Source organism: Blastomonas sp. 34TW, from assembly GCF_059803595.1.
Map to the genome: position 1 here is coordinate 169,247 of NZ_JAPFGW010000006.1, position 57,671 is coordinate 226,917.

51 protein-coding genes and 1 riboswitch (2 of these 52 running past the window's edge) are annotated in these 57,671 nt (G+C 64.9%); of the genes, 20 read left to right on the forward strand and 31 right to left on the reverse strand.

Going from position 1 to position 57,671, the window contains the following annotated elements:
* Together fabZ and rpmE are read left to right on the forward strand one after the other, a co-directional pair.
* Positions 1–138, forward strand: the 3' end of a protein-coding gene (gene fabZ, locus OPU69_RS09985) for a 3-hydroxyacyl-ACP dehydratase FabZ (RefSeq protein ID WP_060978461.1). The gene continues 321 nt to the left of window position 1, outside the view; 138 of the gene's 459 nt are visible here — the last part of the coding sequence; its start codon lies off the left edge, out of view; it ends in the stop codon at positions 136–138.
* Positions 139–249: 111 nt separating this feature from the next.
* Positions 250–480, forward strand: coding sequence for a 50S ribosomal protein L31 (gene rpmE, locus OPU69_RS09990; RefSeq protein WP_060978460.1), 231 nt, complete (start codon positions 250–252; stop codon positions 478–480).
* Positions 481–778: 298 nt separating this feature from the next.
* On the opposite strand, the gene alaS is transcribed toward rpmE, so the two are convergent.
* The 7 genes from alaS to dapA all read right to left on the reverse strand — a co-directional run bounded on the left by alaS (position 779) and on the right by dapA (position 9,898).
* Positions 779–3,439, reverse strand: a complete 2,661-nt coding sequence (gene alaS, locus OPU69_RS09995) for an alanine--tRNA ligase (protein ID WP_498510731.1) — start codon at positions 3,437–3,439, stop codon at positions 779–781.
* 156 nt (positions 3,440–3,595) lie between these two features.
* The gene (recA, locus tag OPU69_RS10000) at positions 3,596–4,681 is read right to left on the reverse strand and encodes a recombinase RecA (RefSeq protein ID WP_060978458.1); all 1,086 of its coding nucleotides are present in this window, start codon (positions 4,679–4,681) and stop codon (positions 3,596–3,598) included.
* A gap of 122 nt (positions 4,682–4,803) precedes the next feature.
* Complete coding sequence (locus OPU69_RS10005) at positions 4,804–5,148, reverse strand: response regulator (protein WP_498510733.1); 345 nt, start codon at positions 5,146–5,148, stop codon at positions 4,804–4,806.
* The gene (locus tag OPU69_RS10010) at positions 5,145–7,598 is read right to left on the reverse strand and encodes a hybrid sensor histidine kinase/response regulator (protein ID WP_498510804.1); all 2,454 of its coding nucleotides are present in this window, start codon (positions 7,596–7,598) and stop codon (positions 5,145–5,147) included. The genes OPU69_RS10005 and OPU69_RS10010 overlap by 4 nt, the downstream gene beginning before the upstream one ends.
* A 159-nt stretch (positions 7,599–7,757) precedes the next feature.
* Positions 7,758–8,273 carry a DUF2062 domain-containing protein gene (locus tag OPU69_RS10015; RefSeq protein ID WP_060978477.1) on the reverse strand — a complete coding sequence of 172 codons (516 nt, stop codon included), beginning with the start codon at positions 8,271–8,273 and terminating at the stop codon, positions 7,758–7,760.
* 267 nt (positions 8,274–8,540) lie between these two features.
* Positions 8,541–9,023: an SsrA-binding protein SmpB gene (smpB, locus tag OPU69_RS10020; RefSeq protein ID WP_498510735.1), complete on the reverse strand. Its 483-nt coding sequence runs from the start codon at positions 9,021–9,023 to the stop codon at positions 8,541–8,543.
* The gene (gene dapA, locus OPU69_RS10025; protein WP_273303551.1) at positions 9,023–9,898 is read right to left on the reverse strand and encodes a 4-hydroxy-tetrahydrodipicolinate synthase; all 876 of its coding nucleotides are present in this window, start codon (positions 9,896–9,898) and stop codon (positions 9,023–9,025) included. The genes smpB and dapA overlap by 1 nt, the downstream gene beginning before the upstream one ends.
* A 97-nt stretch (positions 9,899–9,995) precedes the next feature.
* On the opposite strand from dapA, the gene OPU69_RS10030 reads away from it, so the two are divergent.
* The 3 genes from OPU69_RS10030 (at position 9,996) to OPU69_RS10040 (ending at position 13,428) form a co-directional block, all read left to right on the forward strand.
* A complete protein-coding gene (locus tag OPU69_RS10030; RefSeq protein WP_498510737.1) occupies positions 9,996–12,047 on the forward strand; it encodes a lytic transglycosylase domain-containing protein in 2,052 nt (683 codons plus the stop codon).
* Positions 12,048–12,172: 125 nt separating this feature from the next.
* The gene (locus tag OPU69_RS10035) at positions 12,173–12,661 is read left to right on the forward strand and encodes a GreA/GreB family elongation factor (protein ID WP_498510739.1); all 489 of its coding nucleotides are present in this window, start codon (positions 12,173–12,175) and stop codon (positions 12,659–12,661) included.
* A 62-nt stretch (positions 12,662–12,723) separates the two neighbouring features.
* A complete protein-coding gene (locus OPU69_RS10040; RefSeq protein WP_498510741.1) occupies positions 12,724–13,428 on the forward strand; it encodes a hypothetical protein in 705 nt (234 codons plus the stop codon).
* A gap of 4 nt (positions 13,429–13,432) precedes the next feature.
* Here the strand turns inward: OPU69_RS10040 and OPU69_RS10045 are convergent, their stop codons facing one another.
* Both OPU69_RS10045 and OPU69_RS10050 read right to left on the reverse strand, forming a co-directional pair.
* Complete coding sequence (locus OPU69_RS10045) at positions 13,433–14,866, reverse strand: aldehyde dehydrogenase family protein (RefSeq protein ID WP_498510743.1); 1,434 nt, start codon at positions 14,864–14,866, stop codon at positions 13,433–13,435.
* 144 nt (positions 14,867–15,010) lie between these two features.
* Positions 15,011–16,657: an acetolactate synthase large subunit gene (locus tag OPU69_RS10050; protein WP_060978451.1), complete on the reverse strand. Its 1,647-nt coding sequence runs from the start codon at positions 16,655–16,657 to the stop codon at positions 15,011–15,013.
* A 386-nt stretch (positions 16,658–17,043) separates the two neighbouring features.
* On the opposite strand from OPU69_RS10050, the gene OPU69_RS10055 reads away from it, so the two are divergent.
* A complete protein-coding gene (locus tag OPU69_RS10055; protein WP_060978450.1) occupies positions 17,044–17,811 on the forward strand; it encodes an N-acetylmuramidase family protein in 768 nt (255 codons plus the stop codon).
* A 13-nt stretch (positions 17,812–17,824) separates the two neighbouring features.
* Here the strand turns inward: OPU69_RS10055 and OPU69_RS10060 are convergent, their stop codons facing one another.
* The 14 genes from OPU69_RS10060 to OPU69_RS10125 all read right to left on the reverse strand — a co-directional run bounded on the left by OPU69_RS10060 (position 17,825) and on the right by OPU69_RS10125 (position 31,701).
* Complete coding sequence (locus OPU69_RS10060) at positions 17,825–18,769, reverse strand: D-2-hydroxyacid dehydrogenase (RefSeq protein WP_498510745.1); 945 nt, start codon at positions 18,767–18,769, stop codon at positions 17,825–17,827.
* Between the two features lie 21 nt (positions 18,770–18,790).
* The gene (locus OPU69_RS10065) at positions 18,791–19,090 is read right to left on the reverse strand and encodes a hypothetical protein (protein ID WP_498510747.1); all 300 of its coding nucleotides are present in this window, start codon (positions 19,088–19,090) and stop codon (positions 18,791–18,793) included.
* Between the two features lie 123 nt (positions 19,091–19,213).
* Complete coding sequence (cysS, locus tag OPU69_RS10070) at positions 19,214–20,665, reverse strand: cysteine--tRNA ligase (RefSeq protein WP_498510749.1); 1,452 nt, start codon at positions 20,663–20,665, stop codon at positions 19,214–19,216.
* A 115-nt stretch (positions 20,666–20,780) separates the two neighbouring features.
* Complete coding sequence (locus tag OPU69_RS10075) at positions 20,781–21,524, reverse strand: hypothetical protein (protein ID WP_060978446.1); 744 nt, start codon at positions 21,522–21,524, stop codon at positions 20,781–20,783.
* A gap of 31 nt (positions 21,525–21,555) precedes the next feature.
* Complete coding sequence (locus tag OPU69_RS10080; RefSeq protein ID WP_498510751.1) at positions 21,556–23,577, reverse strand: CHASE2 domain-containing protein; 2,022 nt, start codon at positions 23,575–23,577, stop codon at positions 21,556–21,558.
* Between the two features lie 309 nt (positions 23,578–23,886).
* Positions 23,887–24,558 (reverse strand): nitroreductase, encoded by a 672-nt coding sequence (locus tag OPU69_RS10085; protein WP_498510753.1) that lies wholly within the window; start codon positions 24,556–24,558, stop codon positions 23,887–23,889.
* A gap of 78 nt (positions 24,559–24,636) precedes the next feature.
* The gene (locus OPU69_RS10090) at positions 24,637–24,975 is read right to left on the reverse strand and encodes a type II toxin-antitoxin system PemK/MazF family toxin (protein WP_060978444.1); all 339 of its coding nucleotides are present in this window, start codon (positions 24,973–24,975) and stop codon (positions 24,637–24,639) included.
* Entirely contained in the window at positions 24,969–25,208 is a 240-nt protein-coding gene (locus OPU69_RS10095; RefSeq protein WP_498510755.1) for an AbrB/MazE/SpoVT family DNA-binding domain-containing protein, read from the reverse strand. The genes OPU69_RS10090 and OPU69_RS10095 overlap by 7 nt, the downstream gene beginning before the upstream one ends.
* Positions 25,209–25,276: 68 nt before the next feature.
* On the reverse strand, positions 25,277–27,100 hold the full coding sequence (gene cobT / locus OPU69_RS10100) for a cobaltochelatase subunit CobT (RefSeq protein WP_498510757.1): 1,824 nt from the start codon (positions 27,098–27,100) through the stop codon (positions 25,277–25,279).
* A 50-nt stretch (positions 27,101–27,150) separates the two neighbouring features.
* Positions 27,151–29,244, reverse strand: coding sequence for a transglycosylase domain-containing protein (locus OPU69_RS10105; protein ID WP_498510806.1), 2,094 nt, complete (start codon positions 29,242–29,244; stop codon positions 27,151–27,153).
* A 56-nt stretch (positions 29,245–29,300) separates the two neighbouring features.
* Positions 29,301–29,558 carry a HepT-like ribonuclease domain-containing protein gene (locus tag OPU69_RS10110; protein WP_498510759.1) on the reverse strand — a complete coding sequence of 86 codons (258 nt, stop codon included), beginning with the start codon at positions 29,556–29,558 and terminating at the stop codon, positions 29,301–29,303.
* A 73-nt stretch (positions 29,559–29,631) separates the two neighbouring features.
* Complete coding sequence (locus OPU69_RS10115; RefSeq protein ID WP_060978440.1) at positions 29,632–29,928, reverse strand: nucleotidyltransferase family protein; 297 nt, start codon at positions 29,926–29,928, stop codon at positions 29,632–29,634.
* 15 nt (positions 29,929–29,943) lie between these two features.
* Positions 29,944–30,936: a cobaltochelatase subunit CobS gene (gene cobS, locus OPU69_RS10120; RefSeq protein WP_060978439.1), complete on the reverse strand. Its 993-nt coding sequence runs from the start codon at positions 30,934–30,936 to the stop codon at positions 29,944–29,946.
* 45 nt (positions 30,937–30,981) lie between these two features.
* Positions 30,982–31,701, reverse strand: coding sequence for a J domain-containing protein (locus OPU69_RS10125; RefSeq protein ID WP_081097185.1), 720 nt, complete (start codon positions 31,699–31,701; stop codon positions 30,982–30,984).
* Between OPU69_RS10125 and OPU69_RS10130 the strand changes: the two genes are divergently transcribed.
* The 3 genes from OPU69_RS10130 (at position 31,700) to OPU69_RS10140 (ending at position 33,929) form a co-directional block, all read left to right on the forward strand.
* A complete protein-coding gene (locus tag OPU69_RS10130) occupies positions 31,700–31,987 on the forward strand; it encodes a BolA family protein (RefSeq protein WP_060978438.1) in 288 nt (95 codons plus the stop codon). The two genes, OPU69_RS10125 and OPU69_RS10130, sit on opposite strands and share 2 nt — an antisense overlap.
* Entirely contained in the window at positions 31,984–32,880 is an 897-nt protein-coding gene (locus tag OPU69_RS10135; protein WP_498510763.1) for a pirin family protein, read from the forward strand. Before OPU69_RS10130 ends, OPU69_RS10135 begins: the two co-directional genes overlap by 4 nt.
* 158 nt (positions 32,881–33,038) lie before the next feature.
* Positions 33,039–33,929: an alpha/beta fold hydrolase gene (locus OPU69_RS10140; protein WP_498510765.1), complete on the forward strand. Its 891-nt coding sequence runs from the start codon at positions 33,039–33,041 to the stop codon at positions 33,927–33,929.
* On the opposite strand, the gene OPU69_RS10145 is transcribed toward OPU69_RS10140, so the two are convergent.
* Positions 33,926–35,059 carry a hypothetical protein gene (locus OPU69_RS10145; protein WP_060978435.1) on the reverse strand — a complete coding sequence of 378 codons (1,134 nt, stop codon included), beginning with the start codon at positions 35,057–35,059 and terminating at the stop codon, positions 33,926–33,928. The genes OPU69_RS10140 and OPU69_RS10145 overlap by 4 nt on opposite strands.
* 158 nt (positions 35,060–35,217) lie before the next feature.
* Here OPU69_RS10145 and OPU69_RS10150 point away from each other — a divergent pair, with 158 nt between their 5' ends.
* A complete protein-coding gene (locus OPU69_RS10150) occupies positions 35,218–35,598 on the forward strand; it encodes a VOC family protein (RefSeq protein ID WP_498510767.1) in 381 nt (126 codons plus the stop codon).
* A 603-nt stretch (positions 35,599–36,201) separates the two neighbouring features.
* Complete coding sequence (locus OPU69_RS10155; RefSeq protein WP_498510769.1) at positions 36,202–36,969, forward strand: hypothetical protein; 768 nt, start codon at positions 36,202–36,204, stop codon at positions 36,967–36,969.
* Positions 36,970–37,087: 118 nt separating this feature from the next.
* Here the strand turns inward: OPU69_RS10155 and OPU69_RS10160 are convergent, their stop codons facing one another.
* Entirely contained in the window at positions 37,088–38,134 is a 1,047-nt protein-coding gene (locus OPU69_RS10160; RefSeq protein ID WP_498510771.1) for a DUF2332 domain-containing protein, read from the reverse strand.
* A 38-nt stretch (positions 38,135–38,172) separates the two neighbouring features.
* Here OPU69_RS10160 and hisG point away from each other — a divergent pair, with 38 nt between their 5' ends.
* From hisG to OPU69_RS10195, 7 genes are all read left to right on the forward strand, one after another.
* Positions 38,173–38,838, forward strand: coding sequence for an ATP phosphoribosyltransferase (gene hisG, locus OPU69_RS10165; RefSeq protein ID WP_060980285.1), 666 nt, complete (start codon positions 38,173–38,175; stop codon positions 38,836–38,838).
* Positions 38,835–40,124: a histidinol dehydrogenase gene (gene hisD, locus OPU69_RS10170; RefSeq protein WP_498510773.1), complete on the forward strand. Its 1,290-nt coding sequence runs from the start codon at positions 38,835–38,837 to the stop codon at positions 40,122–40,124. Before hisG ends, hisD begins: the two co-directional genes overlap by 4 nt.
* A gap of 10 nt (positions 40,125–40,134) precedes the next feature.
* Positions 40,135–40,581, forward strand: coding sequence for a transcription antitermination factor NusB (gene nusB, locus OPU69_RS10175; protein WP_060980287.1), 447 nt, complete (start codon positions 40,135–40,137; stop codon positions 40,579–40,581).
* A gap of 118 nt (positions 40,582–40,699) precedes the next feature.
* Complete coding sequence (gene thiL / locus OPU69_RS10180; protein WP_498510775.1) at positions 40,700–41,623, forward strand: thiamine-phosphate kinase; 924 nt, start codon at positions 40,700–40,702, stop codon at positions 41,621–41,623.
* Between the two features lie 142 nt (positions 41,624–41,765).
* Positions 41,766–43,898: a sodium-translocating pyrophosphatase gene (locus tag OPU69_RS10185; protein ID WP_498510777.1), complete on the forward strand. Its 2,133-nt coding sequence runs from the start codon at positions 41,766–41,768 to the stop codon at positions 43,896–43,898.
* A 184-nt stretch (positions 43,899–44,082) separates the two neighbouring features.
* A complete protein-coding gene (locus tag OPU69_RS10190; RefSeq protein WP_498510779.1) occupies positions 44,083–45,306 on the forward strand; it encodes a GNAT family N-acetyltransferase in 1,224 nt (407 codons plus the stop codon).
* Positions 45,299–46,186, forward strand: a complete 888-nt coding sequence (locus tag OPU69_RS10195) for a cupin-like domain-containing protein (RefSeq protein ID WP_060980303.1) — start codon at positions 45,299–45,301, stop codon at positions 46,184–46,186. The genes OPU69_RS10190 and OPU69_RS10195 overlap by 8 nt, the downstream gene beginning before the upstream one ends.
* A gap of 6 nt (positions 46,187–46,192) precedes the next feature.
* Here OPU69_RS10195 and OPU69_RS10200 read toward each other — a convergent pair whose 3' ends face one another.
* From OPU69_RS10200 to OPU69_RS10220, 5 genes are all read right to left on the reverse strand, one after another.
* Entirely contained in the window at positions 46,193–46,966 is a 774-nt protein-coding gene (locus tag OPU69_RS10200; protein ID WP_498510781.1) for an ABC transporter ATP-binding protein, read from the reverse strand.
* On the reverse strand, positions 46,963–47,952 hold the full coding sequence (locus tag OPU69_RS10205) for a FecCD family ABC transporter permease (RefSeq protein ID WP_498510783.1): 990 nt from the start codon (positions 47,950–47,952) through the stop codon (positions 46,963–46,965). Before OPU69_RS10205 ends, OPU69_RS10200 begins: the two co-directional genes overlap by 4 nt.
* Positions 47,949–48,860 carry an ABC transporter substrate-binding protein gene (locus tag OPU69_RS10210; RefSeq protein ID WP_498510785.1) on the reverse strand — a complete coding sequence of 304 codons (912 nt, stop codon included), beginning with the start codon at positions 48,858–48,860 and terminating at the stop codon, positions 47,949–47,951. Before OPU69_RS10210 ends, OPU69_RS10205 begins: the two co-directional genes overlap by 4 nt.
* A 128-nt stretch (positions 48,861–48,988) precedes the next feature.
* Entirely contained in the window at positions 48,989–50,881 is a 1,893-nt protein-coding gene (locus OPU69_RS10215; protein WP_498510787.1) for a TonB-dependent receptor plug domain-containing protein, read from the reverse strand.
* A gap of 151 nt (positions 50,882–51,032) precedes the next feature.
* Positions 51,033–51,221, reverse strand: a riboswitch (cobalamin riboswitch).
* Between the two features lie 76 nt (positions 51,222–51,297).
* Complete coding sequence (locus OPU69_RS10220; protein WP_060980295.1) at positions 51,298–52,494, reverse strand: thiolase family protein; 1,197 nt, start codon at positions 52,492–52,494, stop codon at positions 51,298–51,300.
* Between the two features lie 107 nt (positions 52,495–52,601).
* Between OPU69_RS10220 and OPU69_RS10225 the strand changes: the two genes are divergently transcribed.
* Entirely contained in the window at positions 52,602–53,405 is an 804-nt protein-coding gene (locus tag OPU69_RS10225; protein WP_208598133.1) for a prepilin peptidase, read from the forward strand.
* Here OPU69_RS10225 and acs read toward each other — a convergent pair.
* Positions 53,402–55,348 carry an acetate--CoA ligase gene (acs, locus tag OPU69_RS10230; RefSeq protein WP_060980296.1) on the reverse strand — a complete coding sequence of 649 codons (1,947 nt, stop codon included), beginning with the start codon at positions 55,346–55,348 and terminating at the stop codon, positions 53,402–53,404. The two genes, OPU69_RS10225 and acs, sit on opposite strands and share 4 nt — an antisense overlap.
* Positions 55,349–55,614: 266 nt before the next feature.
* Here acs and OPU69_RS10235 point away from each other — a divergent pair, with 266 nt between their 5' ends.
* Positions 55,615–57,671, forward strand: partial view of a TonB-dependent receptor gene (locus OPU69_RS10235; RefSeq protein ID WP_498510790.1) — the 5' portion only. It continues 82 nt past the right edge of the window; the window shows 2,057 of its 2,139 coding nt (coding positions 1–2,057); it begins with the start codon at positions 55,615–55,617; its stop codon lies beyond the right edge, outside the window.

Here is a 57,671-nt window from a genome sequence, read left to right on the forward strand (position 1 = left end):
GGCGTGCTGCTCGACCTGCATGCCGAGTTCGAGCAGAAGCGCGCCAAGGTGTGCAAGTTCAAGGCACGCGCGGAAATGAACGGCAAGCTGGCCTGCGAGGTCGGCTTTACCGCGATGATTGCCGACCCGCCCGCCTGATCCGGCGGCGATTGTAAATCCCTTGCTTTTGGCGGCGCGCAGCGTTATGCGCGCCGCTTCCCATTCATCCTGCGGGCTGGTCGGAACCAGCCATATTCAAGGACAACGACGATGAAGAACGATATCCATCCCGATTACCACATGATCAATGTGAAGATGACCGACGGCACCGTGTACCAGACCCGCTCGACCTGGGGCAAGGAAGGCGACACGCTGCAGCTGGATATCGACCCGACTTCGCACCCGGCCTGGACCGGTGGCAACCAGCGCCTGATGGACTCGGGTGGCCAGGTCGCCCGTTTCAACAAGCGCTTTGGCGGCATCTCGCTCAAGAAGGGCTGAGAACCGCCCCTCGCATGAGGGACGCTATCAAAAAGGGCTGCAAACCATATGGTTTCGCAGCCCTTTTTTATGCCTGGCGTTCCAGTGGCCAGCCCCTGTGCCGGTCCCCTGCGAAGGCAGGGGCCCATCTCCAGAGCTGTCAGGCTATCATCACCGGCCCGGCGTGCAGCGGATCGTCCACCAAAACCAATGACCATCCGCGCGGAAGGCAAGTGAAGGTGATGGGCCCCTGCCTTCGCAGGGGACCCGTTTGCTGGAATCCCATGAATGCCCCCCGCCTTCGCAGGGGATCTCTCAATCAAGCAGGCGCGGCTGCGTTCTCGATCAGAGCGCGCGCTGCTGCCACAGCCGCTTCCGCCTTGCTGGCATCAGGACCACCGCCCTGCGCCATGTCCGGACGGCCGCCGCCGCCCTTGCCGCCCAGCGCCTCGACGCCTGCGCGCACCAGATCGACCGCGCTGAAGCGACCGGTCAGATCGTCGGTGACGGCAGCCGCAAAGGCCGCGCGGCCGTCATTGGTCGCAACCATCACCGCGATGCCCGATCCAAGCGCCGACTTGGCCTGATCGAGCAGCCCTCGCAGTTCCTTGGGGTCGAGCCCGTCGATCACCTGCGCCTGGAAGCTGACGCCGCCGATGCTCTCCACCGCCGGTCCAGCCTTGCCCGCGCCTCCGCCCAGCGCCAGCGCCTTGCGGGCTTCGGCGAGTTCGCGTTCGAGCGCGCGGCGTTCCTCGACCAGCGATGCGATGCGCGCCTCGACCTCGTCGGGCGACGTCTTGACCAGAGCGGCGATCGCCTTGACCCGTTCGTCGCGCGCCACCAGCCACTGCCGCGCGCCCTCGCCGGTCAGCGCCTCGATCCGGCGGACGCCGCTCGACACAGCGCTCTCGCTGACGATGCGGAAGATGCCGATATCGCCCAATGCGCGGACATGCGTGCCGCCGCACAATTCTACCGAATAATGCTTGTCGGTCGCGCGGCCCATCGAGAGCACGCGGACTTCCTCGCCATATTTCTCGCCGAACAGCGCGAGCGCGCCCGCTTGGACGGCATCATCGGGGCTCATCAGCCGCGTCGTCACCGCCTCGTTGGCGCGGATCTCCGCGTTCACCTCGGCCTCGATCGCAGCGATTTCGGCTTCACTCAGCGCCTTGGGGTGTGAGAAGTCGAAGCGCAGACGGTCGGGAGCAACCAGCGAACCCTTTTGCGTGACATGGCCGCCGAGATGATTGCGCAAGGCCGCGTGCAGCAGATGCGTCGCGCTGTGGTTGGCGCGCAGCGCGTCACGGCGCTCGACATCGACCGCGAGATGCACGGTGTCGCCGACCTTGATGCTGCCAGTTTCGATCCGCGCCTGATGCGCGTGCAGGCGACCGAGCGGCTTGGAGGTATCGTCGACCACAGCTTTGAGCCCGCCCAGCGACGTGATCGCGCCGGCATCGCCCATCTGGCCGCCGCTTTCGCCATAGAAAGGCGTCTGATTGACGAGGATGGTGACGCTATCGCCCGCAGAGGCGCTGTCGATCTCGGTACCGTCGCGGACGAGCGCGACGACCTCGGCCTCGCCTTCAGTCGCGGTATAGCCGGTGAATTCGGTGCCGCCTGCGCGTTCGGCGATGTCGTACCAGATCTCGGCCGATGCCGCCTCGCCCGAGCCCTTCCAGGCCGCGCGCGCCGCAGCCTTTTGCGCGGCCATCGCGGTGTCGAAGCCTTCGCGATCGACGCCCAGGCCGCGGCTGCGCAGCGCATCCTCGGTCAGGTCATAGGGGAAGCCATAGGTGTCGTAGAGCCGGAACGCGGTCTCGCCCGAAAGCACCGCGCCTTCGGAAAGGTCGGCGGTCGCCTCGTCGAGCAGCCTCAGCCCCTTGTCGAGCGTCTGGCGGAAACGGGTTTCCTCGCGCTCGAGCGTCTCCTCGATCAGCGGCTGCGCGCGGACGAGTTCGGGGAACGCCTGGCCCATTTCGGCGACCAGGGTCGGCACCAGCCGGTGCATCAGCGGGTCCGCCGCGCCCAATATATGCGCATGGCGCATCGCGCGGCGCATGATCCGGCGCAGCACATAGCCGCGCCCTTCATTGGCGGGGAGAACGCCATCGGCGATCAGGAACGAGGTGGCGCGCAGGTGATCGGCGATAACCCGGTGGCTCGCCTGATTGCCGCCGGTCGTCGCGGTGCCCGTGGCCTGACCCGAAGCGGCGATCAGCGCCTTGAACAGGTCGATATCGTAATTGTCGTGCACGCCCTGCATCACCGCCGCGATGCGCTCGATGCCCATGCCGGTATCGATCGACGGGCGCGGCAGGTTGGTGCGGCTGCCATCGGCATGCTGTTCATATTGCATGAACACCAGGTTCCAGATCTCGATGAACCGGTCGCCGTCCTCGTCAGGCGATCCCGGCGGGCCACCGAAAATATGGTCGCCATGGTCGTAGAAGATTTCGCTGCACGGACCGCATGGGCCGGTATCACCCATCGACCAGAAATTGTCCGAGGTGGCGATGCGGATGATGCGCTCGTCGGGAAGACCCGCGATCTTCTTCCACAGCCCGAAGGCCTCGTCATCTGTGTGATAGACGGTGACGGTCAGCCTGTCGGCGGCGAGGCCCCAGGTCTTGTTGACCAGCGTCCACGCGTGGTGGATCGCCTCTTCCTTGAAATAGTCGCCGAACGAGAAATTGCCGAGCATCTCGAAGAACGTGTGATGTCGCGCGGTATAGCCGACATTGTCGAGATCATTGTGCTTGCCACCGGCGCGCACGCATTTCTGCGACGAAGTGGCACGCGCATTGGCGCGGGATTCGAGCCCGGTGAACACGTTCTTGAACGGCACCATGCCGGCGTTGACGAACATCAGCGTCGGGTCGTTGTGCGGAACCAGCGGCGCGGAAGGCACGATGTCATGGCCGTTGCCCCCGAAATAGTCGAGGAACGAACGCCGGATGTCATTTGTCGATGTCATGGCTGCGACATAAGGCGAGTTGAAGCGAGATTGAAGCAATATATGCGCAAAAATGAAGGGACAGAGCCGCTTGCATGCCGCCCTGCCCCTTCGATCTGTTCCAACCGATTGCCCGCCCGCCCTTGCGAAACGCCAGTGGGCAAGATCCGGGGCCGATTACATATCGTCGCCGATATCGTCCTCGGCATCGGGACCGGTCATCATCTCTTCGGCCACCTTGTCCTGCTGGCCGCGGATCAGGCCTTCGATCTTGGCCATCATCTCGGGATTTTCCTTGAGGAAATTCTTGGCATTCTCGCGTCCCTGGCCGATGCGCACCGAATCGTGGCTGAACCAGCTGCCCGCCTTCTCGACGATGCCCGCCTTGACCCCGAGATCGAGAATCTCGCCGATCTTCGAAATGCCTTCGCCATACATGATGTCGAATTCGACCTGCTTGAAAGGAGGGGCGACCTTGTTCTTGACGACCTTCACGCGCGTCGTGTTGCCGACGATATCGTCGCGGTCCTTGATCTGACCGGTGCGGCGGATGTCGAGACGCACCGACGCGTAAAACTTGAGCGCATTGCCGCCGGTGGTGGTTTCCGGATTGCCGTACATCACGCCGATCTTCATGCGCAGCTGGTTGATGAAGATCACCATGCAGCGCGAACGGCTGATCGAACCGGTCAGCTTGCGCAGCGACTGGCTCATCAGGCGCGCCTGCAGGCCGACATGGCTGTCGCCCATCTCGCCCTCGATTTCCGCGCGCGGCACCAGCGCGGCGACCGAATCGACCACCAGCACGTCGATCGCGTTTGACCGCACCAAAGTATCGGTAATCTCGAGCGCCTGTTCGCCCGTATCGGGCTGTGACACGATCAGCTCGTCGATATTGACGCCGAGCTTCTTGGCATAGACCGGATCGAGCGCATGTTCGGCGTCGACGAACGCGGCGGTGCCGCCGTTCTTCTGCGCCTCGGCGATCACGTGCAGCGCGAGCGTGGTTTTGCCCGAACTTTCAGGACCGTAGATCTCAATCACGCGACCGCGCGGCAGTCCGCCGACGCCCAGCGCGATGTCGAGGCCGAGCGAGCCGGTCGAGATCGCCTCGACCTGCATCGCCTCCTTGGAGCCCAGCCGCATCGCCGACCCCTTGCCAAAGGCCCGGTCGATCTGAGCCAGCGCTGCATCGAGCGCCTTTTGCCTGTCCATGGATTTTGCCTCTTTTTCGGTCTGGATGAGTTTAAGCTGCCCGGCCATTGCCATGCCCTTTCCTGCCTAATTGCTCCGGACCTCCGGCGCAACGACTCAGTGATGTACCCAATCTGTTCTTCTGGAACAGTTAGGGAACATTGCCGCAGAACGCAAGGGCAAAACGCGTGTCAGATGCGCGCTAGCACCGCCTCGAGCGACGCCAGCGTATAGGGCTTGGGCAAGGTGGGTGCGGATGCGTGTTCGGGCGGGATGGTGTCGCCGCCCCCGGTCGCGAAGATATAGGGCACACCGACCTCGCGCAGTGCATCGGCGAGCGGCCAGACCTTGTCGCGCCCCAGGTTGACATCGAGGATCGCAGCATCGAATCCGCCGGCCTCGACCGCCGCCAGGCCATCGTCCAGGCTGGCAACCATCGCCGCAATCTGGTGACCGGCGAGGTCGATGAAATCTTCAAGCAGCATCGCAATCATCGCCTCGTCCTCGGCGATCAGGAAGGTCCTGCACTCAGTCACGTCGGTAGCTTTCCTTCATTCGCTGGGGCCTGGTTCGGCGGAGGCGCCGATGCGGCGAGCGCGCCGTGCACGGCATCGACAATCTGCGCAACCGAAAACGGCTTGGGCAGAAAGTGCACCTGGTCGATCGATATGCTCTGGCGCAGCGTTTCCTCGGCATAGCCAGACATGAATAGGATCGGCAGGCCAGGCATGCGCTTGCGCATCTCGACCGCCATGCCGGGCCCGTCCAAATTGGGCATCACGACATCGCTGACGACGAGGTCGAACGGCCCGCTATCGCCGAGCCGCTCGAGCCCGTCCTCGCCATCGCTCGCGGTGACGACGGTAAAGCCCTGGCGCGTCAGCGCCCGTTCGGCGACCGCGCGGACCATGTCCTCGTCCTCGACCAGCAGCAGCCGCGCATGGCCCCATTGGCCTGGATTGACCTTGGTGGTCTGCTTGCGGCTGCGCTGTTCGACCGCGCCGCCGCGATAGACCGGAAAATAGATCGAGAAGGTCGTGCCCTGGCCAGGTTCGGAATCGACGAAGATATAGCCGCCCGACTGCTTGACGATACCGTACACGGTCGAAAGCCCCAGGCCGGTACCCTTGCCGACCTCCTTGGTGGTGAAGAACGGCTCGAAGATGCGCGCCTGCACGTCAGGCGGCATGCCGGTGCCGCCATCCTCCACCAGGATCGCGCTGTAATCGTCGACCGGCAGGATATCGCTGTTCATCGCGCGGACATCGGCTGCGGTCACCTTGCGCGTGCGGATGGTCAGCGTGCCGCCCGGTGGCCGTTTGGCAAGCATCGCATCGCGCCCGTTGACCGCAAGGTTGACGATCACCTGTTCAAGCTGACCGGGATCGGCGCGGACCGGACCGAGATTGCGGTCATGCTGCACCTCGAGCACGATCTTCTCGCCGATCAGCCGCTTCAACAGCTCCGAGGTGTCGGAGACGATATCGGGCAGCTGCAGCACCTGCGGCCGCAGCGTCTGCTGGCGCGAGAAGGCGAGCAGATGCCGGGTCAGCGAGGCGGCGCGGTTCGAATTGCTGCGAATCTGCTGGATGTCGTCATAATCGCTGTCGCCGGGGCTGTGCCGCATCAGCATCAGGTCGCAATGGCCGATGATCGCGGTCAGCACATTGTTGAAATCATGCGCGACGCCGCCCGCGAGCTGGCCGATCGCCTGCATCTTGCTCGCCTGCGCGACCTGGCGCTTGAGGCGGCTTTCCTCGCTGTTATCCTTGACCGAGAGCAGCACCGCAGCATCGCCCATGCCGCGCAGGCTGGCGAGCGAGAGCGTCACCGGCTCGTCGGGCTGGTTGCGCAGGCGCAGCGCGACATCGCCCGCCATCGCCTGGCCGCTGGCATGGCGGCGCACCGCATCGGCTATCGCGCCCTTGTCCTCGCGCACGACGAGGTCGCCCGGATAGGGCGGCAATTCGGCCTCGGTAATCCCCGCCGCGCGCAGGAAGGCATCATTGGCGAACAGGAAGCGCCCGTCGCGATCGGTCATCGCGAGGCCCACGGGCAGCAGGCCGAGCAGCGTCTGGACATAGCCCAGTGCGGTGCCCTTATCCATGCCAGCCGGATCCTCATCGATCAGCACGACCAGCGCAGGCGCCTTCTCGCGCTCGGCAGGATCAGTGACCTGCAGCGGATCGACCAGCGGCAGGTGGAACAACCGAAGCGGCACGCCCTTGCGGCCTTCGCGCTCGAAATAGATGCGGTTGCGCTCGTCGGCGCGCAGGAAGCTTGCGAGATCGCGCCCGACGATATTGCCGGCCTCGGCCCCGGCGGCGCGCGCGGCAAAGGCGCTGTTGGCGGCGCGGATGCGACCTTCGGGGCTGATCGCGGCGGCCATGAAGCCTCCCTCGCCCAGCGCGCGGCCCGGACGTCCGACGAGCATCGCATCGGCCTCAACTGCGAGATCGTGCCGTGCGACCGGTTCGAACTTCCACAGCAGATAATCCTGCCCGCGCCCGACACGGCGCACCTGGGCATCGATGGGCACGCCGGCGGCGACGAGCCCCCCGGCCCTGCCCTCGCCATCGCGCCAGGCGGCGCGTCCCGCCTCGGCAAGCAGGTCGCCGCCCTGACCGGCCAGCGACAATTTCGGCGGCACCATCTCGGCACCGAACTGGTCGATGAAGCGCTGGTTGGCGCAGATCATCCGCCCTGCCTCGTCGGTAATGGCAATCGCGATCGTCGGGTGGTCGGTCGCGGCAAAGGTCACCGACCAGTCAGGCATCGTGCGCTGCACGTCGCTGCGCGGCGGAAACTGGTGACGCACCAGCAGGATCAGCGAAGCCAGCGCGACCAGACCGCCGGCGAACAGCGCCAGCGGCACCCAGTCACCCAGCGCAAGCCAGATCAGCGCGCCGCTGACGGCGAGACCGCCGATGATGATCAGCGCGGTAATGCGGGCGTCGGGACTGTCGGGATCGGGCAGTGCAGGCAACCATTCCGGCCAGTCAAGGTCGGGTCGGGCACGGGTGGTGGTCAAGGTCGTCGCATCCCCCTGGCGTGGCGAACTCGCTCACTGTTCAGGTGATCGACGCTAGCGCAAACAACATCGCGTTACAAATTGCAGTTTGGCGCAAATACCAGCGCGGAGCGATCAGGGGTGGCGCACGCGGGCCAGTCTGCGCCGACGCTTGCCGGCGATCCAGATGCGCCAGCCGATCGCGCTGGCGACATAGCCGATCGCCGCCATCACGATGGCCAGCACAACGAGGCCAAAAGCGGTGATCGAGGCGGCGCCGGTCAGCCATTCCATCCAGGTTTCGACATGCGGCTGGTTGAGCGCGGTCGCCACCGGTTGGCCAAAGGTCGAGGCATCGACGCGCAGGATGAAGCTGCCAACATGATAGGCGGCGACCCAGAGCAGCGGCGTGGTGAACGGATTGGTGATGAAGGTCGTCAGCGCGGCGACAGGAACATTGGCGCGGAACGGCAGCGCGAGCAGCGCCGCGCCGAAGATTTGCGCGATCGGCAGAATCACGCCGACCAGCACGCCCAAAGCCACGCCGCGCGGCACCGACCGCCGGGTAAATCGCCACAGCTCGGAACGAAGCACGCGCGCAGCAAAAGGCCGGATGAAGCGGTTCTGCTCCATACTTTCGCGTGTCGGCATGTTGCGACCAACCCAGCGGGTGAAACGGCCTTCCGTCAACTCCAAAACCCTATGCCCTTTGCTGTCCGCTGCCAGCGACAGGGCCCATGTGGGAGCGCCGCCGCAAAAGGCCATAGCCCCCAACGGATTAAAACGACGTTTACCCAGATTCGAAATCACCGAATCGGGCTGCGACCCCGTTCGAGCACGCCCCATAGCGCGATGCCGTGATCCGACGCACGCGATCTTATGAAGCGAGGTTAATTTTCGACAGGCGGAGAGAGCCGTTTATCCCCGATCGCGCAGCAGCCGCCCCTGTTCGCGCTTCCATTCGCGTTCCTTGGTCGCCGCGCGCTTGTCGGGCGCTTTCTTGCCCTTGGCGAGCGCGAGTTCGACCTTGGCACGGCCGCGGCCGTTGAAGAAGATCGACAGCGGGACGAGCGTCATCCCCTGGCGCGCGACCGCGCCGTGCAGCTTGGCGATCTCGCGCGCGTGGAGCAGCAGCTTGCGCGGGCGCTTGGGCTCGTGGTTGAAGCGGTTGCCATGGCTGAATTCGGGGATGTTCGAATTGATCAGCCAGACCTGCTCGTCGCTGACCTCGGCATAGCTTTCCGCGATCGATCCCTCGCCGAATCGCAGCGACTTGACCTCGGTGCCGGTGAGCGCGATCCCCGCCTCGTAGACCTGATCGATGGCATAGTCGTAGCGCGCGCGCCGGTTCTCGGCGACGACCTTTTTCTTGTCGAACGTCTCGGGCTTGGGCCGCGCCATCAGATCAGCCCGGCATGGACCAAAGCGGCGTCGACCGCCTTGCGGCTCTTCTTGTCGGGCGGGGTCATCGGCAAACGCAGATCGGGGAGGAAATCGGGCCGCACCCGGTGCAGCGCATATTTCACCGGGCCGGGCGAGGCATCGGAGAACATCGCCGAATGGAGCGGATAGAGCCGGTCGTTGAGCGCCAGCGCGGTCTTGTAATCGCCCTTGGCGAGCGCCGCCTGGAACTGCGCGCAAAGCGCCGGGGCGACGTTCGCGGTCACCGAGATGCAGCCGACGCCGCCCATTGCGCGATGGCCCAGCGCCAGTTCATCATTGCCCGACAGCTGGCAAAATTTCTTGCCGCATTGCGCGCGCTGGGCGCTCACGCGCTCGAGATCGCCGGTCGCGTCCTTGACGCCGATGATCGTCGGAAAGCGCGAGAGCTTGGCCATGGTCTCGACCTTGATATCGGTCACGGTGCGCGCGGGCACGTTGTAGAGCATGATCGGCAGGTCGCACGCCTCGGTCAGCGCCTTGAAATGCGCGCGAACGCCGTCCTGGCCCGGGCGGTTGTAATAGGGGGGCACGACCAGCGCGGCGCTGGCGCCAGCGGCCTTGGCGTTGAGCATGTGCCCGATCGCAACCTTGGTATCGTTCGACCCGCAGCCCGCGATCACCGGCACGCGGCCTGCCGCCTGCTCGACACAGACTCGCACGACATAGTCATGCTCCTCGATCGACATGGTCGCCGCCTCGCCGGTGGTGCCGCAGGGGACCAGGCCCGAGCTGCCATTGTCGATCTGCCAGTCGATCAGCGCGCGGAAGGCAGGCTCGTCAAACGCTCCGTCGCGGAAGGGCGTCGCAAGGGCCGGAATTGAGCCGGAAAACATCGGGTAGCTCCTTTACCTTGCCCGCAAATCAGGCAAGAACAATCCATTCGCACACAAGGTTGCGTGTTCAGCGCCTGATAAGGATCGAAAGCGCATCATGTCCAGCATGGTTTCACGAATTGCTATTGCGCGGCGCACCGCCGTGCTGCTCGCCCTGCCCCTGCTGGGCGTCCCTGCCGCCTGTCTCGCCAGCGACCAGACCGCCGACTATGCCGCCGTGCCGAGCCGCAGCGGCGACGGCAGCGACTGGGATCGCGCCCGCGCCAACCTGCTCCAGTCGATGCCGACCGACATGTCGGGGACGATCGCCAACTGGCGTGCGCTGACCACCACGCCGAACAACTATACCTTCTCGACCTTCGCAAGCTTCCTCATCTCCAACCCCGGCTGGCCCGACGAGGACAAAATGCGCCGCAATGCCGAACAGGCTTTGGGCGCAGGCCCCGCCGCGCCGCAGGAGGTGGTCGCCTATTTCAACCGCTTTGCGCCGCTGACCAATGTCGGCCGCGCGCGCTATGCGATGGCGCTCGACGCGGTGGGTCAGCGCGATGCCGCGCGCGGAGTTGCGGTCGCCGCCTGGCGTGGCGGCACGATGATGCCCGAAGACAAGGCGATGCTGTCCAGCCGCTTCGCCACCGACTTCACCGCCGCCGATCACGACGCGCGGATGGATGCGCTGCTCTGGGCGAAAGCGACGCCCGATGCCGAGGAGCAGTTCGGCTATGTATCGCCTGCGCGCCGCGCGGTGTTCGCGGCGCGGCTCGCGATGCTCAAGAACCTGCCCGATGCCGATGCGCTCGCCGGATCTCTCGGTGCAGAAGCGATGGCCGATGCGGGCTATGTCGCGCAGCGCGCCAGGCGGCTGGTCGATACCGGCAACTGGACACTGGCGCGGCAGATGCTCGGCAGCCGGCCCGCGCTGCAATACCGCCCGGTCAATGCCGAAAGCTGGTACGAGCTGCTGCTGAGCCAGGCGCGCGCGGCGCAGAATGACGGGCAATATGGGCTCGCCTTCGACATCGCATCGAAGGTCGATGATGCCTTCCCGACCGGTCACGACATTTCGGACGAAAGCCTTGGCGTTCGCGATGATTATACCAGCCTGACCTGGCTGGCAGGCACAGTGGCGCTGCAGAATCTGGGGCGTCCGCGCGATGCGATCGGCATGTTCGCACGCTATGGCGGCGGCGCACGCACCCCGCAGACGCGCTCCAAGGGCTTTTACTGGGCTGGGCGCGCGGCAGCGGTCGCGGGCGACCAGGCCGAGGCGATGCGCTATTTCGAAATGGCAGCCGCCTATCCCGACCATTATTACGGTCAGCTCGCCACCGAACGGCTGGGCCGCGAGATTCCGCCGTTCGCCACTGCGCCGCGCGTCCAGGTGAGCGCGGTCGAGCGCGGGCGCTTCAACGCCAGCTCGCTGGTCCAGGCGACGCAGGCGATCTCGCGCAGCGGCGACTGGCCGACCCAGCGGCGCTTTTTCGGCGCGGTGGCTGCCGCTGCCAAGACCCCAGAAGAGCATGTGCTCGCCACCGAACTCGCACGGCAGATCGGGCGGCGCGACCTTGCGGTCATCGTCGGCCAGGCAGCGCGCGCCAAGGGTGTCGATGACCTGCAATCGGTCGCCTTCCCGCAGATGCCCGTGCCGCCCGGCGCACTGAGCAGCTGGACGATGATCCACGCGATCACCCGCCAGGAAAGCCAGTATGCCCCCAACGCGGTCAGCCATGCAGGAGCCCGCGGGCTGATGCAGCTGATGCCCGGCACCGCGCGCGAACAGGCGGGGAAGATGGGGCTCAGCTATTCGCTCGGCGCGCTGACCGACGATACCGGATACAATATCCAGCTCGGCGCGGGCTATTTTGCCCGCATGATGGACTATTTCGGCGGCAGCTATCCCTTGGCCGTCGCGGCGTACAATGCGGGTCCCGGCAATGTGAACAAATGGCTGCGCGCGAATGGCGACCCGCGTACGGGTGGCATTGATATCGTCGAATGGGTCGAGCGCATCCCGATCTTCGAGACGAAAAACTATGTCCAGCGGGTGCTCGAGAACGCGGTCGTCTATGACGTCATGCACCCCGAGCGCGCCACGATGCGGGGCAAGGACAAGCTCAGTCGGTATCTGGGCAAGAACACGCCGGGCTGATGCTTCCACCGTCATGCTGAACTTGTTTCAGCATCCATCTTGCCGCGCTGACCGGAGGCGCAATCGGCAAAATGGACCCTGAAACAAGTTCAGGGTGACGAAATTTGCCGTTATGTGGCGAGGCCATGGACCGCCCTAACTACATCACCCCGCAAGGCTATGCCGCATTGAAGGCGCGCTATGACCATCTGCTCGGCGTCGAGCGCCCGGCCATTGTCGAGATCGTCAGCTGGGCGGCGGGCAATGGCGACCGCAGCGAGAATGGCGACTATCTCTATGGTCGCAAGCGCATGCGCGAGATCGACCGCGAACTCAATCGGCTCGCCCGCAAGATGAAGGCCGCGCGCGTCATCGACCCGGCGACGCAGAGCGACAAGAGCCGCGTCTGGTTCGGCGCCGAGGTCGATATCGCCGACGAGGACGACAACTGGCGCACGCTCACCCTGGTCGGCGATGACGAGCAGGATGCGGGCGCAGGCCGCATCGGCTGGAGCTCTCCTCTCGCCCGCGCGCTCAAGGGCGCTGCGCTGGGCGATCTGCGGACCGTGCAGCTGCCAGCAGGGGCGAAGGAATATGAGGTGATGGCAATCCGTTATCCTGCCGGCGGCAACTGATCGGCGTTGAAACCTTCACCACGGCTGTTAGACCTGTCCGCCTGATCTGGGGGGATTTCGCCATGGACTTCATGGGATTGCTGCGTTCGGTCGAGGACATATTGTTCGAGATCGTTAGCTGGCTGTATTTCTATCCGCGCACCTTTCTGCTCTCGCTGTTCCGGCCGACAAAGATGATGGCCTATGCCGATGACGAGCTCGATGATCGGCCGCAGCAGCGTTATGAAAGCACGATCAACCCGCCCGTCTTCCTGATGATCACCATCGCGTTGGCGAGCACGGTAAGCGATGCGATCATCGGGCCGGAAGCGGTCAAGGAGGCGATGCGCACCAGTCCCGAGTTCCTGAAGGACTGGAAGAACGATCTGATGTTCACCGCCTTCATCTTCAGCGTGTATCCGCTGGTGCTGGCGATGGACCTGCTACGGCATCGCAAGATCGCTATCGATCGTGTCTCGCTGCGCCCGCCTTTCTACAGCCAGTGCTTCGTCGCCGCACCGTTCGGCCTCGCCAACTATGTCGCGCTCGCGTTCATGAGCGACACGACCTACGAATACGAGATCATGGGCGCCTATTATGACGGGATGTATATCGGCTTCCCGATCTTCCTTGTGACCCTGATCTGGTACACGGTGCTCCAGACGCGTTGGTTCGTTCGCGAACTCGGTGTCTCCACCCTCAAGGGCATCTGGATCGCCGCCTCTGCGATCTTCAAGGGCTTTTTCGTGACATCGACGATCATGCTGCTGCTTCTGGGAGACGGCTGATCGCTCAGCCGCCCCGGATCAGCAAGTTGCGGATCTCGGTCATGTCTTCCATCGCGAAGCGGATGCCTTCGCGGCCAAGCCCCGAGTCCTTCACCCCGCCATAGGGCATGTTGTCGATACGGAAGCTGGGCACGTCGTTGATCACGACCCCGCCCACGTCCAGGTGGTCCCAGCAATCGAACATCTTGAACAGGTCGCGGGTGAACACGCCCGCCTGCAGCCCGAACTTGCTGTTGTTCACCTCGGCCATTGCCGCCTTGAAATCGGTGAATTTGGAGAGCACCGCGACCGGGCCGAACGCCTCTTCGGTAACGATCCTCCCATCGTGCGGCACGTTCTCGAGCAGCGTCGCTTCGAGCATCGCCCCGTCGCGCTTGCCGCCGCACAGCAAGGTGCCGCCCTTGGCCACCGCCTCCTGCACCCAGCCGTCGAGCCGCGAGGCTTCCTTCTCGTGGATCATCGGGCCGATGAACGTGTCGCGGTCCTTGGGGTCGCCCGCGATCAGCGTCGCGGTCTTGGCGACCAGCATGTCGCGGAATTTGTCATACACATCGGCGTGGATCAGGATGCGCTGCACGCCGATGCAGCTCTGGCCCGACTGGTAGAACGCACCGAAGATCACGCGCTCCATCGCGTCGTCGAGACTGGCGTCGGCATCGATGATCACCGCCGCATTGCCGCCCAGTTCGAGCACGACCTTCTTCTTGCCGCACCGCGCCTTCAGGTCCCAGCCCACATCGGGCGATCCGGTGAAGGACAAGAGTTTGAGCCGATCGTCGGTGGTGAACAGGTCCGCGCCGTCGCGGCTGGCGGGCAGGATCGAGAACGCGCCCTTGGGCAGGTTCGTTTCGGCCAGCACCTCGCCCATGATGATCGCGCCCAGCGGAGTGCGGCTCGCCGGCTTCATCACGAACGGGCAGCCGACCGCGATTGCCGGCGCGATCTTGTGCGCGGCGAGATTGAGCGGAAAGTTGAACGGCGAGATGAACGAGCACGGGCCGATCGGCACGCGCTTCCACATGCCGCGATAGCCCTTGGCGCGCGGGCTGATGTCCATGGTCTGGACCTCGCCCGTCATCCGCACCGATTCCTCGGCGGCGATGCGGAAGGTGTCGATCAGGCGGCTGACCTCGCCCTCTGAGTCCTTGATCGGCTTGCCAGCCTCGACGCACAGCGCATAGGCGAGCTCGTCGGCGCGCTCCTTGAAGCGCGTGACGCAATGGTTGAGCACATTCTGCCGCTCGTAGCTCGGCATCGCCGCCATCGCTTCCGAGGCTTCGACTGCGCCTGCGATCCCCGCGTCGATCGTCGCCGCATCGGCCTGCGCCACCCGGAACGCGACCTCGCCGGTGAACTTGTCGGTCACCTCCAGATCGGTGTTCGGCTGCTGCGCCTCATTGTTGAGATAGAGCGGGTAGACGGTTTTAAGGGTGGTCATGTGCTGATCCCATAAAGCCCTCGCCCCTTCAGGGGAGAGGGTTGGGAGAGGGGACCGCCCTCCCCCGTTACAATGAAAGGGCAAGCGGGGCGCATTCCCCCCTCCCCGACCCTCCCCCCTGGAGGAGAGAGGGAGTGCGCTGGCCTAAAGCTCCTTCGCCATCTTCTTGATGTCGATGTTCAAGATCTGGTCGTTCTCCGAATAGTCAACCGGACAATCGATGAGATGCACGCCAGGCGTGTCGCGCGTATGCGCGAGCAGCTGCTTCAGATGCTCGGCGCTTTCGACGCGATAGCCGTTGGCACCGTAAGCTTCGGCATATTTGACGAAATCGGGGTTGCCATAGGTCAGGCCCCAGTCCTTGAAGCCCATGTTCGCCTGCTTCCAGCGGATCATGCCATAGCTGTTATCGTTGAGGATCAGCACGGTCATGTTGAGCCCCAGCCGGACGGCGGTCTCCATCTCCTGGCTGTTCATCATAAAGCCGCCATCGCCGCAGATCGCCAGCACCTTGCGGTCGGGATAGACCATCGACGACATCATCGCGCTCGGCAGCCCCGCGCCCATGGTCGCAAGCGCGTTGTCGAGCAGCACGGTGTTGGGACGATAGGCGCAATAGCCGCGCGCGAACCAGATCTTGTACACGCCATTGTCGAGGCAGATGATGCCGTCATCGGGCATGGCGTTGCGGATTTCCTGAACGAGATAGGGCGGGAAGATCGGGAAGCGCGCGTCCTCGGCCAGCTTGTTGGTGTGCTCCAGCTCCGCCTTGCGATAATCCAGCATATGGTCGAACTTCCACCCGCCATTGGGGACGATGTCTTCCTTCATCTGCCAGATCGCATTGGCGATGTCGCCGATCACCTCGATCTCGGGGAAATAGACCGGGTCGACCTCCGCCGTCTTGGTCGAGACATGGATCACCGGCGTGCCGCCCGGCTGCATGAAGAAGGGCGGCTTCTCGATCACGTCATGGCCGATATTTACGATCAGGTCCGCAGCCTCGACCGCGCGGTGCACGAAATCGCCCGCCGACAGCGCGGCGCAGCCCAGGAACTTGGGGTGGCGCTCGTCGATCACGCCCTTGCCGAGCTGCGTCGTCAGGAACGGGATTCCGGTCTTTTCGATGAACTGCAGCAGCATGCGGCTGGTCATCGTGCGGTTGGCGCCGGCCCCGATCACCAGGATCGGCGACCTGGCCTGCTCGAGCGCGGTGACCGCAGCGCGGATCGATTTCTTGTCCGCATTCGGACGCCGGGTCGAGCTGGGCTTCAAGGGCACCGACTCGGTCTTTTCCTCGGCAATATCCTCGGGGAATTCGATATGCGCCGCACCCGGCTTTTCCTCCTCGGCCAAGCGGAAGGCTTCGCGCACGCGGCTTGGGATATTGTCGGCGCTGGCAAGCTGGTGGGTGAACTTGGTGATCGGCTTCATCATGTCGACCACGTCGAGAATCTGGAACCGGCCCTGCTTGGATTTCTTGATCGGCTTCTGGCCTGTGACCATCAGCATCGGCATGCCGCCGAGCTGCGCATAGGCGGCGGCGGTGACGAAATTGGTCGCGCCGGGGCCTAAGGTCGCCATGCAGACGCCCGCCTTGCCGGTATGGCGGCCATAGGTCGCGGCCATGAAGCCTGCGCCCTGTTCGTGCCGGGTGAGGATCAGCTTGATCTTGGTCGACCGGCTGAGCGAGTCGAGCATGTCCAGATTTTCCTCGCCGGGAACGCCGAAGATATACTCGACGCCCTCTGCCTCAAGGCACTGGACAAACAGATCGGATGCTTTGGTCATGGAATTTCCTCCCCCGGAAGCCGAAAGTGGCTCGTCGTTGCATTCGTGCGACCGAAAGGATGTCCAGGCGGCGCTTGCTGCTTGTTTACGCCCGGGCGGAACCGCTCGTTACCGGCATGGCATCCGCCTTCCATGCTGGCTGTGACGCAAGGCATAACCCCAATTTTTGCCCAAGTCACCCGCCAAAAGTGCGGCCTTCCCCTCCGTCTCAGCGGGACGGGTTCCGCCCGACATCAATGGAACATATAAAGAACATTTGACTTGGAATGTTGGGGAGCGACGCGTAGCCTGTCCGATTACCCCTCAGAATTTTGCAGGCCAGACGCGGTTCGTGGCGGGGGGCTCACCGTGTTTACCTGCACCCTACCCGTTGGAGAGTAGACATCATGAACCGTGCACCTGTCTTTTCTGCCATCAAGTCGCTGCGCCAGGGCAAGGCATTTTCGCCGGCCGAGGTTATCGCCATCGACAGCCTGCTGGACACGCTCGGCATCGCCCCCGCTTCGAACGGTGCGGCGACCCCGATAGCGATCGGCCTGACTCTCGCCGACTTCCGGACCGCCGCCGCAACCCTTGGCTGCACCAGCGCGCAGATCCGCGCGGTGTGGGAGGTGGAAAGCGGCGGCGGCTGGTTCACGGACGTGCGTTCCGATATCCTCGCGCTCGATGGCCCCGGCGGCTTTCTGGACGGTCCGCATCTGCCCAAGATTCTGTTCGAAGCGCATGTCTTCGATCGCCAGACCGCTGGCAGATATCGCCACAGCCACCCCAATCTCTCGAGCAGGGTCTGGAACCGCAAGCTCTATATCGGTGGCCAGGGCGAATATGTGCGGCTGTGGAAGGCGATGCAGCTCGACCGCCACGCTGCCCTGATGTCCGCCTCGGTCGGCGGCGCGCAGATCATGGGCTTCAACCACAGGCTCGCAGGGTTCGACACGGTCGAAGCCTATTGGGAGGCGATGAAGGTGTCAGAGGCAGCGCATCTCCGGGCCTTTGCCACGTTTATCGAGAACCGGGGACTGGTGAAGGCGCTGAAGGCGGTCAGCAACAACCCCGAGGACTGCATCGCCTTTGCCCGGGGCTATAACGGACCCGGCTATGCCCGGAACAATTACCATGTGAAGATCGCGCAGGCCCATGCCAGATATGCGTGAGCCACGGTGACGATCAGTAGCCCAGCGCCAGGTCGACCTCGTTGACCAGCATCTCCCCGCGCACGAACCGCCCGAGATTCTCGGCGAACAGCGCGGCCGAGCGCTGGAACATCCGCGTCTGCGCCCGGCCCGACAGGTGCATCGAGATCTGCACATTTGGCAGCGTCCACAGCTCGTGGTCGGCGGGCAGCGGCTCGGGCGTGGTCACGTCGAGAAACGCACCCGCGATGGTCCTGGCCTTGAGCGCGTCGATCAGCGCATCCTGATCGACGCATTCGCCGCGCGCGATATTCACCAGGATCGCGCTGTCCTTCATCGCCGCCAGTTCGTCCGCGCCGATCAGCGCATCGGTCTCGCGGGTCGAGGGCGTGGCGATCACCACCCAGTCATAGTCGCCGATCTTGCCGCGCCATTCTTCCGCGCCCAATATGCCGTCTTCAGGCCGCGCGGTGCGGGCGACGCCGGTGACGTCCACGCCAAAGCCTTTCAGCCGGTCTCCGATCGCAGACCCGATCGCGCCATAGCCGATGATCAGCGCGCGTGTTTCATCGAGCTCGACCGTGCCTGGCGACGCCCAGAGCCATTCACGCCGGTCGGCCGCACGCACGACATCGGCATAGCCCTTGGCCATGCTGAGCATGCCGAGCACCGCATATTCGGCGACGGCGATGGTGTTGACCCCGACGCCATTCGTGACCCGGGTACCGCGCTTCATGAGCTGTTCGACGGGAAAATGATCGAGCCCGGCATAGAGCGTCGACACCCATTGCAGCTTCTCCCCCGCCGCGATGATATCGCGCATCGCCTGCTTGTCGTGCATGTCGACCCAGGCGATGTCCGCATCGAAAACCTCGCGCAGCGCTTCTTCGGCCGAGCCGATCCAGACGACCTGCATGCCTTCGGGAATCACGCCCTCGATCAGCGGGCGCACGAGCGCGGAAATCACGGCCTTGGTCATGCTCTCTCCCCAACCTGTATTCTATCTCCAGGCTAGATAGGCGGATGCGGCGAGAACTGGCAAGGCGACAAAATCGGTGATCGCAATCGCTTGGAGATGCGGCGGACCTCCCGCCAGCCGATACAGGACCAGAAAAGACAGCATGCTGACGCCGGTGGTTAAAACGGCCAGTCTGCGCACGCCGGGATCGAACGCAGCCCAGAGGCAAACGACGCAAATGCACAGGAACAGCGCGGCGCGATGCTGCACCAGCAGAAAGGCCGGGTCGCCTGGGCTGATGCCATAAAGCCGCGAAAGCAGGCTGGGCCGCACCAGCGCCAAAGCCGGACCGGTGTGGACCAATGCGAGGAGGATCCAGAGCAAACGTTCGAACATGCCCGCACCATAGCCGGTGCGCGGCGCGGCGCGATTACCTCGAGGGTAAACGGCAGGAACTCGGGTCGATCAGGCTTCGATCCGCCATTCCCAGCCCAACGGATCGCCGTCCATCACCTCGATGCCTGCCGCGACCAGCTCGTCGCGGATCGCATCGGAGGCGGCGAAATTCTTGTCTGCCCGCGCCTCCTTGCGCAGCTTGAGCATATGCTCGATCCGGGCTTCATCGATATTCGCTGCGGCCGGGCGGAGGCGCAGGTCGGCGCGTTCCAGGGCCAGCAGATCGAGCCCCAGAACCGCGTCCATCGCGGCGATAGCGGCGAGACGCTGCCCGGCATCGACCTTCTTCTGCGCCAGAACGTCGTCAAGCACGGTCAGCGCCTTGGCGGTATTGAGATCATCGGACACCGCTGCGCCGAAATCGGCGAGCAGCTGTTGCAGACGTGGATGTTCCACCGTCCCGGCCATCTCTGCCTGACCCCGCAGCGCCGCGACCGCCATCACCAGCCGCTTCAGCCGGGTCAGCGCGGCGAGCAGATTGTCCCAGCTGAACTCCAGCTCGCTGCGATAGTGCGCCTGCAGGCACATCAGCCGATAGGCGAGCGGGTGGATACCCTTGGCCACCAGCAGCGGCAGGCGCAGGAATTCGCCGCTCGACTTGGACATCTTGCCTGTCCGGTCGATCAGGAAATTATTGTGCATCCAGAAGCGCGCGCCGCTGCCGTGCGAGCAGGCATAGGCCTGGTTCTGCGCGATCTCGTTGGGATGGTGGATTTCGCGATGGTCGATCCCGCCGGTATGGATGTCGAACGGAAAGCCGAGCAGCGCCTCGCTCATTACCGAGCATTCGAGATGCCAGCCGGGCGCCCCCTTACCCCAAGGTGAGTCCCATTCCATCTGCCGCGTCTCGCCCTCGGGCGTCTTGCGCCAGATGGCGAAGTCCTGCGCGTTGCGCTTGCCCTCGACCGCCTCGATCCGCCCCTCGCCCGCCTCGGTCGCCGCGCGCGCCAGCGATCCGTAATCGCTGACCGTCGACACGTCGAAATACAGGCCGCTGGGCAGTTCGTAGCAATGCTTGTCCGCGATCGACTTGGCGAACTCGATCATTTTGGGCACATAATCGGTCGCGATCGACCATTCCGCCGGCTGGCGGATGTTGAGCGCCTTGATGTCTTCCCAGAACGCCTCGGTATAATGGCGGGCAATGTCCCAGATCGATTGCGCCTTTTCCGCCGCTGCCTTTTCCAGCTTGTCCTCGCCGTCATCGGCATCGTCGGTGAGATGCCCGACATCGGTGATGTTGATGATATGCTTGAGCGCAAAGCCCTTGAAGCTCAGCACGCGCCCCAGCGTGTCCGCAAAGACATAGGCACGCATATTGCCGAGATGCGCGTAGTTATAGACCGTCGGCCCACAGCTATAGACCCGCGCTTCGCCGGGATGGACCGGCTCGAACGCTTCGAGCGAACGGGTGAGGCTGTTGAACAGCATCAGCGGGGCGGTATCTGCAGGGCTCGTCATGCCCCGGCCATTGCCTGCAAAAAGCGCGGGCCGTCAAGCCGCGATGGCACACGCGAAAAACCCCGCCCGTGCCGGTCGCAGCGGCGCGGACGGGGTCTGAATGTCGGCTGGATGCTTACCGATCGCCGCTGGTACCGCTGGCCTGGTCCGCTGCCGCCATGGTCTCGACCAGCAGGCCGAGCTGGTTTTCGCAGCCATTCTCGATCAGCGTTCCGGCGAGTTCGTCGACCTCGGCCGGCACGCTGGGCAACACGACCAGATCGATCTTGCGCGCCACGCCATCGGGGCCGGTGAGCGTATAGCTGCCGGGCGCAACGGGCAGTTCGGCCATCGGCCACAGCCGGTTGCCCGATCCCTTCTTCCAGTCGATCGTCGCCGATGCGCCGGTTCCGGCAAGCTTCAGCTGGACATCCTGATCGACCTTGGCGCGCCAGAACATCAGGCGGGCGGGTTCAGCCACGCAGAACTTGCCCGACTGGCTCGCATCGATGAACCACAGGTTCGGGCTGCGCGGGGTAGCGGGAGCAGCAACCTTGGCCGGAGCGCCGCGGACGGCCCCGGTGCGGCTGCGCGTCGCAGGGCCACCGGTCGCGAGCAAGCTGGCAATCTGGGTGCTCTGCGTCTGGTCGCGCTTGACCGTGCCGTCGAGTGTGAAGGTACCGGGGCCGGACAGGACACGCGTGCCGGCCTTGTCGAGCACGGTCACCTTGTCGCTGGCCTTCAGCACCACCTTGGTGTTGGCGGGCAGCTTCTTGCCGGCAGGAAATTGCGCTGCCGAAGGACCGACCGAGCGTACGACCATGGACTGCGCCATCGCCGCACTGCTGCCAGCAATGCCCAGCGTCACCATGGCACCCATCGCAAGTGCCCGGCGAAGTACGGACTTCCTTTCAACCGAGAACATAGCTTTCTCCTTTTTGTGTCTGACCAAGTCGCTTGAACAAATTCGCGATGGCCTCTTCCTGCCCCAATTGCGCAAGCTGCGATGTGAGTTGAACCACAGCCGCATCATTTCCCGCTTCATGCGCCGCAACCAGCACGGCAATGGCCTGGCGCTCGCTCTCCGGCCTGTCGGGCGCGGGCTCGTAAATATCGACCGGCTTGGCGCGTCCTCTTAGCACGATCCGCCCCATCGGGCGATACCAGTCCAATCCGGACCTTTCGGCGGCCTCGCGGCTGACCAGCACGCGGGTATCCAGATTCTTGTTCGCCGCCTCGAGCCGCGCCGCCGTGTTCATGCTGTCGCCGAACGCAGTATACTGGATGCGCCCCTCGCCGCCGAAATTGCCGACGATCGCCTCGCCGAAATGCACGCCGACGCGCGTGCGACCGATCGGCGGCACGCCTTCGGGCGCGCTCTTGCGGAACTCCTCGCCCGCCTCGTACATGGCCCAGGCCGCGCGCACCGCGCGCTCGCCATCGTCGGGAAAGCCGATCGGCGCGCCCCAGAAGGCGACCACGGCATCGCCCACGAACTTGTCGAGCGTGCCGCCATATTGCAGCACGACATCCGCGAGCCGGTCTAGATAGTTGTTGAGCAGCAGCGCGACCATTTCCGGCTCGATCGCATGGGTCAGCTTGGTAAAGCCTTCCAGATCGGTGAAGACGCAGAAGATCTCGCGCTTCTCGCCGTGCAGCGCCAGCTTGTCCGGGTCCTTCAGGATCTCCGCCGCGACCGAACGAGGCAGATATTTGCCCAGCGCGTTCTGCGCGAAGGCGCGCTGCTTGGACCCGACCACGCGCGCGGCCGCACCCACCGAGGTATAGGCGAGCAGCCACCCCGTCGCCCAGCCGAAGCTCGGCAGGTTGAGCGTGTCGAACCCGTAATATTGCAACAGGAACGGCGCGGTCATGAAGAACAGGATCTGGCTGCCGAGCAGCAGCCCCATGATCCAGGCGCGCGCCTGGCTGATCGCGGTGATGCAGCCTGCAATGACGACCGCCAGCGCCATCGCCCATAGGGACCAGTTCGGGAAGGCGAAGGGCCGATCCTTGTCGAGCAGCTGCGACATCATGTGCGCGTGCACTTCCAGCCCAATCATCTGCGATTCGCCGGTCACGACATCGCCGATCCGGGTCAGCGGCGTATCGAACTTGTCGAAATCGACGAAATCGCCGCCGATCAGGATGTGCCGTCCCTTGACCTCGCTCGCGACGAACTCGGCACTGGCCGGATCGGCGAACAGGTCGATCGGCAGCTTGTTGATCACCGGCCGGTCGGACGACAGCGGCAGACGGAAGCGGATCGCGCCGCGATAATCGGCAAAGGCAGGGTCCGGCGGTGTCATCGCGCGCACCATGATCGGCGGCAGGTTCTTGGGCTGGTCGGGCCAGCGCCGGGCAACGCCATCCGAGTCCGTGACCAGCCGGATGCTTGTCGGCTTGGTCTTGTCGGTGGTGACATCCTTCAGGAACTGTTCGAGGAACTGCTGCTGGCGGAACTGGATCGCCTCGGTATTTGTCGCGTTGCTGGCATAGGCGACATGCGTGGGGGTCTGCATATTGCGCAACGCGGTTTTCAGCGCCTCATCATCGTCCTGCGGCTGATCGAACAGGATATCGATGCCGATCGATTTGGCACCCATCCGGTCGATATTGGTCAACGCATTTGCCAGGATGGTGCGATCCACCGGAGAACGCTGGCCGGTATCGATCAACGTGTCGTCGGTATAGACGACCATCAGGATGCGCGGGTCCTGATCGACCTTCTTGGCGAAATTGGCCGCGCGCATGTCGTACATCGCGTTTTCGGCATCGCCGAGCAGCGGCATTTCGGTGCTGTAGCGCGCAATGGCGAGCGCGAAGCCCAGAAAGCCGAGCGTCGCGAGCAGCCGCACCAGTCCGAGCTGGCGGATCAGCCGCGTGGCCGAGCGCCCCATCTCGTCGCGGCTGGTCGCTGCCGCAGCGGGCATATCTGGCTGGCTGGCCATGGCTTCAGCGAAACGCCATTCGCGCCAGGTCAAGAGCCCATGGCTTGAGGCGCGTTAAAAGCGATTGCGCTCCGGCTTCGCTGCACCATCCGATCCGTCGCATCATCGCACCCCCAGGCACCCTGCCCCCTTGCAGAAATGCCGATCAAGACCATTGCCCTCGGTGCGACCCGCTCAGGCTTCATGCTGTCCGATATAGCCTGTCCATAGCAGGCTGACCAGTTGCCGCCATGGCATACCCATCAGAATTGACCGGTCAAGTGATCTGCGCGCGGGAAGCGATGGCGCCGGTCAGAAACCGCGAAACTGGATGGCTTCGTCGATCGCCACGCGAGGGACCGTGAAAGCGTTTACCGGCGCATCGGGATTGCGATAGCCCACCGCCATCCCGGTGAAGAAGATGTAATCGTCGCTGATGCCCAGCAGTTCGCGCATATAGCGGCCGTACATCGCCCAGATTTCCTGCGGGCAGCTGTCCAGTCCCGCCTCGCGCAGCAGCAGCATCACCGTCTGCAGCCACATGCCCATGTCCGACCATTGCGGTGGCCCCATATAGGTGCGGCAATAGGTGAAGATCTGCACCGGCGCGCCGAAGCTGTCCCAGTTGCGCATCATCTGGCGGACCCGGCCCGCGCCATCCTCGCGGGCGATGCCCAGCGCGTCGAACATCGCCTGGCCGACCGCGCGCCGCTGCTGCTCGTAGCGCCCCTCGAGATCTGCGGGGTAGATGGCATATTCCATCCCCTCGCCCATCGGCGCGCTCTGCGCCTTGGCCTTGATCTTCGCGGTGAGGTCGGCCAGCGGCTCACCGGTCAGCACAACCGCGTTCCACGGCTGGGTGTTGCCGCCCGAGGGCGAGCGCTGCGCCTTGGTCAGAATCTCTCGAATGGTCTCCAGCGGTACCGGATCGGGCAGAAATTCGCGCACGGAACGGCGGCTGGCAACGGCTTCGGATACGTTCAAGGCGGGGGCTCCATGCAGACTTAATTTAATCGCTTGATTAAGGAGCCTGACGCGGTTTGGCAACCGTTGATCCCGACGTTATGGTTGCTCGAACATCTCGCGCAATATGCCCAGCACCGATGCCAGCGCGACGGGGTCGATCAGCCCTAACCGTTTGACGAGCCTCAGCCGGTCGACGGCACGCATCTGATCCGGTACCAGCAGCCCGTCACGACCACCAAAGCGGACGTTTACCCGAAAAGGCGCAGAAAACCCTCCGCTGGTAAGCGGTACGACCAAAGCAGTTCTGAGGCCGGCATTGAGAACATCGGGGCTGACCACCACACACGGACGAGTCTTCTGGATTTCGGCACCCTTTGTAGGATCGAGCGCGCACAGCCAGACCTCTCCCTGCGCGGGAAAGGGACGCTTCACCATGTCAGGCCGTCATCGTCTTCGTTCGCGAAGCCCTGCCAGGCAATCGCATCCTCGCTCAAATCCTGCCGACCGATCTCGCGGGCCGCATCGGCCCAGCCCTGGTGACGATCACCCACGATGGGCGTCGCCACGACGCGGCCATTGTCTACGACAATATCCATCATCGTTCCCGTCCCCACGCCAAGTTCCTGCAGAACCGGCTTGGGCAGGATCAGACCAGTGGAATTACCCATTTTGCGGAGCGCGGATTTCATATGCACGCCGTTAGCACAAAGCTATAACATCGACAAGCAAGTATCGGCTATTCGTCGTCGAACAATCCCGCCAGCTGCTCTACCATCGTGCCGCCCAGTTGTTCGGCATCCATGATCGTCACCGCGCGCCGGTAATAGCGGGTCACGTCATGTCCGATGCCGATCGCGATCAGCTGCACTGGCGACATCTTCTCGATCCAGTCGATCACCTTGCGCAGATGCTGTTCCAGATACGCGCCATGGTTGACCGAGAGCGTCGAGTCATCGACCGGCGCACCGTCGGAAATCACCATCAGCACGCGGCGCTCTTCGGGGCGCGCGATCAGGCGGTTGTGCGCCCAGAGCAGCGCCTCGCCGTCGATATTTTCCTTGAGCAGGCCTTCGCGCATCATCAGGCCCAGATTCTTGCGCGCGCGCCGCCAGGGTTCGTCGGCCTTCTTGTAGACGATATGGCGCAGGTCGTTGAGACGCCCAGGCAGCGGCGAACGCCCGTGCGCCAGCCAGTCCTCGCGGCACTGGCCGCCCTTCCAGGCCTTGGTGGTGAAACCCAGAATCTCGGTCTTGACGCCGCAGCGTTCGAGCGTGCGCGCCATGATGTCTGCGCTGATCGCGGCGATGCTGATCGGGCGGCCGCGCATCGAGCCGGAATTATCAATCAGCAGCGTGACGACGGTATCGCGGAACTCGGTATCGCGCTCGATCTTGTATGACAGCGAATGGCCGGGCGCGACGACAACGCGCGCCAGTCGCGCGGCATCGAGCATGCCTTCTTCCTGATCGAAATCCCAGCTGCGGCTCTGCTGTGCCATCAGGCGGCGCTGCAAGCGGTTGGCGAGCTTGGTCACCGCGCCCTGCAGATGCGCCAGCTGCTGGTCGAGATAGGCGCGAAGGCGCAACAGCTCGTCCTCGTCGCACAGGTCTGTCGCCTCGATCACTTCGTCGAAGCGCGTCGTCCACGCCTTGTACTCGAAATCATTGGGAAGATCGGTCCACGGGCGGTTGGGCCGCGTCGGCATCATGCCGTCGTCACCCATTTCCCCGGGGTCGCCATCATCCCCCTGCTCCATCTCGCCTTCGGTCTCCGAGGAATCGCCTTCCTCGTTCTCGCCGGTCTGTTCTTGCCCACGCGCCTCGGTCTGGCCCTGGTCGGTGCCGTCCTGCTCACCCTCCTGATCCTCGGGCTCGCCCTGTTCGGACGAATCGTCCTCGTCGCCCTCGTCCTGGCTGTCCTCCTCGTCCATCTGGCCTTCGGTGAGCTCCAGATGTTCGAGCAGCCGGTTGGCGAGCGCGGCAAAGCCGGCCTGGTCGTCGAGCGACAGCGCGAGATTTTCGATATCCTCGCCGCCCTTGCTCTCGATCCATTCGCGCACGAGGTTGACGCCCGCGACGCTGTCCGCAGGCATGGGCGTGCCGGTGAGCCGCTCGCGCACGATCAGGCCGAGCGCGGTCGAGATCGGCACCTCGTCGGCGCGGGTGGCGCGGGCAATCGGGTCGGAGCGCATCCGCATTTCCAGCGCCGCATCGAGATTCGCGCCCAGCCCGCGCATCGATCGCGTGCCGAGCGCCTCGATCCGTACCTGCTCGACCGCATCGAAGGCCGCGCGCGCTACCGCCTCGCGCGGCGCATTGGCAGCGTGCTGCGCAGGGTTGTGGTGCTTCAGCCGCAGCGCATAGAGGTCCGCAAAGCCGCGCGCCTCGGCGACCTGATCGGCTGGCAGCTTGCGCCCCGGCATCGGCACGCGCAGCTTGGTGCCCGATTGCGACGGCGGATCGGCGGTGAACGCCACCTCGATCTCGGGCTGGCTGGCGATCGCCCGCGCGGTCCCGGCCAGCACGTTCTTCAGGTCATCAAGCGGAGTGCGGTTGGTCATGCGCTATCGCTGAAGGGGCGCGCCGCGTATGTCAAGCGACCGGCGCAGCGCTATTGCGGCGGATCGGATGGCGGCGGCCGCTGGCGCTGAACATTCGCGCCATTGCCATCGACCGTCACCTCGACCGGCGCACCGCCGACATCGCCCGAAATGGTGAGTCCATCCGGGGTGACGCGCACGTTCGCGCCGCCGACCTGGCCTTCTATCCCGCCTTCGAGCAGCGGACCGATCACCGGATCGGGGTCGACCTCCTCGGGCGGCGCGACGGGCGCGGCGCGGCGCTGCGGCACGGCTCCCGGGATTGCCTCGCCCATGAACTGCCGCCAGATGCGCGCAGGCAGCCCGCCGCCGCGAATGCCCTGCATCGGGCTGTTGTCATCGTTGCCGATCCACACGCCCACGACCAGGTCACCCGCATAGCCGATGAACAGCGCATCGCGATTGTCCTGGCTGGTGCCTGTCTTGCCGAAATTGGGAATATTGAGGCTCGCCGCGCGCCCCGTGCCGCGATTGACCGCGGCGCGCAGCATGTCCTGCATCTGCTCGTGCACGCGCGACGAATAGCGATCCGGCCCATCGACCAGCCATTCGAACCAGCCCTGCTCGTCGCGCTTGAACGCGTGCGGTTCGACCGGCCATTGATTGCCCGCGATACCGGCATAGGCGGCCGTCATTTCGAGCAGAGTCGCGCTGCCGCTGCCCAGCGCGAGGCTGGGGTCGCCTTCCGCAAATGGTCCCTTCAGGCCAAGCTGCGTCGCCTGCTTGATCACCTTTTCGCTGCCCACCTTCTGGAACAGCCGGACGGCGGCGACATTGCTCGAATGCACAAACGCTTCCTCGAGGCTGATCACGCCGCGATATCGGTCACCGGCGTTGCGCGGACGATAGCTGCCCGTGGTGATCGGGCTATCCTCGATTACCGAATTCGGCTCCATCCCCGCTTCCAGCGCGGCGAGATACACGAACAGCTTGAAGGTGGAGCCGGGCTGGCGCTTGGCCTGGGTCGCGCGGTTGAACGGCGATTGCGCATGGCTCTTGCCGCCGACCATGGCCACGACCTCGCCATTGGTGCGCATCGCCACCAGCGCCACCTGCGCCTTGCCGAGGCCGGAGCGTGCGACGATACGCTCGGCGGCGCGTTGCAGCCTGGCGTCGAGCGTCGTCGTCAGCGTCAGGCGGCTGTGCGACATCTCTGTGAGCGCCCGCGCCTGGGGCATCGCCCAGTCGGCGAAATAGGTGCCGTTGGCGAGCTTGGGTCGCTCATGCACGTCGAGCCGCGGCTGCGGCAGCGCGTCGGCCTCCCTCTGGGTCAGATAGCCCGCATCGACCATCGCCGCGCGCACCATGGCGGCGCGCTTGCTCGCGCCTTGCCAGTTGCGCGTCGGCGCGAAGCGCGAGGGTGCCTGGACCAGCCCTGCCAGCAGGATCGCCTGTTCGGGTTTCAGCTTTTCGGGCTGGCGATAGAAATAGTGCAGCGATGCCGCGCGCAGGCCGTACACATTGTCCCCGAAATAGGCGTTGGACAAGTACCGCCCCAGTATCTCGTCCTTGCTCAGCCACGCCTCCAGCCAGAAGGCGATCAGCATCTCGCGCAGCTTGCGCGTCAGGCTGCGTTCGGGGGTGAGGAAGCTGATCTTGGCAAGCTGCTGCGTGATCGTGCTGCCGCCCTGCACGCTGCTGCCGGTGATGTTCGACCAGAGCGCCCGCGCCAGGCCGCGCGGATCGATGCCCCAGTGCGAGTAGAAGCGCCGGTCCTCGATCGCGAGAAACGCTTCAACCACATGCGGCGGGAGCTTGTCGACCGCGACCGGCTCCTCGACCACCGCCCCGCTGCGCGCGATCGGCGTGCCATCGGCGGCGAGCAGCGTGATCTCCGGCGGCGCGATCGGCTCGAGCGACTTGGACAAGGGCGCGGTAATCGCCAGCCAGGCGAGCAGGATCAGGAACAGCACGAACAGGGCAGCCAGCCCCCGTTTGGCCCACCACCAGCGCGTGCGCGGCGGCCTGACCGGGTCGGGCGCGATCGGCGTGAAATCTTCAGGCTCAGCCCAGGGGTTACGCGCCTCGCCCAGCCCCGGCGGCGGCCATGAAGCATCGGCAGCAGACGCCCCGCCTGCCCCAAACCGCCCCGATCCGAATCGCATCTTCTTGAACACGGAAGGTGTATTAGCCGATTATGACAGTGATAGCGAGAGCCCCGTCACTCAGCAAGAGCCGCGCGACAGCGGGCGAGCAAAACAGGCAAACTCTTGTGCACGGTATTGTAGACTACCGCCTCATCAAGGGTGTCGTATTCGTGCCTGAGTCGATTGCCGAGGCCCCTTATTTGATGAAACGACACGTCTGGCGCAACTACGGTAAACCGCTCCTCACCAATCTTCACAACGGCTTCCGTAATTCTTTGCAGGCAGCGCTCGACTGCATCGATAAGCATCTGGTTTCGCGCAAACTCAACCACCGTAAGGTCGGCGAGCTAAGCCTGCGCCGCTTCGCCATTCTCGATGATATCTCTCAGGCGCTGCTGCTCGCGATCAGAAGACACGAATACGATCCCGGTCGATGTTCTGCTGCATTCGCGCCTTTCTCGCAGGCTCGGCAACGAGATCCACTCTGGTCCGCAAAATCGCTTCTATGCGGTCGTTGATGGCAACAAATTCCAAACCATCGATCATGGCCTCCGGCGCAAAACGCGCTGCGAGGTCGATATCCGAGTCAGGCCCCTCCTCGCCACGCGCAGTCGAGCCGAAAAGTGACAATCGCTCCACGCCAAGCCCGCGCAATTCGGCCTCGTGCGCTTTTAGTTGTGCAATCGCCGTCGCCTTGTCCATGGCTTCCCCGTTTGCTCACCCCCGGCCGACGATGCTCTCCGGCAGGTCCTCGCCGAACACGCGCTGGTAATATTCCGCGACCAGCATCCGTTCGGCCTCGTCGCACTTGTTGAGGAACGACAGGCGGAACGCGAAGCCGATATTGTGGAAGATCGCGGCATTCTGGGCCCAGCTGATCACCGTGCGCGGGCTCATCACGGTCGAGATGTCGCCGTTGATGAAGCCCTGACGGGTGAGGTCCGCCACCTTGACCATGTTCTTGACCACCTTGGGATCGGTCTCGCCGACCTTGGCGAGCACGACCTTGGCCTCGGTCTCTGCAGGCAGATAGTTCAGCGTGCAAACGATGTTCCAGCGGTCCATCTGGCCCTGGTTGATCTGCTGCGTGCCGTGATACAGCCCGCTGGTATCGCCCAGGCCCACGGTGTTCGCGGTGGCGAACAGGCGGAAATAGGGGTTGGGGCGGATCACCCGGTTCTGGTCGAGCAGCGTCAGCTTGCCCTCGGTCTCCAGCACCCGCTGGATCACGAACATCACGTCGGGGCGGCCCGCATCATATTCGTCGAACACCAGAGCGGTCGGTGTCTGCAGCGCCCAGGGGAGCAGGCCTTCGCGGAATTCGGTGACCTGCTTGCCATCGCGCAGCACGATGGCATCGCGCCCGACCAGATCGATACGGCTGATATGCGCATCGAGGTTGATGCGGATGCACGGCCAGTTGAGGCGCGCGGCGATCTGCTCGATATGCGTCGATTTGCCGGTGCCGTGATAGCCCTGCACCATCACGCGGCGATTATGCGCGAACCCTGCCAGCACTGCGAGCGTGGTTTCAGGGTCGAACACATAGCTGGGGTCCAGATCGGGCACGCGCTCGTCGGCCTCGCTGAACGCGGGAACCTGCATGTCGATATCGACGCCGAACACCTCGCGCGCATTGACCATCTTGTCGGGCGCATCGAGCAGAGTGCCATCGCGGCTGTCGGGCTGGGTGTTCGAAATATCGGTCATGGCGTTATCCGGTGGTCTGAGTCGTCGAAGGGGCGCTCCACCCAATCAGGCGAAGGCGGCAAGTTTGCGCAAGTGCGTATAGGCGGCGATGACCTCCTGCAAGGCTTTCTCGTGGCTGCGGTCACCGCCATTGCGATCCGGGTGATAGGTACGCACCAGCTGCGAATAGGCCTTGCGGATCGTCGCGCGCGTCGCATCCGCGCCAAGCCCTAGCGTCTTCAGCGCATTCTGGTCGGCCGACGACAATCCGCGCTGCTGCGCCCGGGCAGTGCCTGCCGCAGCGCGGGCGCGGTCGGCCATATTCTGGCGGAAACGCGCGCCGATGGCATCGAGAGGATCGGCAAAGTCGCCCCAGCGCGGGGTCTGGCCCGCACCCGCCGCAAAGGCGCGAGTCTCGCGGTCCCATCCCGCAGTCGGCCGCTGCGCCTCGTAGATCTCCTCCGCGCTCATCCCGGCGAAGAAATTGTAGCGTTCGTTGAATTCGCGGATGTGGTCGAGGCAGAACCAGCGATAGCGGCCCGGCCCGTCGAAGCGTGATCCGTGACGCGATTCCTCTGCAGGGGGCGCGCGAAATTCGCCATCTTCCTGGCACCCGGCCCAATCGCAGCGCCTGCCTGTCCCTTCGACCCGGCCATGAAACCGGGTGCGCCGCCGTGCGCTGCCGCCATCCTGGCTCGAGTTGCCGCTATCTGCCAAAACCTGCTGCCAATCCCATGAGTGCACCGCCTCGCCAATGGGCGGAGAGCGGCCTATATAGGTGCGCATGACGACGAAAACCAAGGGGCCGATGGCCAGCGAAATCGAAACCCGGCTGACGGCGGCGCTCTCGCCCGTCCGGCTCGACGTGATCAACGACAGCGCCAAGCACAGCGGCCATATGGGCGATGACGGCAGCGGCGAATCGCACTTCACAGTCGAGATCGAGAGCGCTGCATTCCAGGGCAAGTCGCGGCTCGAACGCCAGCGCATGGTCAACAGCGCGCTCGGCGATCTGCCGGGTCAGAAGGTGCATGCGCTGGCGATCAAGGCGCGCGCGCCGGGCGAGGCATGACCAGCCCCCTCGCCCTCACCCTCCTCCCCACCAGCCATGATCTGGGCGGCTTTACCGTGCGCCGCGCGCTGCCGCAGAAGAAGCGCGCGATGGTGGGGCCGTTCATCTTCGTCGACGAGTTCGGCCCGGCCCAGCTCGATATCGGGCGCGATCTCGGCATCCGCCCGCATCCGCATATCGGGCTGGCCACGGTCACCTATCTGTTCACCGGCGGCATCGACCATCGCGATTCGCTTGGCACCTTCCAGACCATCCATCCCGGCGATGTGAACCTGATGACCGCCGGGCGCGGCATCGTCCATTCGGAGCGTAGCCCGGCGAGCGAAATGGCGACGGGTGCGAAGCTGTTCGGCATGCAGACCTGGCTGGCGCTGCCCGATGCGCTGGAAGATGCAGAGCCGGCGTTCGAAAATATCGGCTGCGACGCGCTGCCGATGATCGACGACGGCAAGGCCAGCGCGCGTGTCATTATGGGCTCGCTCTGGGGCACGACCGCACAAACCACCTGCCACAGCCCGACCATTTATGCGGACATCGTGCTGCAACCGGGCGGCGCCATCCCGATCGACAGCGAGGCGGACGAGCGTGCGGTGATGCTGGTTCAGGGGGACGCCGCAATCGATGGCCTACCGCTCGAACCCTATCTGCTCTACCTGATCGCGCCGGGAGCGAAGCCCAAGTTGGAGAGCATCGGCGGCGGACGCGCGATGCTGCTGGGCGGCGCGGATTTCGCCTCGGAACGGCATATCTGGTGGAATTTCGTCGGCTCATCGAACGAGCGCATCCGCGATGCGGCAGAGCGCTGGAACCGGGGCGCCTTCCCCAAGGTGCCTGGCGACGAACAGGAATTCATCCCCATTCCCGAAGTGCCGCTGACCAGGGGTCGGACCTAGCCGCCATTTCCTTGAATTTCCCGTCATTCCCGTGAACGCGGGAATCCCGCTTTCCTGCTGCCGGGTTAGGAACAAGCGGGACCCCGCCTGTGCGGGGGTGACGAGATTTAAGCGATTGCTTAAGGTTGGCGCGCAGACAAAAAACGGAGAGCCGCCGCATGACCGACTTGCCCCTCACCCGCATCGCGCTGCCGACCGGGGTCGAGCTCGATGTCGCCATCACTGGGCCCGAGGACGCCCCGCCGCTGATCCTGCTCCACGGCTTTCCCGAATCGCACCGCACCTGGCGCTATGTCATGCGGCACTTCCAGGACCGCTACCGGCTCATCGCGCCCGACCAGCGCGGCTTCTGCAACTCTTCCAAGCCCGAAGGGGTCGAGAACTACCAGCCCAAGCACATGGTAGCCGATCTGATGGCGCTGGCCGATCATCTGGGCATCGATACGTTCACGCTCGTCGGACATGACTGGGGCGGCGCGATTGCCTGGATGGCGGCGCTCAACCACCCGGATCGCATCACGCGGCTGATCATGGCCAATGCCGCGCACCCGTTCACCTATCAAAAGGCGCTGTTCGACGATCCCGACCAGCGCATGTCCGCGCAGTATATCACCGAGATGCGGCAGCCCGATTTCGAGACCAAGGTGCGCGCCATGGGCTGGGACGCCTATTTCGATTCGCGCTTTGCCGAGCCGAGCGCCGCGGTGCACATCACGCCCGAGGAGCGCGCGATCTACCTTGCACAATGGCAGACCCCGGGCGCCTTTACCGCGATGGTCAACTGGTATCGCGCCAGCCCGCTGATCGTGCCCCCGGTGAATGGAGAGGTCGAGCGCCCCGCCTATCTCTCGCGCCCCTTCCCGCCGGTGACGCAGCCGACATTGCTCTACTGGGCGATGGACGATTACGCCCTGCGCCCCTCGCTGCTCGACGGCATCGAAACGCTGGTGCCCGATCTCAAGCTGGTAAAAGCGCCCGGCGGCCATTTCGTGCCCTGGGAATCGCCCGAAACGCTGATCGCGGCGATGGAAGACTTCCTCGCCGACTAGAGCATCCGCCGCTTGAGCTGCGGCACCGCCAGCGTTTCGAGCGCGGCGGCGATGCCCTTGAGCGGCCAGCGGCGGGTAGCAGGCAGGTGCGCTGCATGGATCGCCATGTAATCGATCTCGCTGCGCGCGCCGCGCTGCTGCTTGAAATGCCCTGCGCCGGCCGATCCGTGCAGCCTCAGGCCATGGCGCAGCGCGAAATCGCCGACCAGCCAGGATGCGATGCGATACAGGCCGTCCGACTGCGGACGCCCCATATCATATCCCATCATCGGATTGGTCGCGATGCCGCCGCGTGCAACAATCCCCACCGCCGCCATGATCTGCCCGCTGGCATCCCGCGCGACCCGCAGATGGAACAGCCCGCATTCGACCGCCAGCTGCATCCAGCGCGGGCCATATTGCGGGTTTAGCGCGGAGTATTTGGCGATGTAGAGCATCGCGTAAAGCTCTGCGACCCGCGCAGCATCGGCGTTGCCCAGCACGGTGACATCCTCGATCGCCAGACCCGATTGCGCCAGCTTGCGCCCGTCATTCTTCACGCTCTTGCGCACCGCCCAGTCGCGCTGCAAGTCATCGGTCACCCAGATCTGGCGGCAGGGCAGCAGCAGCCAGCCATCGGCGCGCAGCGCTGCGGTCAGCTCGGGGCACGACCATTCATCGACCGAGCGGATCAGCAGATAATGGCCGGGATAACGCGTCGCCAGTCGCTGCCGCAGATCGGTCAGTCCCTCGCCGTTCCAGTCTCCGTGCAGGCAGGTAGAAAGCAACCAGTTGTCGATCTGCACGGCGCGGTTGATGGCGAGCGCGCGCAGCATACCGTCTGCCGCCGCAATGGCGAGGGTGGCAGGCCCGCGCATCGAGCCCATATCGACCAGGTCGAGCTCGGCGCGCGGATAGAGCGCATAGGCGCTGTGCGGGGCGGCGACATAGCTGGTGCCGATCGCGCCATCGGTGACGAGCACCGGCAGCGTGTGACCGTCCGCCTGTTCGACAAACGCCTCGGCCTCGATATTGGCGATGAGCGCGCGGCTGCCCAGCGCCTGCAAGCGATCCACGAACAGCGCCGCATCGGGATCGCGCAGCGCCAGGGCATCGGGCGAAAACTGCGCTGCGGGTGGCAGGCTGTTCATCGGTCTGCGACATCCTCATGGCAGCGCGATGAAAGTTCATCGCATTCCTGAGATTGCCGACTAGCGCGCATCGGCGTCTTTATGGTGACAGCCGCGCCTGTCTATGGCGCGCGAAGCTAAGGACGTGTAAACTGGCACCAGCGCAAGGGAGCCACGCCATGCCCGACTGGAAGCCCGCCACCTATCCCAGCCTCAGCCCCTATCTGATCTGTGCCGATCCGGACGCGCTGATCGCCTTTCTCGCCACGGTGTTCGGCGCGAGCGTCGAGCGGCGCTTCGACAGAGCGGACGGATCGCTGATGCACGCCGAATTGCGGATCGACGACAGCATCGTCATGGTCGGCGGCGGCGCGACCGAATATCGCTCGGGCGAGGTGCACCTGCACTTGTACGTGCCCGACGCGCAAGCTGTCTACGACCGCGCGCTGGCCGCCGGCGCCGAGGTGGTGCGCGAACCCGAGCGCAAAGCCGATGACGACGACCTGCGCGGCGGCTTCCGCGATCCGGCCGGCACGATCTGGTGGGTGGCGACGCAATAGATGGGGGTGCATGGCAAGGCTCCGGCAGACGACGCAACCGGACTCGCCCGGGCCATCCAACCCAGCCTTTGGCCCCAGCAGGCACCGGGGTTACAGGCCCACACCCAATAACCCAACCCCGCTCAGCCTGAGCCTGTCGAAGGCCCCGCGCAACCGGTTGCCCCCCCTCCGCCGCTTTCCGGCGAAAGCCGGAATCCAGAAGCGAGATGGCACCAGACCGCCCTGGACTCCGGCTTTCGCCGGAGAACGGTTGATGCCGGACGCTTGGGCGCGGGGCCTTCGACAAGCTCAGGCTGAGCGGAGGTTGGTCGTTTTTTGAACAGTGCAACGCTCACCGTTGGCAAGCGACGTCCACGTGGTTTGCAATTAGGAGCTATCCAGTTTTTTGCGCATGCGGTCCATTTGATGATAAACATACCATCCTGTGTTATTCAGCGATTTGTGAGTTTGTGAGTTTGGTTTAGACTATTCTGAATGATTGAACCCGTACCTGACACTCACATCTTTGCGGGCCTTTCACAGGTCCGATACAATGGACAGCCATTCGATCTGGGGCATGGTGTGATGTTAAGGTCAGCATATGCGCACCTTTTCGCGGCACCGATGATGGCTTTTCAGCGCGCCGCTCCCGGGCAAGCCCACCCCGGACCCTTGCGCTTAGCCAAAGGGGGGTTCGCCTGGGACATCGAAGTCGAGATATCGGTCCCTCTCCGACAAAAATTTCCGGCTGGTTTTGACGCCGAGCAAATTGCGCGGCTGATAGCCTCACTCTTGAGGCTTGCGCGCTACGCGTACCTCATAATGCCCGTTTTCTCTGACCAGGCTTTCAGTGTGGCTGCGATACACGGGCATGAGCCGCTGCTGCGGCCCGTCGAAGTCGAGGGGCGCATTGTTTCTGTCGGAACCTCTGAGCTCGCGGAGATCCGTGAGGACGAGTTAGGCTGGGTTAAATCAGTTTGGCCTAGAACGGCCGAATTGATGAACAAGGACCGCAGACTTGCAGGTGCCTTGGAAGCTCTCGATGCCTGTACTGTCAATGGACGCACTTCATCCGCTTTGCTTCTGGCTTGGGGCGCGCTGGAAGAACTTTTCGCGCAGGGAAGTCGCAGTGAAATTCGCTTCAGGATCGCTTCAAACTTGGCGACATTTCTCGCAGCGCCTGGCCCAGATCGGCTAGCAATGTTCAATGAGGTGAGAGAGCTATACGACGCCCGCTCCGTTGCCGCACATACTTCGCGGAACTCCGACGTCGAGCACCTGCTTCGAACCTTCGTTCTGCTACGCAATTCCCTGTTGAAAATTATTACGGACAGCAACTTACCGTCCGGTCAGCAACTCAACGAAGCATTATTTCTCGGCAAAGAGCTTTGAACATGTAGGTCATCACCACTGCTTCACTCGGCTTTGATGAGTAGCGGCTCGCCTCTCAAGTCTGATCACAGGCTAGATATGAATTCGACCCCAATTTCCGCACAACCCCTCCGCCCCCTCACCCCAACCACCGCACCCAGACCCCATGCGCCTGCGCTTCGCCGAGCAACTGCGCCTCCCCGCCCCCCGGCCAGAACCGCACCTTCAGTTCGTGCCGAAAGGTCGCACGGTTGGTTTCCAGCGAAACCCATGCCAGCGGGCGCTCGGACGTCGCTTTCGCTCCCGCCTCGGCCATCGCGGCTTCGATCATCGCCTGGCGACCCTCCGGGATATATTGCCAAACGATCGAGTGCATCAGCACGCGGGTGACGCCGGCCTCTTGCGGTTCGGCGAGGCGCGCTGCGATCCAGTCGGCGGCGTCGGCTTGCACCAGATCGACGCCGTGCGCGCGGATCATCGCGATGCCTGCTTCCATCCGCACGAACCGGGCCTCGGCCTCGGGCCAGATATAGGCCATCAGCCGATCGGCAGCGGCGCGCACGCGCACGTCGATGGGGTTGAGGTCGCAGCCGCGCACCGCCTCGATGCGGAAAGGCGTATCGGGCGGCGGCGGGCCCTGCCATTCGGGCGCGATCACGCAGGGCGCATCCGCCGGGCCGGAGCGAACGCCGCCCAGATCATAGCCATAACGGTCGATCAGCAGGTTCATCCCCGCGCTTGACCCGATCTCGTTGAGCTCGAACCGGTCCGTGGTGCGGCTCGCCAGCCAGTGCAGCGCCGCGACGAAGCTTGCCGAGCGCCCCGCCTCGTTGGTCTGCGGCGGGCCATCGAACCAGGGGAGCAATTCAGCATCGTGGCGATCCACGACCGCCGCGACGATCGCATCCACAGCGCACTGTTCGGTCACTTCTCCCGCATAGACCGGCCCCAGTTCGGGCACCTCCCCCTTGCGGAACAGATGGTGCAGCCCGCCGGTGAACCTGAGCGGCATCGCATCGGTCAGCACATGGCCCGGCCAGGCAGCGATCCGGCGACCGCAGGCGCTGTCTCCCTGCATCAGCGCAATCTGCGCGCGGCACAGCCGGGCGGTGGCGGGCGCGCCGTTCTGTTCGACATGTTCGGCCTGAAAGGCGATGCCGCTGATGATTTCCTCTGTCCGGTTCATATTGCCCTTTGCCCTGCTTGGCCCTACATGCCGCGGCCATGGCCGATACGCTGATCTTTGCCGTGCCCAAGGGGCGCATCCTCGACGATGCCCTGCCCGTGCTCGAACGGGTGGGTATCATGCCCTCGGCAGAATTTCACGATCCCAAGAACCGGTCGCTGCGTTTCGGCACCAACCGCGCGGACATGGACATCATCCGCGTGCGCGCCTTCGATGTCGCGACCTTCGTCGCGCATGGCGCGGCGCAGATCGGCATTGTCGGATCGGACGTGATCGACGAGTTCGATTATTCGGACCTGTATGCGCCGGTCGATCTCAATTTCGGCCATTGCCGCCTGTCGGTCGCAGAGCCTGCAGAGGAAGCCGCGAGCAACCAGCCGCGCCCCTCGCATATCCGCGTCGCAACCAAATATCCCAATATCACTCGCCGCTATTTCGAGCGGCAGGGCGTGCAGGCGGAATGCGTCAAGCTGAATGGCGCGATGGAACTCGCGCCCTCGCTCGGCCTGTCGCGGCGGATCGTCGATCTGGTGGAGTCGGGACGCACATTGAAGGACAATGGCCTCGTGGAAACCGAAGTCATCACCCAGGTCTCGGCCCGGCTCATCGTCAACCGCGCCGCGCTGAAAAAGGACCATGCCAGATTGGGTCCGCTGATGTCCGCCTTCCGCGATCTGGCCGCAGAACGCAGGCAGGCCGCATGACGCTTCGTCTTTCCACACGCGACAAGGATTTCGCCCAGACGTTCGACAGGCTGGTGCGTGGTCGGCGCGAGAGCGATGTCGAGGTCAGCCGCGACGTCACCGCGATCATCGCCGATGTGAAGGCGCGCGGCGATGCGGCGCTGGCCGACTATACCGCGCGCTTCGACGACCATAGCCTCGACGGCAATGGCTGGAGCATCGGCAAGGACGCGTGCGCCGAGGCCTATGCCGCGCTGTCGGACGACCTTCGCGCCGCGCTCGATCTCGCCGCGAACCGCATCCGCGCCTATCACGAGGCGCAGCTGCCCGAGGATCGCGATTATACCGACGCAGCGGGCGTGCGCCTCGGCGCGCGGTGGAGCGCGGTCGATGCGGCGGGGCTGTACGTGCCCGGCGGTCGTGCGGCCTATCCCTCCTCGCTGCTGATGAACGCCATTCCCGCCAAGGTCGCCGGGGTCGAGCGGCTGGTCGTGGTGACGCCGACGCCCAAGGGCCAGGTCAACCCGCTGGTGCTCGCCGCCGCGCATCTCGCCGGGGTGGACGAGATCTGGCGCATCGGCGGCGCCCATGCGGTCGCCGCGCTCGCTTATGGCACGCAGAAAATCCGCGCGGTCGATGTCATCACCGGCCCCGGCAATGCCTGGGTCGCCGAAGCCAAGCGCCAGCTCTATGGCGTGGTCGGCATCGACATGGTCGCGGGGCCGTCCGAAATCGTGGTCGTCGCCGATGGCAAGAACGATCCCGAATGGATCGCCGCCGATCTGCTCAGCCAGTCGGAGCATGACCCGACCAGCCAGTCGATCCTGTTCACCGATGACGCGGGCTTTGCCGATATTGTCGCGGACACCGTCGGCGTGCAGCTCGCCGCGCTCTCGACGCGCAAGGTCGCGACCAAGGCGTGGGAAGACAATGGCGCGATCATCGTGGTCGACAGCCTCGAAGACGCGATGCCGCTGGTCAACCGGCTCGCCGCCGAGCATCTCGAGCTCGCGGTCGACGATCCGCAAGCGCTGTTCGCCAAGGTGCGGCACGCAGGGTCCGTGTTCCTCGGTCGGCACACGCCCGAGGCGGTGGGCGATTATGTCGCCGGACCCAACCATGTGCTGCCCACCGGACGGCGCGCGCGCTTTTCCTCCGGGCTTTCGGTCCTCGACTTCATGAAGCGTACCAGCTTCATCCAGCTCGACCCCGCCAGCCTTGCCGCGATCGGTCCCGCTGCGGTCGCGCTCGCCGAGATGGAGGGCCTGCCCGCCCATGCCGAGAGCGTCCGGCGCCGGCTGACCTGATGGAAACGATATGAACGAGAAATCCCGCTCCCGCTCCGCCGCACGGCTTGCCGCCGTCCAGGCGCTCTACCAGCACACGATGGAAAAGACCCCGGTCGCGCAGCTGCTCCACGAATTCCACCAGCACCGGCTTGGCGCGGAAATCGAGGACGAGCAGTACGCCGAGGCCGATGTCGCGTTCTTCGACGATATCGTGAAGGGTACGGCGGCGCGGCTGGAAGAGATCGACGGCCTGATCGAGGGCAAGCTGGCCGAGGGCTGGTCGCTGGGTCGCATCGACCGCACGCTGCACCAGATCCTGCGCGCCGGGACGTACGAGCTGCTCGCGCGGCCCGACGTGCCGGTCGGCAGCGTCATCAACGAATATCTCGACGTCGCGCACGCGTTCTTCGACGCCAAGGACACGCGCTTCGCCAATGGCCTGCTCGACGGGATTGCCAAGGATGTGCGGCGTTAATTGACGCCAGGTCGCGCAAACGTCCCTCGACTTCGCTCGGGACAAACGGGATAAGCTCGAGCCGAGCCTCACCACCCGTCTGTTTGCCCCGAACGTAAGGTACAAGGGCCAAGTCCGCATGACCACCGAACCCGGTTTTATCGACCTGCTCCGCACCATCGCCACCGATCCGGCGGCGCGCGGGCTCGATGACGATGCGGCGGTGCTCACCATCGGCAAGCAGGCGATGGTGCTGACCAAGGACATGCTGGTCGAGGGCGTGCATTTCCTGCCCGACGATCCGCCGGCGGATATCGCGTGGAAGCTGGTCGCAGTGAACGCCTCGGACCTTGCCGCCAAGGGCGCAACCCCGCTCGCCTGCCTGACGGGGCACAGCCTGTCGCGCGATGCGGGGTGGGACGCGGCGTTTGCCGAGGGTCTCAAGGCCGCGCTCGACCATCATGCCATGCTGCTGATTGGTGGCGATACCGTCAGCGTGCCTGCAGGGCAGGCGCGCGTGCTGTCGCTGACCGCGATCGGCCTGCCCTCGGTCCCCGTGCCGCCTTCGCGCGCGGGCGCATTGGCGGGCGATGGGCTGTTCGTCACCGGCACCATCGGCGATGGCTGGGCTGGGTTGAGCCTGCTCCAGGCGGGCAAGACCGAACCGGCATCGCTCGTCACCGCCTATCGCAGGCCGCAGGCACGGCTCGTCGATGGCCCCCTGCTTGCCCAGGTCGCGCGTGCGATGATGGATGTGTCCGACGGGCTGCTGATCGATGCCGCGCGCATGGCGCGGGCCTCGGGCCTGGCCGTGCGAATCGACCTGACGCAGGTCCCGCTCTCGCCCGATTTCGTCGCCACGATCGGCAGCGACCAGGCCGCCGCGCTCGCCGCTGCCTCCGGCGGCGACGACTATCAACTGCTGTTCGCCGCCGACGCCGAAGCGCATCTGCCGGTTCCCGCCACGCGCATCGGCGGCTTTGCCGAGGGCGAAGGGCTCACCCTGACCTGGAACGGCATGCCGGTCGAAAATCCCGAAAAACTGGGCTGGCTGCACGGCTGAGAGGCCAGCCACCTCCTAACTTTATTAAGTTGCACGATTGCAACACCCGCTTATACCTATGCGCGGGGGACGCTGACGTTCATCAAGGGCGCGGTGATCGCCTGTTCGGCCGAGAGGCCATCGCTTTTTGGGAGAGCGACGCATGAACGTGGTCTTGATTGCCATCCTTTGCGGGGTGGTCGCAGTCCTTTATGGCATTTTCACCAGCAGACAGGTTTTGAGCCAATCGCCCGGCAACGCGAGGATGCAGGAGATTGGCGCGGCGATCCAGGAGGGCGCGCAGGCCTATCTCGGACGTCAATATCGTACCATCGCCATTGTCGGCATCGTGATGCTGGTGCTGGTCTGGGCGCTTCTCGACAAGTTCGGCAACCCCGTCTCCGCCATCGGCTTCGTGCTCGGCGCGGTGCTTTCGGGCGTGGCGGGCTATATCGGCATGAACATCTCGGTGCGCGCCAACATGCGCACCGCACAGGCGGCGAGCACCTCGCTTCAGGCGGGCCTCACCCTCGCCTTTCGCGCGGGTGCGATCACCGGAATGCTTGTGGCGGGCCTCGGCCTGCTCGCGACCGCAGGCTATTTCTATTATCTCTATGCCATAGCGGGCCATGGCCTGAGCGATCCCGAGGACCGCAACATCGTCAACGGCCTCGTTGCCCTCGCCTTCGGCGCGTCGCTGATCTCGATCTTCGCGCGTCTGGGCGGCGGCATATTCACCAAGGCGGCGGATGTCGGCGCGGACCTGGTCGGCAAGGTCGAGGCAGGCATTCCCGAGGACGATCCGCGCAACCCTGCGGTAATCGCGGACAACGTGGGCGACAACGTCGGCGATTGCGCCGGCATGGCCGCCGACCTGTTCGAAACCTATGTCGTCACCATCGGCGTCACCATGGTCGCCATCGCGCTGCTGGTGGCGGGCGACGATGCCGCGCTGCTGCCGCTGGTCGGCCTGCCGCTCGGCCTGTGTGGCCTCTGCGTCATCACCTCGATCATCGGCACCTATTTCGTCCGGCTGGGATCGGGCGGATCGATCATGGGCGCGATGTACAAGGGCTTTGCGGTGACGGCGATCCTTTCGGCGATCCTGCTCTATTTCGTCACCGACGCCGTGGTCGGCATGAACACCGCCTATGCGATGAAGACCGCCGATGCCGCAGGCCCCGGAACCTTCACCGGTATGGACCTGTACCTCACCATGCTGGTCGGGCTGGCCGTGACCGGGCTCATCATCTGGATTACCGAATATTATACCGGCACCAACTATCGCCCGGTCCAGTCGATCGCCAAGGCATCGGAAACCGGGCACGGCACCAATGTCATCCAGGGACTGGCGATCAGCCTCGAGGCGACCGCGCTGCCGACGCTGCTGATCGTCGTCGCGGTCATCATCGCCTATCAGCTGGCAGGGATCGTCGGCATCGCCTTTGCCGCAACCGCGATGCTCGCACTGGCGGGCATGGTCGTGGCGCTCGATGCCTATGGCCCGGTAACCGACAATGCCGGTGGCATCGCCGAGATGGCAGGGCTGGACGACAGCGTGCGCGAGAAGACCGATGCGCTCGATGCGGTGGGCAACACCACCAAGGCGGTGACCAAGGGTTATGCCATCGGTTCGGCAGGCCTGGCCGCATTGGTATTGTTCGGCGCGTACACGACCGACCTCAAGGAATTCTTCCCTGACGTACCGGTCGATTTCTCGCTGTCCAACCCGTACGTCATCGTCGGGCTGCTGCTCGGCGCGCTGCTGCCCTATCTGTTTGGCGCGATGGGCATGACCGCAGTGGGCCGCGCGGCAGGATCGGTGGTCGAGGAAGTGCGCGAGCAGTTCCGCACCAATCCCGGCATCATGGCGGGTACGTCCAAGCCGAACTACGCCCGCACTGTCGACCTCGTCACCAAGGCCGCGATCAAGGAGATGATCATCCCCTCGCTGCTGCCGGTGCTGGCGCCGATCGTGGTCTATTTCGTCATCACTGCCGTGGCGGGCCAGGCCAACGGCTTTGCCGCGCTGGGCGCGCTGCTGCTCGGCGTGATCGTCTCCGGCCTGTTCGTCGCGCTGTCGATGACCAGCGGCGGCGGCGCCTGGGACAATGCCAAGAAATATATCGAGGACGGCCACCATGGCGGCAAGGGATCGGACGCGCACAAGGCGGCGGTGACCGGCGATACCGTGGGCGATCCGTACAAGGATACGGCGGGCCCGGCGGTCAATCCGATGATCAAGATCACCAACATCGTCGCACTTTTGTTGCTCGCGGCGCTTGCAGCGGGCTAACCTATGCGATAGCCTTTCGATCTGAACGACAACTGGCCCCGCTGGCTTCGCGCCTGGCGGGGCTTTTTCTTGGGCTGCCGCCCCGATGAAGCGGCGCGCTTAACGGGTTAACCATTTCACTTAAGCTGTTGTTTTGCATTCGCTGCCTATAGCATCTGCGGGGGGCCGCGATCGTCGCGGGCTGATGCAGGAATGCGAATACGGCATGGATCAGGGCCTTGTCATGGCTGGATCGCCCGGCGCCAAACAGGCGGCTCCGGCCTTGCGAGTCGCCCTGCTCGATCCTCTGAGGCTCGATCCTGCGTTCCTGTCCGCCTGGCACCGCCTCGCCGATCACGCGAGCGAACCCAATTTTTTTCATGCCCCGGACTATCTTGTTCCCGCGATCCAGCATTGCGATGCGCTCAAGCGCGCGCGGATCGCTGCGCTGACCGATAACGGCCAGCTCGTCGGACTGATGCCGATCGCGCGCGAACCTTATTACGGACGATGGCCGGTGCCGCACGGCCAGAACTGGCGGCATCCCAATTGCTTTCTCGGCACGCCGCTGGTGAAGCCGGGGCACGAACGCGGCTTCTGGCAGGCGCTGCTTTCGGATCTCGACGGTCGGATGGACGCCGGGCTGTTCCTCCATCTGCACGGCATTGCCACCGACGGCCCGGTCTTCGTGGCGCTCGAACAGCTCTGTCGCGATCAGCGCCGCGCATGCGACATTGTGCTCGCCGAAGAACGCGCGATGCTCGCCACCACCATGGCAGGGCAGGCCTATTACGAGGCGGTGGTGCGCAAGAAGAAGCGCAAGGAAATCGCACGTCTGCGCAACCGGCTCGCCGAACTCGGTACGGTCGAGACCGTTCAGGGTACAGGCGATGCCGGGCTCGATGCCTGGCTGGCCGAGTTTCTCGCGCTCGAACAGGCGGGCTGGAAGGGTCGCAACGGCTCGGCGCTCGCCGACCATCCCGAAACGCGTGCGCTGTTCCTCGATGCGACGCACCGCGCGCATGAAGCGGGCAAGCTGCACCTGATCGCAATGCGGCTCGACGGCAAGCCGCTGGCGATGCTGGTCAATTTCCTCAGCCCGCCGGGCGGCTTCTCGTTCAAGACCGCGTTCGATGAGGATTTTGCGCGCTATTCGCCCGGCGTGCTGTTGCAGATCGACAATCTCGACATATTGCGCGACCATGATCTCGCCTGGATGGACAGCTGCGCCGCCGAAGGCCATCCGATGATCGACAGTCTCTGGGCCGAACGTCGGCATGTCGCGCGTGTTTCGGTCGGCCTCAGGGGCTTTGGCCGCCCTGCTCTGTTTGCCGCCTTCCGCCAGGGCGAACGCTTCATGGACCGCCGCCGCGCGGCCAGCGCCCCGGCGCCTGCCCCTTCCTCTCCGATGGAGAATGACGATGACTGACCAGCCGCACCCCGCCGGTTTTTCCCGGACCACCACCGGGAGCGTATTCACCGACGATGCCAAGGCACGCTTCGCGCTGTGCTATCCGGAAACCGCGCATATCCTTAACCACGGGCTGTTGCAGCATCCGCTGATGGAGCTGGAATCGCTCGCGCAACTGGGCGAGGCGTTGCCGGAGAAATCGCTCGAGTATAATCGCGGCGACCTGCCCATCGGCATCCGCCCCGAAGACGTGCCCAAGACCGGCCTCAGCATCGGCGAGACGATCCGCGGCATCGACAGCGCCAACAGCTGGTGCGTGCTCAAGAATATCGAGCAGGTGCCCGCCTATCGCGACCTTCTGATGAGCCTGCTCGCCGAGCTGCGCGACGTCACCGACAAGACCACCGGAGCCATGCTGCGGCCCGAAGGCTTCATCTTCGTCTCTTCGCCCGGATCGATGACGCCCTATCATTTCGATCCCGAGCACAACATCCTGCTGCAGCTGCGCGGCACCAAGACGATGACGGTGTTCCCGGCAGGCGACCCGCGCTTTGCCGCGCCGGAAGCGCATGAGGCCTATCATTCGGGCGGCGGCCCGCGCAACCTGCCCTGGGACGATGGCTTTGCGCCGCACGGCACCGACTATCGGCTAGAACCCGGCCAGGCGATCTTCGTGCCGGTGATGGCACCGCATTATGTGCGCAATGGCGACAAGCCCTCGATCTCGCTGTCGATCACTTGGCGTTCGGAGTGGAGCTATGCCGAAACCGACGCGCATGCGATGAACAGCGTGCTGCGCAAATATGGCTTCCGCCCCTCGCCGCCGCGCCGCTATCCGGTCAACAATCTGGTGAAATCCTACGGCTATCGCGCGCTGCGCAAGCTGGGGCTCGACTGACGCCGCTTATCGGCCCACCAGCACCCGGATCGCGCCATCGCTCTGGGTGACAGTGGCGTGGATGCCATAAATCGCCTCGATCCAGTGCGGGGTCATCGTCTCGGCGACGCTACCGCTGGCGAGCGTGCGGCCTTCGCTCATCCAGACCAGCCGATCGGCAAACAGCGCGGCCAGATCGAGATCGTGCAGCACGACCAGCGCACCGCCGCCGCGATCGACAAAGCTGCGGATCAGCCGCATCACCTGATGCTGATGGCGCGGATCGAGCGAGGCGACGGGCTCGTCGGCGACCATCAGCGGGGCCTGCGAGGCGAGCGCGCGGGCGATATGCACCCGCGCCAGTTCACCGCCGGACAGCGTCTCGGTGGCGCGGTTGGCCAGCGCCAGAAGATCGCAGGCCGCGAGCGCATGCGCGACTGCAATGGTGTCCGCCTCGGCCAGCCTGGCAGGCGCCGCACCATAAGCGAAGCGGCCAAGCGCGACCACATCGCGCACCCGGATCGGCCAGGCGAGATCGCGCATCTGCGGGAGATAGGTCACAGCGCGGGCGCGTTCGGTCGGGGTCAGAACGCCAGGGTCTCGTCCCGCCAGCGTGGCCATGCCGCTATCGGCGCGCGCCAGGCCCAGCGCGACGCGCAACAGGCTGGTCTTGCCCGCGCCATTGGGGCCGAGCAGAATCACGAGTTCGCCGGGATTCAGCGCCAGCGAAGCCTGATTGAGCAAGCGCGCTCCTCTGATCGAAAGGCTCGCCTCGGTGACGTTCAGACCCGCCTCGCTCATCGTACCGCTCCCCGCCGGATCGCGATCATCACGAACACCGGCGCGCCGATCAAGGCGGCGACCACGCCGAGTTTCAGCTCGGTATCGCCGGGGATAATCCGCACCGTGATATCCGCGAGGATCAGGATCAGCCCGGAGAGCAGCGCGCTCGGCACCAGCACGCGCGCGGGATCGTGCCCGACCCAGGGGCGCACCAGATGCGGCGCGACAATGCCGACAAAGCCGATCGCGCCCGCCAGCGCCACTGCGCCGCCGGTCGCCAGCCCTGCGCCGAGCACGACCAGCATCCGCTGGCGCGCGACATCAAGCCCGACGCCGGCCGCCGCTTCCTCACCCAGCGCCAGTGCTGTCAGCCCGCGCCGCGCCGCTATCAGCAGCGCTGCACCGGCGGCAATGAAGGGGCTGGTGAGCGCGAGATCATCGAGGCTGCGATTGGCGACCGACCCCATCATCCAGGTGACCATGTCGGCGAGCGTGAAGGGATTGGGAGCAAGGTTCATCAGCAGCGACATGATCGCCCCCGAGAAGCTGGCAATGCCGACCCCGACCAGAATCAGCGTCACCACCGACCGGGTACGCGGCGCCGCCCAGGCGATGATCGCGGTCGCCGCCAGCGCGCCGGCAATCGCCGCCAGCGGCAGCGCGAACGGCATGAGGGCTGCAAGCCCGTAGAACAGCGCCACGGTCGCAAACAGCGCCGACATCGCGGAAACGCCGAGCACGCCGGGCTCTGCCAGCGGATTGCGGAGCAGGCCTTGCAGCGCCGCGCCGCTCAGCCCCAATGCGCCGCCTGCGACCAGCGCCGCGAGCGCCCGCGGCAGCCGTACCTGCCACACGACGAGCATGTCGCCCGGCTCGCCCATGCCCAGCAAAGCCGCCGCCATGCGCGCGGGCGGCAGCGGGACAGATCCAAGCAGACAGGCCGCGACCAGCGCGATCACGATCCCGACGACCAGTCCTGGGATCAGCCAGCGTGTGCGGGTCATAGCTGTGCGCCTCTGGCCCGCGCCATCGCCTCGGCGGCGTCGAGCACGAACCAGCCGCCGCACGCGGTCCATGCGCCTTCAAGCCCGATGATTGGATGTTCGCTCGCCGTGCGCATCAACGGATGCCGTGCCGCACTCCACTGATCGGGATTGTAGTCGCGCCGTCCGAACCAGGCGACCGCGACGCGATCAGGCTTTTCATAGGCCAGCCGCTCGAGCGGCAGCGGTTGCCAGCCGGGCTCGGTCTGGAAATTGCGGTATCCGGCGAGTTCGATGAGTTCATGGATCAGCGATCCGGGTCCGGTGGTGACCGCGCCGGGGGTGGCATAGAGCAGGGTTGGGCCGCCTTTTTTATTCATCCTCTCCGCGTTCCCGAGCGAAGTCGAGGGACCTGCGCGCAACCCTGGGCGATCACGTCCCTCGACTTCGCTCGGGACAAACGGATATGGGTGTCTAAGTGCAGCCACCCGCGCATCCATCTCGCGGGCGATCCGCTCGCCCCGCGCCCGCTCGCCCAGCTGTCCGGCGGTCTCGATCAGCACGCGCCGCACGCCCGCCAGATCCTCGGCATAGCCCAGCTGCAACACCGGCACCCCGGCGCGCGCGAAGAACGCACCCGCATCCGCGCCGCCGCCATAGCTGCGCACGACCAGATCGGGCTTGAGCACCAGCACGTCCTCGGCGCGCGGGGCAACCTTGGGCATGCCTTTTGCCGTCTCGCGCATGTACGAGAAATCGCGCGTCGCATCGGGCGAGAGCGCGAGAATGCGATCCCGTCCGAGAAGTTTCAGCACATATTGATCCGCGCAATAATCGAGGCTCACGACCCGCATCGCCCGAACCGGAGGTTCGAGTGGTGCGGGTGTCGCGGCCTTGCCCAGCGAGCAGGCGGTGAGGATGCTGCACATGGCGAGCAACAAAGCGCCCACCCCCAACCGTTTGTCCCGAGCGTGTCGAGGGACCTTGCACAACCGATGCGCGCACGTCCCTCGACTTCGCTCGGGACAAACGGAGAAAGGGGGGAGAACCCTTGACATCACATCTTCAACCTGACCCCCGCATAGCCCGCACGTCCGGGCACGCCATAATTGAACGCGGTCTGGTACGCCTCGTCAAACAGGTTTTCGACCCGGCCATAGACTTCCAGATTGTCCGAGATGCTCCAGCTAGCGCGCAGATCGACGCGGACATAGCTGTCGAGCCGCACGGTGTTGGCGACATCGTCGAACGTGTCGCCGACCATCAGGAAGGTCGCGCCCAGCGCCGGCCCCCAGGGGGATTTCCAGTCGACAAGCACCGAGGCGCTGTCCTTGGCGCGCCGCGCGAGCCGGTTTCCGAAATTGACCCGGCCCGAAAAGTCCGCTTCGCGCGAGCGGTTCTCGGTATCGACCAGGCTGTACTGTGCCTGCACGGTGAAATTGGGCACCGGCTGCATCCACAGGCCAAGCTCCACGCCTTGCGCCCGCGCCGCCGCAATATTCTCGAGGCTGAACGTCGCCGAAGAAAAGACGATAAGGTCCTCGGTATTGCGGCGGAACCAGGTCGCCTGCGCGCGGAGCTTGCCGTCGATCAGCGACTGTTCGATCCCCGCATCATAGCTGCGCGCTGTTTCGGGGCGCAGATCGGGATTGCCGAATGCGGCGAGTTGCTCGCTGAGCGCCGGGGCGCGGAAACCCTCGGCATAGGTCGCGCGGATCACGGTATCGCCGTCATTGGGCGTATAGGCGATATTGCCGCCCAGGCTGGTCTTGCTGCCGAACACCTGCTGGTCGTCGACGCGCACGCCGCCGGTGACGGTCAGCCCCTTGAGCGGTCGCACGATGGCCTGGCCGTAATAGCTGGTCATGTGCACGTCACTGACATCCGGCGCAGTGTTGAACGAGGGGAAGAAGGTGCTCGCCTCGCTCTGTTCGTGCTCCACGCCGAACACCAGGGTTAGCGCGTCGGCAACATCGGCAACGCCCTGATATTCGAATCGGTCGAGCGTGCCCTTGGCTCGTGCGGGGTTGAACGATCCGGGGGTGGGATCGGTGGTGATGCGCTTGATGTCGGTGCGGGTATAGGCAAAGCGATTGCGCCACCGGCCGTCGAATAGCGCGACATTGAGCCCCGCATAGCCCACGAACTGGCGGTTGTCGGTCACCGGCAGCGTATCGGCAGGCGGATTATCGAACTCGGTCTCGCCATCGGTATAGAAGCCGCGCAGGTCGAGGCTGATCGCATCGCTGAAGGCGACGCGCAGCTTGCCGTTGAGCGTCAGGTTCTCGAACCCGTCCTTTTCGGTCGCGCCGCGCCGCTCATCCCAGGCGGAAATGCCATCGGTGCGAAAGTAGCTGCCGCCCAGCGACCCCGAAACGATTCCGGTCTTGCCCGAGACGCTGGCGACAAGCTGGCCGGTGTCACGATAGCCATATTCGCCGCGCGCATTGGCCTGCAGCCCCTCGCTCGGTTCGATCGTGGTAATGTTGATGACGCCGCCGATCGCCTGGCTGCCCCAGATCACCGAATTGGGTCCACGCAGCACCTCAACCGATCCGATATTGCCGGTGAGGATCGAGCTGAAATCGAACGCCCCCGAGGGCGACGACGGATCGTTGATGCGGACGCCATCGACCAGCACCAGAGTTTGCGAGCTGTCGCCGCCGCGGATGAACACGCTGGTGGTGCCGCCGGGGCCGCCGTTGCGCGCAACGCTGATGCCGGGCAGCGTCTGCAGCACGTCGCTCAGCACCTGGGTCTGGCGACGGTCGAGCTCTTCCTTGTCGACCACGGTGATCGACTGGCCGGTCTCGCTCCGCTTCTGGACGATGCGACTGGCGGAGACGACGATATCGTCGTCCTGGTCGTCGGTGGCAGACTGCGCATGGAGCGGCGTGGCCACGGCCAGAGCAAGCGCGGACACGGTGAAACTGCGGATGAATTTGGACACGGTTTTCCCTCAGCCCCAGCCGCCGCCGAAGCGGAAGGGCAGATGAACGACATTAAGGCCCGCCGGGATCGCTCCCGGACGCGACTATGGCCTGTGGCATGTCGTTACGAAGGAAAAAACTTTCCCATCCGAACAGGCTGGACCCGGCCCCCGGATGAACGACGCGATGGCAGGTCTCCTGGCTCGTCGATCATCGCCTCGGGCCGTCTTCCCGGGATCGCTCCCAGTGACATAGTGGCCGTCGGCTCCCGACTGACAGTTGCGGGCACAGCGCCGGATTTGCACCGGCTTCCCTCTTCGCCCCCCGGCTAAGGGAGGAACCATCTGGATGCGCAATTGCTGGATTTGGGCAGGCTTGTCAATCCGGCCTTACAAAAGCCCCGGCCTGCCCTGCTGACAGGCCGGGCTTCAGGGGATCAGATCAGCTCGACCGCAACCGCCGTCGCCTCGCCGCCGCCGATGCAGAGCGATGCGAGACCGCGCTTGCCGCCATGTGTCTGCAGGGCGGAAACCAGCGTGGCGATGATTCGCGCACCGCTCGCGCCGATCGGGTGGCCAAGTGCGGTCGCGCCGCCATGCACGTTGATCTTGTCGTGCGGGATGCCGAGGTCGCGCATCGCGATCATCGACACGCAGGCGAACGCCTCGTTGACCTCGAACAGGTCGACATCGTCGACGCTCCAGCCCGCCTTTTCCAGCGCCTTGCGGCTGGCATCGACCGGCGCGGTGGTGAAGCGCGCCGGCGCGTGCGCGTGGGCGGCGTGCGACACGATCCGCGCGACGGGCTTGAGGCCCAGCCTGTCGGCCACGCTCTGGCGGGTCAGAACCAGCGCCGCTGCACCGTCGGAGATCGACGAGGCATTGGCAGCGGTGATCGTGCCGTCCTTGGCAAACGCCGGCTTCAGGCTCGGGATCTTCGACGCGTCGCCCTTGAGCGGCTGTTCGTCCTTGTCGATCGTCTCGGTGCCCTTGCGGCCGGTGATCTCGACGGGGACGATCTCGCGGTCGAAGCCGCCCGAGCTCTGCGCCTTCTGTGCGCGGGTCAGCGAGGCGATGGCATAATCGTCCTGGTCCTGGCGGGTGAACTGATATTCGCCTGCGGTTTCCTCGGCAAAGCTGCCCATCGCGCGGCCGGGTTCATACGCGTCCTCGAGTCCGTCAAGGAACATGTGATCCATCACCCGGTCATGGCCAATGCGCGCGCCGCCGCGATGCTTGGTGAGCAGATAGGGCGCATTGGTCATGCTCTCCATACCACCTGCCACCAGCAGATCGACCGAGCCCGAGGCCAGCGCCTCTGCCCCCATGATCGTCGCCTGCATGCCGCTGCCGCACATCTTGTTGACCGTGGTCGCCTCGACCGATTGCGGCAGGCCGGCCTTGAGCGCGGCCTGGCGCGCCGGGGCCTGGCCTAGCCCAGCCGGCAGCACGCAACCCATATAGATGCGCTCGATCGCATCGCCCGAAACCCCAGCCCGCTCGACCGCCGCCTTGACGGCAGTCGCGCCGAGATCGGTGGCGCTGGCGCCCGAGAGCGAACCCTGGAAGCTGCCCATCGGCGTGCGCGCATAGGAGACGATGACGACGGGATCGGCGGCGGAAAATGCGGTCATGGCATGAGTCCCTTTTCGAATGTGGTGAAAGCGCCTTCCCCTAGGGCCAGCGCGATTGCAAGAGGCTTGGAGTACAAAGCGCTTGGCCTGTCTCGGGGCGAGCCGCTATGCGCAAGGGCGCTGCCGATCCCCGGCATTGGGCCAATTTCGTTATGTATGCGCCGCTGCTCGACCATCCGGTGATCGCGCCCCTTGCAGCGGCAATCCTTGGCGCAATCTTCGGCAGCTTTATCGGCGCACTGGTGGTGCGCTGGTCCGCGGGGCGATCGATCCTGACCGGGCGGTCGCAATGCGATGCTTGCGGTGCGCAGCTCAAGCCATGGCAGCTCGTACCCGTCCTGTCCTATCTTTTGCTGCGCGGACAATGTGCAGCATGCGGCGCACGGATCGGCTGGCAAAGCCTGGCGATCGAGCTTGGTGCCGCGGCGATTGGTGCGGTGTCGCTGACGCTGCATCCCGGGGCGCAGGGCCTGGCCATCGCCGCGTTGGGCTGGCTGCTGCTGCCGCTCGCGCTGCTCGATCTGCGCCAGTACTGGCTGCCGCAGCCGCTCACCGCTGCGCTGGCGCTGGGCGGACTGGCGAGCGCAGCATGCGGCATCGCGCCCGACTGGAGCAGCCGCCTGATCGGCGCAGGCGCGGGTTTCGTCGGGCTTTGGCTGATCGCGCTGCTCTATCGGTTGACGCGCGGGCGCGAGGGGCTAGGCGGCGGTGATCCGCTGCTGCTCGGAGCAATCGGGCTGTGGCTCGGCTGGCAGGCGCTGCCACTCGTGCTGCTGATCGCCAGCGGCCTCGGGCTTGCCGTCGCGCTGGTGCTGCAGCGGCGCGGCCATGATCTCGACGCCGCCACCCGCTTCCCGCTCGGCACGCTGATGGCGCTTGCCGCCTGGCCGGTGGCGCTGCTCGGCCCTTAGACCGAACCGCGTCCGGCAATCAGCGCGTCGACCACGGAAGGGTCGGCAAGCGTGCTGGTATCGCCGAGCGAACCGAACTCGTTCTCCGCGATCTTGCGCAGGATGCGCCGCATGATCTTGCCGCTGCGCGTCTTGGGCAGCGCCGGCGTGAAATGCAGATGGTCGGGCGTGGCGATCGGGCCGATCTCCTTGCGCACCAGTGCCTTCAGCTCCCCGGCCAGCGCTTCGTCGGCCTCCTCGCCGACGTTCAGCGTGACATAGCAATAGATGCCCTGCCCCTTGATGTCGTGCGGAAAGCCGACCACAGCAGCTTCGGCAACGCGCGGGTGCAGCACCAGCGCGCTTTCGACCTCGGCCGTGCCCATGCGATGGCCCGAGACGTTGATGACATCGTCCACGCGGCCGGTGATGCGGTAATAACCGTCCTCATCGCGCTTGCAGCCATCGCCGGTGAAATATTTGCCCTTATAGGTGCTGAAATAGGTCTGCACGAAACGCTCGTGATCGCCATAGACGGTGCGCGCCTGGCCGGGCCAGGAGGCGGCGATGCACAGATTCCCTTCTGTCGCGCCGTCCAGGATATTGCCATCGGCATCGACCAGTTCGGGCCGGATGCCGAAGAACGGCAGGCCCGCGCTGCCCGGCCGCATGGCATGCGCGCAAGGCAGCGTCGTGATCATGATGCCGCCGGTCTCGGTCTGCCACCAGGTATCGATCACCGGGATGGCGTCCTTGCCCACGGTGCGCCGGTACCAGCGCCAGGCCTCGGGATTGATCGGCTCGCCCACCGACCCGATCAGCCGCAAGGCGCTCAGGTCGTGCTTCTCCACCGGCGCTTCGCCCTCGCGCATCAGCGCGCGGATCGCGGTGGGCGCGGTGTAGAAGATGTTGACGCCATGCCGCTCGCACATGTCCCAGAAACGGCTGTGATCGGGATGGTTGGGCACGCCTTCGAACAGCAGGCTGGTCGCGCGGTTGAGCAGCGGGCCATAGACCGAATAGCTGTGCCCGGTGACCCAGCCGATATCGGCGGTGCACCAATAGACCTCGCCGGGGCGGTAATCGAAGGCATAATGAAAGGTCGTCGCGACCCAGACGGCATAGCCGCCGGTGGTGTGGAGTACGCCCTTGGGCTTGCCGGTGGAGCCCGAGGTATAGAGGATGAACAACGGGTCCTCCGCCGCCATCGGTTCGCACGGGCAGGTCGCGGGCACGGTCGCCGATAATTCGTGATACCAGTGATCGCGCCCCTCAGTCATCGCGATTTCTGCCCCGGTATGACGCACGACCAGCACTGCATCCACGCTGATCCCGTGATCGGTGAGCGCGGCGTCGACATTGGCCTTGAGCGGCACCGTCTTGCCTCCGCGCATTCCCGCATCGGCAGTGACGATGAAGCGGCTCGCGCAATCCTCGATCCTCCCGGCAAGCGCCTCGGGCGAGAAACCGCCGAACACCACCGAATGGATCGCGCCGATGCGCGCGCAGGCGAGCATCGCGATCGCGCCTTCGAGCACCATCGGCATGTAGATGGTCACCCGGTCGCCCTTGACCACGCCGAGCGCCGTCAGGGAGCTGGCGAAACGCTGCACCTCGGCGAGCAGCGCATCATAGCTCAGCGAGCGGACATCGCCGGGGGTGTCGCCTTCCCAGATCAACGCGGTGTCGGCGCCATGCCCCGCCAGCACATGGCGGTCGACCGCGTTGTAGCACAGGTTCAGCTCGCCATCGTCATACCAGCGGATGCGGACCGGATCGAAGCTCGAGCGGTTGATATGCGTCGGTCTCGAACTCCAGTCGATGCGATCCGCCTGAAGCGCCCAGAATCCGTCAGGATCGCGCAGCGACGCTGCATAGAGTTCCGCATATTGCGTCGGCGTGCACCAGGTCTGTGCATCCTCGGGCGCCGGGATCAGGGCTTCGGCGGCGGTCTCTTGGCTCATCTTTCGGGTCCTCGCGCGATGACGGCCCTTGCAGCCGCTTCGCCCGTCTTTCTGCCCGACCGCATCTTCACGAGCAACCCGTCGCAAACTGTCATATCCTGGTCAAATAGCGATTGATATAACATTACACGAGTGCTAGCCGCCCCTCCGACTCCGCGGTTCCGGGTGCATGGCAAGGCCGATAGCGCTTGGGCAGCGGACACGGGATTGCCGGTCAACGGCAGCCTTTCTTCCTTTTTCAGAGTCCCCAGGGAGCATAACAGAACATGCGTCGCACGCTTCTCACCGTTACCTCGTCGCTTTCGCTCGCCACAGCGCTGCTTGCCCCGCTTCCCGCCCTGGCACAGCAGGCCGCTCAAGCCGAGGAAACCGCACAGGAAGACGATGACTTCCACAAGAGCGGCGGGATCATCGTCACCGCGCCGTTCGTCCGCGATCTCAGCATCCTGGCCGGCACGTCCGAGCTTTCGGGCGACACTCTGGCCCGCGAGGCGCGCGCGCAGATCGGCGACGCGCTGACCAAGCTGCCCGGCGTCTCGGCGACCAGCTTCTCGCCCGGTGCCTCGCGCCCGGTGCTGCGCGGCTTTCAGGGCGAGCGCATCCGCGTGCTTACCGACGGCATCGGCACGATCGACGTGTCGAACACCTCGCCCGACCATGGCGTAACGGTCGAGCCGATCATCCTTGATCGGGTCGAGGTGCTGCGCGGCCCTGCGGTGCTGCTGTTCGGCGGCCAGGCGGTCGGCGGCGCGGTCAACGCGATCGACAAGCGCATCCCGCGCGAGGTGCCCGAAGAGCCGTTCCATCTCGACGCACTCGCCACTTACGGATCGGCTGCGGACGAGCGCAGCATCGGCGCGAGCCTTGATGTTCCGCTGACCTCGAAGCTGGTGCTCCACCTTGATGGTAGCTACCGCAAGTCCGACGACCTGCGCGTGGGCGGCTTCGTGCTGTCGCCCGGTCTTCGCGCCGAGCAACTTGAAGAGGCTGCGGAAGAGCGCGCCGAGGGCAATCTGGAGGAGGCAGCTGAAGCCGAGGAACTGGCCGGCCTGCGCGGCCGCATCCCCAATACCGGCACCGAAACCTACAGTCTTGGCGCGGGCCTTGCCTATATCGGCGAAGGTGGCAGCTTCGGTATTTCGGGCAGTTATTACAACAACCTGTACGGCGTTCCCGAACGCCCCGGCGCCGGTCACCATCATGGTGAAGAGGAAGGTGCTGGCGGCGAGGGGGAAGAGGGCCCCGTCACCATCGGCCTTGACCAGTTCAAGGTCGATTTCCGCGGCCAGGTCGATCTGCCCGGCTTTTTCGAGGCACTGCGCCTGCGCGCGGCCTATGCCGATTTCAAGCAGACCGAGTTCGAGGGCGACGAGGTCGGCACCGTGTTCCGCAACAACGGCATCGAATCCCGGCTCGAGTTGGTCCAGCGCGAGCGCGGCGGCTGGCGCGGGGCAACCGGCGTGCAATATGTCCATCGCGATTTCAGCGCGATCGGCGCGGAAGCGTTCGTGCCGCCCAACACCACCGATCAGGTCGGCATCTTCACGCTGCAGGAAGTGCGGCTGGGCAAGATCGAACTCGAGGGCGCAGGCCGCTTCGACCGTGTCGTGGTCAAGTCGCAGGATGTCGGCGTCGAGCGGCGGTTCAACTCCTATTCGTTCGCGGCGGGTCTCGCCTATCTCCCGACCGACCAATTGAAGCTCGGCGTCAACCTCAACCGCGCCCAGCGCGCGCCGGCGGCCGAAGAGCTGTTCTCCAACGGACCGCATATCGCCACACAAGCCTTCGAGATCGGCAACCCGAATTTCACGACCGAAAAGAGCTGGGGCGGCGAAGCCTATATCCGCTATTCGACCCCGGACGTGAACCTCTCGCTCACCGGCTTCTACAACCGGTTCGATGACTTCATCATCGACGTGCCGACCGGCGAAGAAGAAGACGAGCTGCCCGTCTTCCAGTTCATCCAGAACGATGCGAAATATTATGGCCTGGAAGCCGAAGCCTCGGTGGTCTTCGCGCGCGCGGGCGGCTTCAAGTTCATCGCCGATGGCGTCGCCGACTATGTCCATGCCTCGCTCGACGGCCTGGGCCCGGTACCGCGCATCCCGCCGCTGCGCCTGCTCGGCGGGCTGGAAGCACAGAGCGACACGCTGAACGTGCGCGCCGAGGTCGAATGGTTCGACGATCAGGAACGCAATGCCAATTTCGAGACGCCGACCGAAGGGTTCACGCTGGTCAATGCCAGCGCCTCGTGGAAGCCGTTCGGCGCTTCGCGCGGCGTGACACTGATTGCATCGGCGAACAACATCTTCGACGTGGTCGG

Bases quoted from the DNA above. Each gene is read 5' to 3' on its own strand.
- rpmE (WP_060978460.1), top strand. From the start codon at position 250: ATGAAGAACGATATCCATCCCGATTACCACATGATCAATGTGAAGATG.
- alaS (WP_498510731.1), bottom strand. From the start codon at position 3,439: ATGACATCGACAAATGACATCCGGCGTTCGTTCCTCGACTATTTCGGG.
- recA (WP_060978458.1), bottom strand. From the start codon at position 4,681: ATGGCCGGGCAGCTTAAACTCATCCAGACCGAAAAAGAGGCAAAATCC.
- OPU69_RS10015 (WP_060978477.1), bottom strand. From the start codon at position 8,273: ATGCCGACACGCGAAAGTATGGAGCAGAACCGCTTCATCCGGCCTTTT.
- smpB (WP_498510735.1), bottom strand. From the start codon at position 9,023: ATGGCGCGGCCCAAGCCCGAGACGTTCGACAAGAAAAAGGTCGTCGCC.
- dapA (WP_273303551.1), bottom strand. From the start codon at position 9,898: ATGTTTTCCGGCTCAATTCCGGCCCTTGCGACGCCCTTCCGCGACGGA.
- OPU69_RS10030 (WP_498510737.1), top strand. From the start codon at position 9,996: ATGTCCAGCATGGTTTCACGAATTGCTATTGCGCGGCGCACCGCCGTG.
- OPU69_RS10035 (WP_498510739.1), top strand. From the start codon at position 12,173: ATGGACCGCCCTAACTACATCACCCCGCAAGGCTATGCCGCATTGAAG.
- OPU69_RS10040 (WP_498510741.1), top strand. From the start codon at position 12,724: ATGGACTTCATGGGATTGCTGCGTTCGGTCGAGGACATATTGTTCGAG.
- OPU69_RS10045 (WP_498510743.1), bottom strand. From the start codon at position 14,866: ATGACCACCCTTAAAACCGTCTACCCGCTCTATCTCAACAATGAGGCG.
- OPU69_RS10050 (WP_060978451.1), bottom strand. From the start codon at position 16,657: ATGACCAAAGCATCCGATCTGTTTGTCCAGTGCCTTGAGGCAGAGGGC.
- OPU69_RS10055 (WP_060978450.1), top strand. From the start codon at position 17,044: ATGAACCGTGCACCTGTCTTTTCTGCCATCAAGTCGCTGCGCCAGGGC.
- OPU69_RS10060 (WP_498510745.1), bottom strand. From the start codon at position 18,769: ATGACCAAGGCCGTGATTTCCGCGCTCGTGCGCCCGCTGATCGAGGGC.
- cysS (WP_498510749.1), bottom strand. From the start codon at position 20,665: ATGACGAGCCCTGCAGATACCGCCCCGCTGATGCTGTTCAACAGCCTC.
- OPU69_RS10075 (WP_060978446.1), bottom strand. From the start codon at position 21,524: ATGGGTGCCATGGTGACGCTGGGCATTGCTGGCAGCAGTGCGGCGATG.
- OPU69_RS10080 (WP_498510751.1), bottom strand. From the start codon at position 23,577: ATGCCCGCTGCGGCAGCGACCAGCCGCGACGAGATGGGGCGCTCGGCC.
- OPU69_RS10090 (WP_060978444.1), bottom strand. From the start codon at position 24,975: ATGGTGAAGCGTCCCTTTCCCGCGCAGGGAGAGGTCTGGCTGTGCGCG.
- OPU69_RS10095 (WP_498510755.1), bottom strand. From the start codon at position 25,208: ATGGGTAATTCCACTGGTCTGATCCTGCCCAAGCCGGTTCTGCAGGAA.
- cobT (WP_498510757.1), bottom strand. From the start codon at position 27,100: ATGACCAACCGCACTCCGCTTGATGACCTGAAGAACGTGCTGGCCGGG.
- OPU69_RS10105 (WP_498510806.1), bottom strand. From the start codon at position 29,244: ATGCGATTCGGATCGGGGCGGTTTGGGGCAGGCGGGGCGTCTGCTGCC.
- OPU69_RS10115 (WP_060978440.1), bottom strand. From the start codon at position 29,928: ATGGACAAGGCGACGGCGATTGCACAACTAAAAGCGCACGAGGCCGAA.
- cobS (WP_060978439.1), bottom strand. From the start codon at position 30,936: ATGACCGATATTTCGAACACCCAGCCCGACAGCCGCGATGGCACTCTG.
- OPU69_RS10130 (WP_060978438.1), top strand. From the start codon at position 31,700: ATGACGACGAAAACCAAGGGGCCGATGGCCAGCGAAATCGAAACCCGG.
- OPU69_RS10125 (WP_081097185.1), bottom strand. From the start codon at position 31,701: ATGCGCACCTATATAGGCCGCTCTCCGCCCATTGGCGAGGCGGTGCAC.
- OPU69_RS10135 (WP_498510763.1), top strand. From the start codon at position 31,984: ATGACCAGCCCCCTCGCCCTCACCCTCCTCCCCACCAGCCATGATCTG.
- OPU69_RS10140 (WP_498510765.1), top strand. From the start codon at position 33,039: ATGACCGACTTGCCCCTCACCCGCATCGCGCTGCCGACCGGGGTCGAG.
- OPU69_RS10145 (WP_060978435.1), bottom strand. From the start codon at position 35,059: ATGAACAGCCTGCCACCCGCAGCGCAGTTTTCGCCCGATGCCCTGGCG.
- OPU69_RS10150 (WP_498510767.1), top strand. From the start codon at position 35,218: ATGCCCGACTGGAAGCCCGCCACCTATCCCAGCCTCAGCCCCTATCTG.
- OPU69_RS10155 (WP_498510769.1), top strand. From the start codon at position 36,202: ATGATGGCTTTTCAGCGCGCCGCTCCCGGGCAAGCCCACCCCGGACCC.
- OPU69_RS10160 (WP_498510771.1), bottom strand. From the start codon at position 38,134: ATGAACCGGACAGAGGAAATCATCAGCGGCATCGCCTTTCAGGCCGAA.
- hisG (WP_060980285.1), top strand. From the start codon at position 38,173: ATGGCCGATACGCTGATCTTTGCCGTGCCCAAGGGGCGCATCCTCGAC.
- hisD (WP_498510773.1), top strand. From the start codon at position 38,835: ATGACGCTTCGTCTTTCCACACGCGACAAGGATTTCGCCCAGACGTTC.
- nusB (WP_060980287.1), top strand. From the start codon at position 40,135: ATGAACGAGAAATCCCGCTCCCGCTCCGCCGCACGGCTTGCCGCCGTC.
- thiL (WP_498510775.1), top strand. From the start codon at position 40,700: ATGACCACCGAACCCGGTTTTATCGACCTGCTCCGCACCATCGCCACC.
- OPU69_RS10185 (WP_498510777.1), top strand. From the start codon at position 41,766: ATGAACGTGGTCTTGATTGCCATCCTTTGCGGGGTGGTCGCAGTCCTT.
- OPU69_RS10190 (WP_498510779.1), top strand. From the start codon at position 44,083: ATGCAGGAATGCGAATACGGCATGGATCAGGGCCTTGTCATGGCTGGA.
- OPU69_RS10195 (WP_060980303.1), top strand. From the start codon at position 45,299: ATGACTGACCAGCCGCACCCCGCCGGTTTTTCCCGGACCACCACCGGG.
- OPU69_RS10200 (WP_498510781.1), bottom strand. From the start codon at position 46,966: ATGAGCGAGGCGGGTCTGAACGTCACCGAGGCGAGCCTTTCGATCAGA.
- OPU69_RS10205 (WP_498510783.1), bottom strand. From the start codon at position 47,952: ATGACCCGCACACGCTGGCTGATCCCAGGACTGGTCGTCGGGATCGTG.
- OPU69_RS10210 (WP_498510785.1), bottom strand. From the start codon at position 48,860: ATGTGCAGCATCCTCACCGCCTGCTCGCTGGGCAAGGCCGCGACACCC.
- OPU69_RS10220 (WP_060980295.1), bottom strand. From the start codon at position 52,494: ATGACCGCATTTTCCGCCGCCGATCCCGTCGTCATCGTCTCCTATGCG.
- OPU69_RS10225 (WP_208598133.1), top strand. From the start codon at position 52,602: ATGCGCAAGGGCGCTGCCGATCCCCGGCATTGGGCCAATTTCGTTATG.
- acs (WP_060980296.1), bottom strand. From the start codon at position 55,348: ATGAGCCAAGAGACCGCCGCCGAAGCCCTGATCCCGGCGCCCGAGGAT.